Source organism: Pseudovibrio sp. W64 (genome assembly GCF_001623145.1).
GTDB lineage: Bacteria > Pseudomonadota > Alphaproteobacteria > Rhizobiales > Stappiaceae > Pseudovibrio.
The window spans coordinates 79,806-137,476 of record NZ_LMCI01000043.1; the positions used below are offsets into that span (position 1 = coordinate 79,806).

Below are 57,671 nucleotides of genomic sequence, written 5' to 3' on the forward strand. Positions count from 1 at the left end.
CAATCCAAACTACCTTCAACAACACTTTGCTTTCCTGCACCACTCTCCCTAAGGAAAAATGGCGCGAGTGACGGGACTCGAACCCGCGACCTCCGGCGTGACAGGCCGGCACTCTAACCAACTGAGCTACACCCGCTTGGGTCAGCAACGTTGTGTCGTTGTTGGTGGCGCTGATTTACGGCGGGGGCGGGTCCAAGTCAAGCGAAGTTGGATCGACTTTGCGAGTTTTTCCTGAATAACTTGTTTTCACTGTGAAAATTGGCCTCGAAATGCGTTCAGATGTGGAAAACAGGACTGCATATCACCCATTTTATCCCCTTCTGGACTCAAGGACTTTTTGGCTAGCCCTGAAAAATATCTTGTTCGCCATCAATGAAAATTTGAAAACCGCCTCAAAAAAGTCAAATCTCGTAATTCTACTTAGCTTGGGGCGGCTCCTGCGATTAACTCAGGAACAATCATCTCAATCAAAATACAAAAAAGTCGACAGTCCATTTCATTTCAAGGACCGGTTTTATGGGCACATTTTTCAAAGCGCTTGCTCTTGCAGCAACAGCAGCTGTCGCAATCCCCTCATCCACCCAGGCTGATACGGGGGACTTCATCATCGGGCTTGGTGTAAGAGCGATCGGAAACACGATCATTGATCACACCGCAGCTCAACAACCAACCCCGCATGTCGTCACCGCTCAATCGCAGCAGGCGCGCAGCATTCCCCGCATCCCAACTCAGCAAACAGTGGCTCTCAGCCGCATTCAGTTGAAAGACGTCCAGTATCGCCTGAACTTGCTGGGCTACAACGCCGGTTTCCCTGACGGCGTAGCTGGTAAGCGCACCTTGCGCGCAATAGGCAGGTTTCAAAGCACCCTTGGTTACGTGGCAACCGGGCGGCTCACACAGTCTCAATTAGAAGAGCTTTACACCCGCACGCAAAAGAAGCGCTATCAGAAGACCCAGATCGATCAGGCGCAGCCAACACCAGCTCAACCACCTCTGCCCCAATCCAATCCCGGTGGGTACTCTGAGGCAGAAAAAGCAACGGTCAGAATCCCAAAAGAAAACAAGCTTGCTCTGGACCCTAAAAATCCACCCAACATTTACGGACTGATCACTGGCATGCGCAGTGACGAAACCGCAGGCTTTCTAAAAACAGAAGGCTATGAAGAGTGTGTAGAGACAACCGGACTGACCATCTGCAAGAAAGCGACCAAAAACCTCGAAGAAACTGTCAGCGTCAATAAGGTTGGAAACGTCATCTATGGAGTGAGCCGCACTGTAACATTCAAGACCGCCGCCCCAAGATCTGCAGTCCTTACAAAGCTAGCAGAGGCCTACCCAAACCTCACCCGCTTCAAAAAGATGGCAACATCCAGCTCTAAAACCTGCTTGGAGCAATACGCAGGCGATGGAAGCAGCTTGTTAGCACCAATAGACGCCAACCCATCCGACCCTGAAACGCTTCTGACGCTCACCGAAAACTGCCGCAACTTCTACGCCATAGAACTGGAAGGCACTCGCAACCTCAAATCCATGCGTATCACCCTCTACGACGGCCACCCAATTCAACAAGCAGAGGAAGAGCAAACCGGTATCTTCCAAAGTAAATCCGAAGCCGCAGATGAGCTGAAGTTCTGAACTCCATCCTCCGTTGTATTGGCCTCATACCTCCCGAGGCCAATACAGCAGATCACTCCAAGCTCCATCGTAAGGATTACCTCCCCACAACCGAGAGATTATTCCTGCTGCATACACAGTTAAAGTAGCCTCAAAAATGCATTTCTGCTCACCCGCAATTTTGTCCTTTTGGGAGCTCCAAAATGTTGAGAGTAAAAGCACTGGCTCTGCTGCTGGCCGCACTGTGTCTGATCACCACCCCCGCCCTTTCTGAGAAACTATACAAGCTCAAAGAATTTAAACCTGACGTCTCATATACAGCAGCCTCATACTCCGTTTCGTTCCTCGCCAAAGAAATCGAAGCAGCAAGCTACGATGCCAATGGACATCTGGGGTACATCCTCGTCGCATCAGATTCAGCAGATAACCTCGTCATCTCTACATGGCAGTCCAATGTTGAAATACCAAAAGATTTTATCGACCGGGGCAAAGCTCGCAGCGTATCCATTGCAAAGATCGACAACACCCACTTCATCACGCCCGTCATTGACGGTAGCAACAAGCTCAGAGTCATTCTCTGGAAGATTACAGGAAACGGGACCATCACATATCGTGGCTTTCGCTCCGGCCCGGAAGTTACAGAAGTCACTTCTGCAAGTTCTGGCTCTGCTGCTATGGTCGTCGCTCAACGAAAGAACGGCACCTTGTTTGCACAAGCCTTCAAATTGAAGCAAGCAGAAGACATCCCAACTGAAAAAGCACTCGACCGTCGCGGCATATACAATTTTACCGGCTCAGCCAGCCAACTCACCATGAGCGACGGAACTGCAAACCTCCTCGCCTTCCGTGATGAGGATGGAAAACTGCGAGTTACTCGCCTTCGCAAACGTCAGAACGCATCTGTGATCGAACGCGGCCCAACACTTGTAAGCATGGGCCAAATCCAGAAAGCTGCAATTACCGCTGCCGATGGCACTCCAAATGGCCGATGGATCACCCTATCAACAAGCAAAGGCCCCAGCGAGTTCAAAACAGGGCATCGATGCTTAGGTCAGACCATACATAAAGAACCCCATGGACGTGGCAAGCTAATCGAATGGGATATTGGAACCGACGGCACCCAGTACCTCCGTCGAGGAGCTGACCGTGAGTTTCAGGGCAGCGGAGGCGTCGCAAAGGAAGTCGCCGTAGAAGTAATCAGCAATGGCAACTATCTGGTCAGCAGCCACCTGGGCTTTGACACCTTCTGCAAACGAAACCCGAAGAACCGCGGCAAACAGCGAATGGAGGTCCACCTATGGGATCACGCTGGCACCACCTATGACAAAGACGCCTCAGGTCGCATCAACGGCAAATACTACGACGTCGCCTTAGCTGAGTTTCATCCTATCCAAAACTACGATGCAAACTTCGTCGTAGCCCTCATCGGCGAAAACCAACAGGTCAAGCTGTCCATCTGGGGTGTGAAGTAACTCAACCCCGATCCATCAAAACAGATCAAGCATCTCAAGACAGAAAAGGCAGCCTCCCATCGGAAGCTACCTTTTCTACATCAGCCAAACCTCAGATATCTGCTTCAGCATCATTTCTAAGGTCCGATACCTTAAATCATTGCCTGAAACGCACCCACTCACATGAAATGCATTCACCTCAAGCCGACGTAAAACAACAGATACGCTTCAATTATGACCGATATCTTCGAGATATCAGCAATAAGATTTCGCAACTTAAGAGTGAAATAATTAATTTATTTCAACTTACATTTTTTAGAGTTTGAGATAAATTTGCTGCAAGCGGATCTTTCCCGTCTTTCTTTTGATTTTATAAGTGTGCAAGGCAACAAAATGCGCAAAATGACTAAGCTTACTTCTGCTCTCTGCCTCTCTTTAGCAATCAGCACCACCGCCGCCCGTGCAGGCTCCGAGGATTTCATCTTCGGCCTCGGTGCAGGCATTATTGGTAGCGCTATTGTAAACGGTGCCAAAAAGAACGCGCCAGCTCAGACGCAGAAACGAACAACACGGAAAAGAAGTAGTTTTTCAGCTGAGACACAGGACATCCAGTTACGCCTGAGCATGCTGGGCTTTGATGTGGGCACACCAGACGGCGTATCAGGCCGCCGCACACGCAACGCCATACGCCAATTCCAAATTTCCATCGGTGCTTATGCAAATGGTAAGCTCGATAACAGACAAATTGCCAAGCTCTATGAACTGACAACACCACAACAGCCAGCAACGCCAACACCTGTCGCAACCTCCACACCAGCACCTGTGGCGGTCGTTGCCCCAGCGCCGGTGATAGCAGCACCAGTTGCAACAGCCGCTCCGTCACAGCAAATCAACATCACAATACCCGTTACGCCCGGCACAAACACAGCCAACAACGCCCAGGTCGTGAATGTCACTCCGAACGTGTCATCAAAGAACGAAACACAAGTCGCAGTGACCTCCTCCAAACGCCTCGCTCTTGACCCAGCCAACCTTCCGTCAATTCACGGTCTGACCGTTGAACGCTTTGAGCATGACGTGCAAGGCCTGCTGGAAAAAGTCGGGTATCAGGGGTGCACAGTTAATGAAACGAAGACCGTGTGCTCACTTGAGAAAGACACTCTCTCTGAAACCGTAAGTGTGCTTACTCAGGATGAAAACATCTACGGCCTGCAACGTGAAGTCAGCTTCAAAAACCCGGCTCCCCGCGCTGCAATCATGGGCAAGCTGCTGGATGCCTATCCGGTGCTCACGCATTTTGAGAATATGACCGCCACACAGGATAAAACCTGTCGCATTACTTATGTCAACAACAGCGGCGAGCTCCTGAAGCAGGCTCTGGAGAAACCATCCAACGCAGAAGCGCTGCGCCAGCTGTCAGACAACTGCAATGACTACCACAGCCTGGAAGTCTTTGGAGAAGACACTGTGAGTGGCATACGCCTCGTGTTTTACAGCAGCAAGCCAATCAAGGATGCGATTGAAAACCGCAAGGGTGCGTTCCAGATTTCCTCAAAGCCAGCACAAGACCTGACCTTCTAATGCTCCATCTAAGCTGAGCACCAATACGACACAAGCCAAACAAAAAAGGCAGCTTCCTCAGGGAAGCTGCCTTTTATTTTGCATCAAAGCTTTAAGAAGCTCACCAGTCATGGCGAATGCGTACGATCAGGGCGGTCATAAGGCCAAAGAACGCTGGAAGACCAGCATGTTCCAAACCAAACCAGGAGCAGCCAACAAGCGTCTCCTTTTGTAGGCCTTTCAAAAGTTCCACAAACAAGAAACATCGGCCCTCTGCACAACAGCATTAGAAGCTCCTCAAGATCTGATTTCACAATTGCGTGTCAAATCAGCCCTTCGGGGAGTTTCTTGCGTTTGGATTGGCCCTCCTCCTGCAGCACTCACTAGGCATTCACTGCTCTGCCAATATTCGAGTCACTTGCGGCACACCCAACGCGGCCACGAACGCTTAAGACAAAAACTGAAAACCAAATCATGCAGCTGCAAAGCAAAGCATGCCTTACCAAGAAGAATGAGGGATTCTGCGATGAAAACTGCCACAAAATTTCTACTGGCTACGACAACAAGCTTGTGCCTGCTGACCACGCAGTCAAACGCCAGTGAGGAAGATTTTCTGCTCGGTCTTGGCCTCGGCGTTGCGGGCGCAATTGTGGCAGATGAAGCGATCAGCGATGACGTCTACGTGGAGGAGGTCTATATAGAGGAGGTCTATATAAACGAACCAGACCTCTATGTTGATGACAACGGAGATATCTATGTCGACGACTACGATGACTTCTATGAGGAGGATATTTACGTAGACGAAATCTATGTAGAGGACGTTTATATAGAAGTGCCGCAGGTTGTAATCCCTCAGGCCACTCCCCGTCACCAACCCGCACAGACCCAAACACGCAAGCCATCCCAAAACCAACGCAAGGTCGGTTCACCTCAAACTCGTGGTATTCAGGTTCGTTTGAATAGTCTTGGATACAACGCAGGGAAACCCGATGGCATTCCGGGCAAAAACACACGCAATGCGATCTCCCGCTTCCAAACCTCCCTCAATCATCCCGCCACAGGAAAACTAACTAACGTAGAGATTGCTGCTCTGGTTGAAAAAACTTCGAACCTCAACTCGAAAAAACAGCCCCAGAAAACTGACCAGTCTGCGAAAGAAGCAAGAAAAAAAGATCCAGTGAAGACCGCTGGAAAAATGCCAAGCATTCACGGGATGACCACAGGCGCTCCATTTGCCGGAACAGCAGAAAATCTGACAAAGAAAGGCTATTCCAACTGCCAGATTAAAACTGGCACTGTGAGCTGTACCCGCACAACAAAAAGTTTGAAAGATCAGATCACCGTCGGTTCAATTGACGGATCTGTCTATGCAATCCAGCGTTCCGTTCATTTTATTGAACCTGTTCCGCGGAAAGAAATTGAACATAGAATAGCCTCTGCTTATCCAAATCTCATCAATCAAAACAACATGATCCAGGCAAGCTCAGCCCACTGTCTCACAAACTATCAGCAAAGCCCTTCATCTCTGGCTCTGTCAACACTGAAGACACCACGGGAAGTGCAGCAACTTTTAGCCGCAGCAAAGTCATGCTCTTACCTCTATGCAATCGAGATTGACGATAAAGACCCGGCGAGTAGATTGGATATTGTGCTTTATTCAGCCAAACCAATCCAGTCCGCCCTCCATAAGAAGACAGATATCTTCGGTGCAACGACCGAAAAAACCAAAGACTTGACCTTCTGACAACATCCTTGAAGCCAAAACTGGCTTAGACACAAAAAAGGCTCTGACATTTTCATATCAGAGCCTTTTCTTAGTTCAGCTTAAAACTGCCGTTACCAGCCGTGGCGAATACGCACGATCAGGGCGGTCATGAAGCCAAAGATCATGTGACCAACCAGAGACGCCCATGTCAGCTGAATGAAGCCGAGGAACGGAGGAAGACCAGCAAAGATGTGCGCCATGATGTAAAGCGCGAACACCCAAAGACCAACGCCATAGCAAAGACCAACAACCCACCATGGCAGCGGCGGAATGATCACACGTGCCAGCGGACGAGCAATATAAAGGTATCCGATAGGATAGAAGACGACGCCAACGACGGCGTGGATGACTTCAGCCCAGAAAAGGCTTCTGAAACCAAAGACCGACTGCACAAGTGCAGCTGGCTGTAGTGGACCACCAACCCAGAACGGCGTGATATAGCGCGCCCAGATCTCCCAGCTCACATCTGCAACGATGCCTGCCAGAAGGATGGTGACCAGAGTGTGCCACACAAGTGGCGGACAGATAGGGTGCTTATGACTTGAACCACTCATACGGCGCATGCCTCCACGTAGTTATACTTGATTGCCACGCGGAGTTAAAAACGATCTCAGTCATGCAAGCTGTTATCTACGGCACACTTAGCAGCGCAATAACGGCTCTTAAGCAGGTCCTACACGATTGTTTCCAACCGAACACCAGGACTTCACTCATTTAAGGGCAAAGCAGCTCTCAAAAAGTTGACGAAATGAGAGCACGCTAAGCGAATAAGCTCCACAGGCTATTGCAGCAAGCTTAGCTATAAGATCCTGAGATCACCCTTTGGTTTTTGCTCAGATTAGCACCCTACCCTACAGCCTTGAGAAACCAATTGCCGAAACGCCGCCTTAAGCTTAACAGCGCCGTCCTCGGTAATTTTCAGGAGAGTAAACAACAAAAAAGCCTCCGCGGATCTCCGGGAGACTTGAAATCCTCAAAGAGGAATGGTGGGCGATGAGAGACTCGAACTCCCGACATCTTCGGTGTAAACGAAGCGCTCTACCAACTGAGCTAATCGCCCATCCTGGAGCGTTGAACATCCTCAAAAGAGAATGGTGGGCGATGAGAGACTCGAACTCCCGACATCTTCGGTGTAAACGAAGCGCTCTACCAACTGAGCTAATCGCCCCCGCAGGGTGGTACGCCGTGTGGCGTGGGGAGCTATTTAGCCGCCCTCCCTACCCTTGGCAAGGCCTGAGATTGAAAAAAACGACATTACCAGCAAAAAACTTGGAGCTGCCATCCATCCTGTGAATTACCTGATTAAACAAAGGCTTGTCGTCACAGTAAAAAACCGGCAACCCATCAGAAATGAGCGCATAAAAAAAGCCCCTGCCGCTCCAATGAACAACAGGGACTTTTAAACCCAAAACGAACAAGCCCAATTAGGCGTTGACCGCGTCCTTCAGGCCTTTACCAGCTTTAAATTTCGGCGTCTTGGAAGCCGGAATCTGAATGGTTTCGCCTGTGCGTGGATTACGGCCTTCAGTTGCCGCACGAGCGGAAACGGAAAAGTTGCCAAATCCGATGATCCGAACTTCATCGCCGCTCTTCAGGGTTTCAGTGATTGCTTCGAAAGATGCTTCTACTGCTTCGCCTGCCTGTGCTTTGGTCAAGCCAGTTTTTTCCGCAACGGCCCCGATCAGATCATTCTTGTTCATGACAGTCCCTTTCTAAAATAACGTGGGGAATGCTTTAGATTCGCGCTGCACTCCTGAATCGGACATTCGTGCGAAATTGCGTTCAAATCAAGCCGCGAACCGCAGAAAACGGCCATTTTCTGTGTAGTATCAACCAAAAAAAGCCCCGGAACTTGTCCGAGGCTTTTGTATCCACAAGCAGACGCTCTGGTTCAGTGTGCGACGACCCCTGAACCCTTGTCATCTTTGACCAGTGCTTCAGAGCTGGACTTTTCTTCCTCTTCGCTCCATTCGATGGCTTCAGGCATACGAACAAGAGCATGTTCAAGCACTTCGTCCATGCGAGCGACTGGAATAATTTCCAATTCATTCTTCACATTGTCAGGAATATCAGCCAGATCCTTCGCGTTATCCGCTGGGATCAGAACCTTCTTGATGCCACCACGAAGAGCAGCCAGAAGCTTCTCTTTCAGACCACCGATTGGTAGCACGCGGCCACGCAGTGTGATCTCACCTGTCATCGCCACATCACGACGAACCGGAATACCGGTCATCACGGAGATAACAGTTGTCGCCATGGCGATACCAGCAGATGGACCATCCTTTGGAGTAGCTCCTTCTGGAACGTGAACATGCAGTTCGCGCTTTTCGAAGAGCGGAGGCTCAATGCCGAAGTCTTCTGAACGGGAACGAACGTAAGAGGCAGCAGCCGAGATGGACTCTTTCATCACATCGCGCAGGTTGCCGGTTACGGTCATCTTGCCCTTACCTGGCATCATGACACCTTCAATGGTCAGCAACTCGCCGCCCACTTCAGTCCATGCCAGACCGGTGACAACACCAACCTGATCTTCATCTTCAACCTGACCGAAGCGGAAGCGAGGCACACCGAGGTATTCCTCAATCAGCTCTTCATCCACTTTGATGGTCTTCTTGTCGTTGACCAGAATGTCCTTCACAGCCTTACGGGCCAGAGTGCTCATCTCACGCTCAAGGTTACGCACACCAGCTTCACGGGTGTAAAGACGGATGGTCTTCTGCAAAGCGCCGTCAGACACTTCGAACTCACCATCCTTCAGACCGTGGTTCTTCACAGCCTTTGGCAACAGGTGACGACGGCAGATCTCGATCTTCTCATCTTCAGTGTAACCAGCAATACGGATGACCTCCATACGGTCCATCAGTGGACCCGGAATGTTCAGCGTATTGGCTGTGGTCACAAACATGACGTCGGATAGGTCGTATTCCACTTCGAGGTAGTGATCCATGAAGCTACCGTTCTGCTCAGGGTCAAGAACCTCAAGCAGAGCGGAAGACGGATCGCCACGGAAATCCATACCCATCTTGTCGATCTCATCGAGCAGGAACAGCGGGTTAGACTTCTTCGCTTTCTTCATGGACTGAATGACTTTACCCGGCATGGAGCCGATGTAAGTGCGGCGGTGACCGCGAATTTCAGCCTCATCACGCACGCCACCAAGAGACATGCGTACAAATTCACGTCCGGTTGCTTTCGCGATAGATTTACCAAGAGACGTTTTACCAACGCCTGGAGGGCCAACAAGACACAGGATAGGGCCGCGCAGCTTATTCGCGCGCTTCTGCACTGCAAGGTACTCCACAATGCGTTCCTTGACCTTCTCAAGGCCAAAGTGATCGGTATCCAGAACCTTCTCGGCAAGCGTCAGGTCATGCTTAACCTTGGACTTCCTGCTCCACGGAATGCCGATCAGCCAGTCAAGGTAGTTGCGAACCACAGTCGCTTCCGCAGACATCGGGCTCATCTGCTTGAGCTTCTTCAGCTCAGCATTCGCCTTCTCGCGAGCTTCCTTGGACAGCTTCGTCTTCGCAACGCGCTCTTCCAGCTCAGCAAGTTCATCACGGCCATCTTCACCATCGCCGAGTTCTTTCTGAATGGCCTTCATCTGCTCATTCAAATAGTACTCGCGCTGGGTTTTCTCCATCTGGCGCTTCACGCGGGAGCGGATGCGCTTTTCCACCTGCAGAACGGAGATCTCGCTCTCCATCATGCCCAGCACCTTCTCAAGGCGGTCGGTGACAGCCACAGTGCCAAGCAGTTCCTGCTTGTCCTGGATCTTCACAGCAAGGTGGGATGCAATGGTATCAGCAAGCTTCGAGAAGTCGTCAATCTGATTAACAGCGCCGAGAACCTCAGGAGACACCTTTTTGTTCAGCTTCACGTAGTTCTCGAACTCGGAAATCACTGAACGACCAAGAGCCTCGACCTCAACCTCGTCACCGCCAGCTTCATCAAGAATAACGGCTTCTGCTTCATAAAGGTCTTCGCGATCAGTGAACTTGCCGATTTCGGCACGTGCTCCACCTTCAACCAAAACTTTTACGGTGTTATCTGGCAGCTTCAGCAGCTGCAAAACTGTTGCAAGGGTACCGACTTTGTAAATCTGATCGGTATCCGGATCGTCATCCGCCTCGTTCATCTGGGTCGCAAGCAAAATCTGCTTGTCAGACTCCATCACCTCTTCCAGAGCACGGATCGATTTCTCGCGCCCTACAAACAGCGGCACGATCATATGAGGGAATACGACGATGTTGCGCAGTGGGAGAACAGGAAAAACAGAGTTTTCTGTCTCTTCTTCCGGGCGCATTTCATTGTCAGCCATCTCTATTCCTTTCAAATTGCAGCTTTCCAACGAAAGCTACGAAAAAGCGCAACATAAAAATCGACTAAGGCCCTTAGGGCACTCGTAGAATTTCGAGGGCCGAATTCACTCGCCCCAAAACGGGCACAAACAAATTCGCCAAGCTGCGAACTAGACCTATTAGGTGGAGACACCGCCTCCAAGTGTCAAGCACTCCGCTTCCAAGTCTTTCAGCGATCTGTTGATATTATAAGCTTTTTTCCTGTTATCAGGAGCGTATAACACCGTTTGATCGTCCTCACACTTAAGCTGGAACACCATCCTTCCCGGTCTTGGTTCGCATTTACGCAGAACACTCATACGCATCATCATGCTAGACACATGAGACAAAAAATGGGCGGCACTTTTTTCAAGAAGTTACCGCCCAAATTAAACTCAATACCCGTGAGCGAAGCCTACTGGCTCATCAGTCCCCATCGCCCTACGCGCTGGTTGCTGAATTCTCCGCACGATCCTCGTAAATGTACAAAGGACGCGCATCGCCGTCGACCACCTCACCGGAAATCACAACTTCCTTCACACCCTTAAGGCCAGGAAGCTCGTACATGGTTTCCAGCAGAATTGCTTCCAGAATAGAACGCAGTCCGCGAGCACCGGTCTTACGTTCAATCGCACGTCGGGCAACTGCCTTCAGAGCGTCTTCATGGAAGGTCAGCTCTACGTTTTCCATTTCGAACAAACGCTGGTACTGCGCAACAAGCGCATTCTTAGGTTCACTCAAGATGGACACCAAAGCGTCTTCATCCAGATCTTCAAGAGTTGCAATAACCGGCAAACGGCCAACAAACTCAGGAATAAGACCAAACTTCAGCAGATCTTCAGGCTCAAGCTCTGAGAACAACTCGCCGGTCTTGCGATCTTCGGGTGCAAGCACAGAAGCAGCAAAGCCGATAGAGGTTTTGCGACCACGGTCAGAAATGATCTTGTCCAGACCAGCAAATGCACCACCGCAGATAAACAGAATGTTTGTTGTATCTACCTGCAGGAATTCCTGCTGCGGATGCTTACGACCACCTTGCGGCGGAACAGAGGCAACAGTCCCTTCCATGATCTTCAGCAGTGCCTGCTGAACACCTTCACCAGAAACGTCACGGGTGATGGATGGGTTTTCTGCCTTGCGGGTAATTTTGTCCACCTCATCGATGTAGACAATCCCGCGCTGCGCACGCTCAACATTGTAGTCTGCGGACTGAAGCAGCTTCAGAATAATATTTTCAACGTCTTCGCCAACGTAACCCGCTTCAGTCAGCGTGGTTGCGTCAGCCATCGTAAACGGAACATCCAGAATTCGGGCGAGCGTTTGTGCCAGATGGGTTTTACCACATCCGGTAGGACCAACCAGAAGGATGTTGGACTTAGCAAGTTCAACATCGTTGTTCTTGGAAGCATGATTCAGGCGCTTGTAGTGGTTATGAACCGCTACAGACAGAACCTTTTTGGCTCGGCCCTGACCAATCACGTAATCATCAAGAACACCACGAATTTCCTGAGGTGTCGGAATCCCATCACGAGACTTCACAAGCGAAGATTTGTTTTCTTCGCGAATAATGTCCATGCAGAGTTCGACGCACTCATCGCAGATGAATACGGTCGGACCCGCAATCAGCTTACGGACCTCATGCTGGCTTTTTCCGCAAAACGAGCAGTAAAGCGTATTCTTGCTGTCGCTGCCGCTGGCTTTGCTCATGAGATATAACCCCGCATCGTTTCAAGGGACACAGCCCCTGTTAGAATTCTTAGTTCGACAGCGATACATTCGCCGCGACGTTCTACTGACTTATCGCGTTTTGTGTTCCGCTTCCAGAGGGAAGCTTTGGAAATCACTAATAGCCATTCTCTTATGCGATATTTGGCTCGCAATAATCAACATTCCTTTAAGCCTCGCACGCAAAGTTCATTCCCTGTTAAAAAAACTTGCGCGCGAGTTACTTTAAAAAACCGGCTTTAAGCTGGTTCGATAACGTTTAAGCTCTCACGATTTTCAATAACGTTATCAATCAGACCGAACTCTTTCGCCGCATCTGCACTCATAAAGTTATCACGTTCAAGCGCTTCTTCAACAGCGTCAAGAGTCTGACCTGTATGAGAAACATAGATCTCATTGAGGCGACGCTTCAGCTTCAGAATTTCCTGTGCATGCAGCATAATGTCTGCCGCCTGCCCGCGGAAACCACCGGAAGGCTGGTGAACCATGACGCGGCTGTTAGGCAAAGAAAAGCGCATACCCTTTTCACCAGCAGCCAAAAGCAGGGAACCCATGCTTGCAGCCTGACCGATACAAAGAGTTGAAATCTTCGGACGGATAAACTGCATAGTGTCATAAATAGCAAGACCACTGGTCACAACACCACCCGGGGAATTGATATAAAGTGCAATTTCTTTGTTCGGGTTTTCCGCTTCCAGATAAAGCAACTGGGAACACACCAGTGTAGCCACAGTATCTTCCACAGGACCAGTCAGGAAGATAATACGTTCCTTCAACAACCTTGAGAAGATATCATAGGCCCGCTCACCCCGGTTGGTTTGCTCTACAACCATTGGCACCAGGCTGTTCGTGAAATACTCAACAGGATCGGTCATGCGTCATCCATTTTAAATATGCAGAAAGCTTCGTGAAGCTCGGTAACTTATCCGGCATTCCGGTAAGCCTGCAAGAAACTTATGTCGAAAAAAGCGCCACGCCCACCCACGGGATGTCGCCCTTGTCTTAAAGGCACTTGCCAAAAGGTAAAGCCACAAGGTTTATGGAGTGTTTCCATAAGACCCGATAGTCTTATCCCAATTATAAGGGAGCTTAAAGACCACATTGGGCCTATGCACTTAAGACGGCTTCAGATATTTCGGCTTTCCACCTCAAAATTCAAGATGTCAAAAAAGAAAAAGGGGGCACAAGGCCCCCTTTCCGAAATTCTTGGGTAATCCCAACAATTATGCTTCGTCTTCGTCCTGAGCCATCAGCTCTTCTTTAGACACAACTTTGTCGGAAACTTTCGCGAGTTCCAGAATGTAGTCCACAACCTTCTCTTCGTAGATTGGGGCACGCAGGGAAGCGAGAGCCTGTTCGTTGTTCTTGTAGAATTCGAACACCTGCTGTTCCTGACCTGGGAACTGACGAACGCGGTCGAACAGAGCCTTCTGAACTTCTTCGTCGGTAACCTGAACTTTGTTCTGCTCACCAACTTCAGAAAGAACCAGACCGAGACGTACACGGCGCTCAGAGATCTTGCGGTATTCAGCTTTAGCTTCGTCTTCGGTTGTTTCTTCATCTTCGAAGGTTTTACCGGACTGCTGCATGTCAGCTTCAACCTGCTTCCAGACACCGTCAAATTCTGTTTCCAGAAGTTTCTCAGGCAGCTCGAAGGAGTACTCTTCGTCCAGCTTGTCCAGCAGAGCGCGCTTTACTTTCTGACGGGTAGCTGCACCGAACTGGCTTTCAATCTGGCCACGAACGATTTCTTTCAGCTTCTCAAGGGATTCAAGACCCAGCTTGGTTGCCATTTCATCATCAATGGAAACTTCGCCAGCAGCTTCAATGCCTTTAACGTCGATGTCGAAGGTAACTGCGCGACCAGCAAGGTTTGCTGCGCCGTATTCTTCAGGGAAGGTCACGTCGATGACTTTTTTGTCACCGATTTTCAGGCCAACGATCTGCTCTTCAAAGCCAGGAATGAACTGACCAGAACCCAGAACCAGCTGACCGTTCTCATCTTCACCACCTTCAAATGGCTCGCCGTCAAGCTTGCCGAGGTAATGCATGGTAACGCGGTCACCGTCTTCAGCAGCAGCACCTTCTTCGCGCGCTTCAAATGGACGGTTGCTTTCTGCGATCTGCTTAACCTGCTCGTCAACTTCGTCTTCAGAAATTTCAACGATTGGGCGTTCAAGTTCAATCGCAGAGAAGTCTACGATGTCGAACTGTGGCAGAACTTCATAGGAGATGGTGTAAGCGAGATCTGCTTCACCAGCCAAAACTTTCTCAGCATCATCGTCAGAAAGATCGATTTCTGGCTGAAGAGCAGGCTTTTCTTTGCGCTCTTCAATGGTCTTAGCAGTGGTTTCGTTGATCAGGTTACCGATCAGCTCACCCATTGCCTGACGGCCATGAACTTTTTTGAGATGAGAAACTGGAACTTTACCCGGACGGAAGCCGTTAATGTTTACCTTTGACTTCATGTCATTAAGATATTCATCGAGGCGGGTCGCCAGATCCGTCGCCGGGATAACGACTTTGAGTTCGCGCTTTAGGCCCTCGGCCAGGGTTTCTGATACCTGCATGGTCTTTGCTTCGTCCTTGATTTAGGACGCGTACCGACAAACCAATATGGTTTGTCCCAGCACGGTAAACATAACACCAATTTCGAAGGGGGGAAAACGCTTCGGGAGAAAATCCCTCAGCTCTTATCCGCCTGACGAAAAGGTGAGCATAAACCGAACCTCGACAACGCCCTCAACTTTTCCGTTTCCGATAAGCTACGGTCGTTTATTTATGCACCGTATCACCGGGGATATGGTGCGGCTGGAGGGACTCGAACCCCCACGGTCTCCCGCTAGAACCTAAATCTAGTGCGTCTACCAATTTCGCCACAGCCGCGTTGGAGGGGTAGCTAAATGGGAACCTAAGAGAAGTCAACCACCTAATACGCTGTTTATGCCCAGTTCTCGGTTTTCCACGCCATTTCTACCTATGAAACTGTGCATTACGACAATCCGGGGCTAATTTCTCAAGCAGGAGATCGCATCACATCCTTTTTCTTATCTGGCTCGTGCATTGCCAGCCAGCAAGCCACTCCGCTCACTCACAAAGTGGCGTTAGAACCCGCTGCATAAAAGCCACGCCTTTTTCGGTCAGATACAACTCCCGGCGGCGACCATCCGTTTTATCCGCCTCAACACGGACATAGTTATGTCCGCCACGCACATCCTTGTGCCCTTCGCACCAGTAATAGATGTTGCGGGTCGCGGTTCCTGATTGGTAACCAATCTTCTTTTGAAGGCCATGAGGATGGATCGTCACCCCCTCCTCCTGATGAACGGCAATTTCAAGCAATGTCAAAACCGTTGAGACCTGCATTTTAGCGTCATGGTCTTTAAACGGTGCCAGCGCCTCGATAATCTGGCGGAGTGCTGCAGAGTGCTGTGTCGTCTTGCTCATAAGAATATCCGTAATATCGTCCCGAAGGCGAAGACGATCACACGTTTTACGCGCAACCCTCTCCCTTCTCTCGTCTGCCTATCGCATTGCTTGTCTCACTAAATGATACGCATGACGTTTCGTAGATTAATTATCACAAATATTGATGATTCCCACCAGATATCTCAGAGGGTAAACCCATCCCTTGGGCGGGGAAGCTTTAAAAATCACCCAAAAATTGAACCAGCTCGGTGAGCACATCCGGAATATGCGAAACCAGATCTTCCGCAATAAGTCCGGCTCCGGCAATTTCAGCGGCCCGGCCATGCACCCAAACACCTTTCGCAGCGGCTTCATAACCACCGAGTCCTTGCGCCAGATATCCGGCAATCACACCCGCCAGCACATCACCAGACCCTGCTGTTGCAAGCCAGGGCGTGCCACTGGCATTGATGGACACATGACCCTCAGGGTCTGCAATCACCGTATCCGCCCCCTTCAACACAACCACAGCACCAGCCTGTTTCGCTGCCTTCTTGGTGCGCTCCACTTTGCAATCTGTGGACGTGGGATCATACAAATCAGGAAACAAACGCCGGAACTCACCCTCATGAGGTGTGAGCACAACACGCCCAGCGCAGTCAGAATCCGCAATGTAGGCAAACAAGTGCTCCGGCTTTTCCTCAAAGGACGAAAGCGCATCCGCATCCAGAACCACACCGCGCGCTCCGGAAAGGCACTCAGCAACCCGCTCCTGCGTCTCACGGCCAATACCCGCTGCCGGTCCGATCACCACGGAGTTGAGCCGCTCGTCTTCCAAAATACGCTCAAAGTCGGCAATACGTTCAGCCGGACGGATCATGATACTCGTCAGATGCGCGGCATGGACCAGAGCCGCCTGCTCCCGCGCCACCACAGTCACAAGCCCGCTGCCCGCCCGCTGTGCGCCCAGCGCCGCAAGACGGCTTGCACCAGTGGCAAACTTGGGACCACTCACAACAACAGTGTGCCCCCTGTTATATTTATGCCCTGCCACAGCTGGCTGATCGGGAAGATCTCCCCAAATCTTATCGCAGTTGTAAAAGGCGGTTGGCCCAACCTTCTCTAAGACATCGTCCTCCAGCCCGATCTGCTCAATAACGATCTCACCACAATGTCCCCGGCCCGGATAAAGGTAGTGCCCCGGCTTGGCGCGAAAAAACGTCACTGTCATATCTGCATGCACTGCCTCACCCAGCACAGCACCGCTGCGGCCACTTACACCGGAGGGCAGATCAACTGCGACACATTGCGCCGGACTGTCATTGATGTGCTGCACAAGCGCCAGAACTTCATCGTCCAGAGGTCGAGAGAGGCCCGCACCAAACAAAGCATCAACTACAACGTCGTCCTCACCCAGCTCTTCCAGCGCGGCCCGCATGTTATCCATTGAGGTTAAATCAAGATCCATCTCGTCATAGGCAAGCTCTGCATCGCCTTCGAGAGTTTCTGGATCACACACCAGCCCGACAGAAACATTAAAGCCCTCATTGTCCGCAAGCTGCGCAACAACAAAGCCGTCTCCGCCGTTGTTTCCGGGACCGCAGAACACAAGAACCCGCGAATAAGGATGCAGAATCTGGCGCATCACCTCAAACACAGCCTTGCCCGCATTATGCATCAACTCAATACCGGGAAAGCCACCCTCGATGGTCAGGCGATCTGCCTTCTTCATCTGCAATGGTGTCAATAACTCATGCATAAAGCTCTCCATTTCCCTATTCGTCAGGCTCTGAGAAATTTATTACCCATTATCCCTAAGAAATTGGTTCATCATTACCCAGCTGCCGCGACGTTTTTTCGATCACGAAAAATCACAAAACATAAGCTAGTGCTAAAAGGCACAGATTTAAGAGGCACTTCCTGAGTAAATGTTGATACCAGCGCACCACTTTGGGAAAACTACGAAAACATGCACGAGAGACGAGCCCACTACGACCAGCTAATGACTGCTTTCGCTCGACGTCTGGGTATGACCACCCAGCCTGATACTGGACTATTTCTTATTGAAGAAGCAAACGGAAGTCGTTGGTCGGTCGAACTCAATGAAAGCTCGGATCTCATTTATATAAGCACCAGCCTCCTTCTTGCAGAAGATAAAAACACATTGAAGGCGGCTTTGGAGCTCAATCAGGATGTGGACCTCCTTCGCGGAGCGTTCCTCGGACTGTCTCAATCTGGTGACTTGCAACTGAATGCTCAGGCCACACTCCGGTTCACAGATGACCTTGCACTGGAGAACACACTGGTCAACCTGATGCAAATTCGCGAGCAGGTATGCGCACGGCTTTCTGAAACGAAATCCACCCAAACCTCCAAAGCCGTAGAACCGGACTGGAGCACGACGTCTATTCGCCTGTAAAGGTCTCTCACCCATGCATTCCGTCAACTCTCCCAAGCATACTCCAGTTGATCAGAGCCAACTCCAAAACGACGTAAGTGCACAACAAAACTCTGCGCCAAAAAAATCAGAGAAGTTGGAAGCGCGCGGCGTGTCTGTTGAGACCCAAAAGGGCTCAACACCGCCAACAACAAGCAATACGAAGCCCCTCGACACCGCTTCAACTGAAACGCTCGCAAACCGGATAAAGCCACCGAGCCAAACCAGTTCAGAAAGTGTAACGCAGGAGGCAACCGCCCCTTTTGAAGCAGACCGCACCGCGCTTGAGCAAAACGCCAGGCGCCTTGGTGCTGGTGCCAATGGTGACGTTTATCTTGTCAATCAGGACGGCAAGTCCTTCGCATTTAAAGTCGCAAGCACCGAAGCCGGTTGGCACGCCCTGCAGCAAGAAGCACAGGTCTATGGCAAACTTGCCCAGATCGGCCCTCACGATAATATCGTCAAAAGCATGGGCATCGTCGAAGTTCAGGGCGTACAGGGCCTCGCCCTTGAGCATGTGGAAGGCTACGAAGCAGGCAAGCTCTTCACCACTGCCGAAAAGCTTTACACCGACAACAAGCTCAGCCACTCCCAGTACTGGGGCACCGTACAGTTCATTATGCGCGACGTTCTGAGCGGTGTGCACCATCTAGCGCAGGCAGGCATCAGCCACAGCGACATAAAGGGCGGTAACCTCCTTTATGACAAGGAAAGTCAAGCGATTAAAATCGTCGACTTTGGCAGCGCTGCAAAAATCGGCATTGATCCTGTCACTATTGGCACTCCGGACCATTCAGCTCCGGAAGCTCTTTTGTCTCTTCCACACAAAGATGGAGACAAACCACGCGCCAATGAGAAGCAGGACACCTTCGCCGTTGGTCAGATGACCTACCGCGCAGGTGAACATGCCGAGAATTTATTTGGTGCACAAAATACTGGTGAGCCAGCCGCGCTTGGCTTTGCAATGCATTCCAAACTTCGAGATATCGAGCGTCGCGGCGAGACCATTGAGTATCAGGCGCTCAATCAGGCCGATGACCCAGCCGTTGCAGGCACACCGGGCCATTTCGGCAAGGGCGGCGAAACCGCTTATGTTGAGTTCGTCAATATCTCAACCCTGCTGGACATCGATGTGCGTGGCACCGCAGAAGAGCTCCTGAAGACCAACTTCATCTCTGACCCTTTATGTCAGCCAGACGAAGCCCGTCAGGTGATCTCAGGCCTCATGACCAAGATGGAAGAAGACCACAAGGCAGAACTCGCAGCTCTCATGCAACAAACCTGATCTGCTCCTTGCAATGATAACCATCAGAAAGCCGGCCTCTTGGTCGGCTTTTTTGTTGCGCCCCTTCAGGGACATTTTAATCACATCTCTCCATTTCGATACACCTTAACAACATCGCCTCTGTTTACAGTGGAGTGAGCAAACGATCGCAAACAGCTCAAGACCTGTAACATGACAAAGTCGCCTCGCCCTCTTCAGAACCCGTCGAATGATCCATCAACTCAGGATGCCCAGATCAGCGCGTGGGCAGACAATGTCATAACCCTGCTGGGCCTGAGTGAGAGTTCAGCAGAAGACGGACAGACAGAACCAGATTTCGACCATCCCCACATGGCCGCCAGCAGCCGGTTCACCGTCAGCAACGTCGAAGAAATCAGCTCCTCAGAAGACGAGGAGAGCGATGACGAAGCAGAACCGGAGCGACCACCAACCGCTACAGCATCGCCCATCAGCCGCTTCGCAGTCAGTGATGTGGAAGAAGACAGCTCCTCAGAAGATGAGCAGAGCGAAGACGAAGCAGAGCCGGAGCAACCATCACCCACCACAGCATCACCTATCAGCCGCTTCGCAGTCAATGATGTCAATGAAAGCGAAGAAACAACGCCTGCAACAACACCTCTCCCCTCAGACAATCTCAAACGCGCCAAAAGACTGGGTGCAGGGTCTTATGGAGAAGTGAGTTTGTTCACGGACGAAGAAAGCGGAAAATCCATTGCGTTCAAGACCGCACGTTCACAAAAAGGCATCGAGGCCCTGCTAAAAGAAGCTAAGATCTACGGAAAACTGATGGCCGCAGGTCCTCATAAGAACGTGGTGCAGTGCTACGGAATGCACGAGATCGACGGCGAAACAGGCCTGGCCATGGAGTACGTGGAAGGCTGTGAGGCAGATGACCTTTTTGAGGGAGCAGAAGAACTCCTCCGCGAGAACAAGCTCAGCCACTCACAATACTGGGGTGCCCTTCAGTTCATGGCAAATGAAGTGATCGATGGTCTGAAGCACATCAACGTAGCAGGCCTCAGCCATAATGACATTAAGGGAGGCAACATCCTGTTCGACAAGAACAGCCAATCCCTAAAGATCGCCGATTTCGGTTTCTCAGGCACCGTTGGAGAAGATCCATTGGATATCGGCACTCCGGAGTATTCCAGTCCGGAAGCGATCGCCGCCGCCTTCGAAGATGAAGATAAGCGTGACCGGCTTGACGACAAACAAGACGGCTATGCTGTTGGACAAATGGTATTCGGAGCTGGTGAAGGCGAGTTCAATCTTTTAGGCGCTCCAGATTGCGACAACCCTTATGCGTTCGCCCTCCATATTGTGCGCAAACTGGGCAACTCCAAATCCCAAAACGCGCAAGCCGACGAGAAAGACAGCTCAGAAAAAGCTCTCAAGCCAACAGACGATCCTGACCTGGCCGGAGAGCCCGGCTATTACAACGAGAGTTACGAGTCTGAGTACACTCGCTTCGTCAACAACTCCATGCAGATTGATCCTAAGAAAAGAAGCAGCCTGGACGACATGCAGCAAAGCCAGTTTTTGCAGGACCCGCTCCTTCAGCCGGACGAAGCAAAAGAAGTTCTCGACTACATCATGCAGCAAAACATTTCTAAATCTGCATCAGATAAAAGCTAGCCTCACGCCGCCAGTACTCGTCAAAGCACTTACCTGTTGGACTTTGGCGGCTTTTTCTTTGGGGTTTTAGAATCCGTCCGCTCATCACTGGCAATCACCACATCCTGAGGCTGGGAAAGCTCAATCAGGTTGCCGTCAGGGTCGCGAATATAGACAGACAGGATCGGCGAGCTGGCACCGGTTCGAAACACCGGCCCCTCCACAATCGTCACGGAAGCAGCCCTCAACCGCGCAATGGCCGAATCCAGGCTCTCAACCAGAAAACAAAGGTCCGCCGTTCCCGGCATCTGTTCTTGCGCTATGGGAGAATGATCAACATCAACGGGTTGAAGATTGATCTTCTGTTGTCCAAAGTGCAGCGCCCTCCGCCCGCCTCCGAATACGATCTCCTTCATTCCCAGCACGTCCTGATAAAAACGACTAATACGCTCAACATCATGAACGGTAAGCACGACATGGTCGAGAGAAACCAACCTCATCACTCACTCCTTTAAACGCGCTCCTCAATACTGACTGCGAGCTTCCATAGGAACGCACAAAAACTGCAACAGCTTTTGCTGAACCAACCATAACCCTGCCTTGCACAAGGAACCAATACCTAGTTTCAGGCGAGATGAACAAAAGGTACACTGCCTGTTTTTTAACCATTATGCGCAGTGTTTGTGCACCAGATATATTTCAGATGCAGTTTCCCATTAGTATTGAGGGACCAAACTGCCCGTTTTTGCGGCTTTTTAAGAAAATTTCAAAACTGGCACGGTTTCTGCATTCATATTTCCGTAAGTTTTGAATCGCGAACTTTCTGCACACGCGCTGATCATTTTTATAGAGCATGCCAGATCAGCAGCGCACGCAGATACAAGACGAACTGAGAGTGTGACGACCATGAAGAAAATTGAGGCGATCATTAAGCCGTTCAAACTGGATGAAGTGAAAGAAGCACTTCAGGAGGTTGGTCTTCAGGGGATCACCGTTACCGAGGCAAAAGGATTTGGCCGCCAGAAGGGTCATACAGAACTCTATCGCGGCGCCGAGTACGTGGTGGATTTCTTGCCAAAGGTGAAGGTGGAAATCGTACTCAACGATGATCTTGTAGAAAAAGCTGTAGAAGCTATTCGCGATGCCGCACAGACCGGCCGCATTGGTGATGGTAAGATTTTTGTCTCCAGCATCGAAGAAGCAATCCGAATTCGTACCGGGGAGACGGGCGAAGACGCTGTTTAGCGCGTATCTTTGAAAAATGGAGACCGGTTTTCGGATAAAGATACGCACAGAAATGAACTTCGAGCGCCGCGCTCTAACTCAAAGTTTCACTAGGAAATCACGAAGACTGAATATTTGAGGGGCAACGATCCCACACGCTTGGTCTTCCAGTTTACAACACTGCGCCACGGGCGATTTTAATAAGAGGAATAGGAAGTTATGACAACCTCCGCTGATGTCTTGAAAGAAATCCAGGAAAAAGACGTAAAGTTCGTAGATCTTCGTTTTTCTGATCCGCGCGGCAAGCTGCAGCACGTCACCATGGATATCTCCCAGGTGCACGAAGACATGTTCGCTGAGGGCGTAGCATTTGACGGTTCTTCTATCGGTGGTTGGAAAGCAATCAACGAATCCGACATGATGCTGATGCCAGATCCGGAAACAGCTCATATCGACCCATTCTTCGCGCAGTCCACCATGTCCATCTTCTGTGACGTTCTCGACCCACGGACAGGCGAAGGTTACAACCGTGACCCACGCATGACAGCTAAGCGCGCTGAAGCCTATGTAAAAGCATGTGGCGCTGGTGACACTGTATATGTTGGCCCGGAAGCTGAATTCTTCATCTTCGACGACGTTCGCTTCGCAGCAGACCCATACAACACCGGCTTCAAACTGGATTGTTCCGAACTGCCATCCAACATGGACAGCGAGTACGAGTCCGGTAACCTCGGTCACCGTCCACGCACAAAAGGCGGCTACTTCCCGGTACCACCAATTGACAGTGCGCAGGACATCCGCTCTGAGATGTTGACCGTCATGTCCGACATGGGCGTTAAAGTTGAAAAGCACCACCACGAAGTGGCAGCTGCTCAGCACGAACTCGGCATGCAGTTCCAGACCCTGACAACTTGTGCTGACCATATGCAGATCTACAAGTACGTGGTTCACCAAGTTGCACACGCCTATGGCAAGTCCGCAACGTTCATGCCTAAGCCAGTCTTCGGCGACAACGGCACCGGCATGCATTGCCACTTCTCCTTATGGGAAGACGGCAAGCCAACCTTCGCTGGCAACCAGTATGCTGATCTTTCCGAGAACGCTCTGTACTTCATCGGCGGCATCTTAAAGCACGCGAAATCTCTGAACGCATTTACCAATGCGTCCACCAACTCCTACAAGCGTCTGGTACCGGGCTACGAGGCTCCGGTTCTTCTGGCATACTCTTCCCAGAACCGTTCTGCATCCTGCCGTATTCCATTCACATCTTCTCCAAAGGGCAAACGCGTTGAAGTTCGCTTCCCGGACCCTTCTGCAAACCCATACCTGGCGTTCGCTGCACAGTTGATGGCTGGCCTTGATGGCATCAAGAACAAGATCCATCCTGGTGATGCAATGGATAAGAACCTGTACGATTTGCCAGCAGAAGAACTCTCCGAGATCCCAACTGTTGCAGCATCTCTGCGTGAAGCTCTGGAATCCCTTGATGCAGACCGTGAGTACCTCAAAGCAGGCGGCGTATTCGACGACGACCAGATCGACGCATACATCGAACTGAAGATGGAAGAAGTCATGCGCACAGACATGACCCCTCACCCAGTTGAGTTCGACATGTACTACTCCGTCTAAGTTATGAAGGGACTGCTTTAACTCCAATGCACCTATGGCGTATCCATAAGACGAGCTTCGGCTCAAATCAGGATACGCCCTTCAAAAGCAGTCCTCTCATCTAGGCACAATAAAACCCCGGCTGGTCTCAGTCGGGGTTTTGCTTTTTCCATCACCCGGATCTCATCTGGCGATACAAACCTGCATCAGCAAAGCAGAGAGCTTACCAGCCGCCTTCTCTCATCTCCGCAGAGATCTCAAGACGCACCCGGTCACTGGTCAATGGCGCAAACTTGCCAACACCAAAGTCACTGCGCAAAATCGCTCCCTTACCCTCTACACCTATCCACTGCCCCTGATAGTAATCAAAGTAGCTTCCCAGCGGATGCGGGCCATTGTGTTTGAGCTGAAAGTCCAGTTCCACCGGATGCTTTTGGTCCCTGATGGTCAGATCCCCTACCAAGGTCACAGCTGTTGCTCCGGTTTGTTTGACGGATGTGGACACAAACGTGATCTCAGGAAATTTCTCCGCGTCAAAGAAGTCAGAGCCTTTCAGATGCTCATCCAGCGGCTCAACACCCGTATCCACGCTTGCCGGATCAATAGTCACACTGACTTTCGTTTCTTCAATCTTTGCCGGATCAAACTCCACTTCCCCGCCAACAACCTTCCACTCACCAGACTGCTCTGTCAGTCCCGCATGATTGTAGTAAAACCGAACCTCGGTATGGGTCGGATCAAATTTGTAGCTCGCGGCCTGCGCTGACGCTGTGAATGCAAGCGATGCCGCAACAACGGCGAATTTCGTGAAATGCCTCATGCTTTTCCTGCCTCATATCCCTGTTTGTCACATAAAAACTGCAGTTTCCTGCAAATACACACTCATTAACCTATTGATTTTTATTATGTTAATATATATGCATGTATATACATCTAAATGAATGAAAACCATTTTCAAGAGCGGAATGCGCAAATAACGAGGATGTGATGTCTGTCAGCAAAGAGTCAGTTTCTCTCTGGATCGCTCTCAACCGAGTGCAAAAGACCATCTACACCGATATCGAAGGCGCCTTCAAAGCAGAGCGTTTCCCCCCTCTCTCCTGGTATGACATCCTCTGGGAACTGGAGAACGCACCCGATGGCCTGAGGCAATTCGAGCTGGAGCAACGTGTCCTCTTTCAGCAGGCCAACCTCTCCCGTGTTATCCAGTCGCTTGCCAAGGCTCAGCTGGTCGAGAGCAAACCCGCCCTCAAGGACAAGCGCGGCAAGACCCTTTTCATCACCTCAAAGGGAAAAGATCTCCGCGCCCAGATGTGGCAAACCTATGAGCGCATGCTGGAAGAAAAACTCGATACAAAAATCAGCAAGGAAGGCGCGACCCAACTCGCAGCAGCCTTGAAGGCGCTAGTTTAGATTTTTTCATCGACCAGTGGGTCGCGACAGTAAACAATGGCTTTACGCGCAACACAGCGCCTCTACACAGCAACGCAAGAAAACACGAAAGAACGCAAACCAACGCACATTAGAGCGCAAAGAGGATATGTCATCACCACGTCACGAAACTGCGTTTAAGTGCAATGAGATTATCAGTATCTGACCGTGCTGATTAGACCCGCATACTCTTCAAAGGCGATCCTCTCGGATCGCCTTCTTTTTCGCGCTTTTTTGGAAAAATAGAGCGTCTTCACTAAGGCAGCACTAACTATTTTCTCCCCCATCCCTTGAAAGAAAACCCAAGCGTTCCTAAGTTAGGTACAGGTCAACAAAAGGAGAGCCAATGACTCCACCGGACCTGCATGTTGTACGGTTTTTATAAAGGCAATTCGGTACTTATGAAGACCCTCTGCAAGATGCTACAATATAGCAAGACTACAAAACGGCCTGAGCGACCGAGCGTCATCAGACGGTAAGCACGGATCGAACCCGGACGTACACGGGCGGAAATCATATCAAACGCCCCAGCATATAGCCTTGAAACGGTAAATCGCGGCGATCCGACTATAAAAGCAAAACCCCGTTTAGACCTTCGAGAAGGACGCGGGGTTTTCTTTTGGCCATTGCAAAGTATTTCGCACCCTCCAAAATATACCAATTACATTCATATTTTAGAGAAAACAATGACTGCAGCAGCCGACACAATTGAACTTCTCCCCACGCTCCCTTCCCTCAACATTCAGGAAACAAAAGCGTTTTACGCAGATAAGCTCGGCTTTACCAACGTCGTTTACGAACAAGACGACTTTCTGATTCTGCACAGAGACACTTTGGAAATCCACTTCTGGCTCACCACAGAAAAGCACTTGTGCAACAACAGCAGCGTTTATTTCCGTGGAGGACCTATCGCCGATCTTCACGAAGAATATCGCCAACTCGGACTTCCGGAAGACAGCAAGAGCGAACCCCGCTTCACACCACTCGCCAAACGCCCCTGGGATATGGAAGAGTTTTACATCCACGACCCTCACGGCAACCTGTTGAAATTCGGTCGCATTCCGCTCTGAGCCAAACAAGCAGGAAACATCCTTGCATTCTGATGATGCCATCCAGCAAGCCCAAGTGCCAAATTCTCAGCGCAATCCCAAATCCGCAGCATAGCATTTGGGCTTTCCAGAAAAAACGAGTGAATCCCGCTGAAAACTCAGGTATAGACCTTTCAACTTGGAAATACTCAGTAATTTGAACAGGCTTGACCAATGAGCTCATATAAATCCGAATTTATGCGGACAATGGAAGAACGCGGCTTCCTGCACCAACTCTCTAACGCCGAAGGTCTGGACGAACTTTGTGCGAAAGAGACCGTAACCGCATATATTGGCTTTGACTGTACAGCCTCCAGCCTGCACGTTGGCTCCCTTGTACAAATTATGATGCTGCATTGGTTCCAGAAGACCGGCCACCGTCCGATTACCCTCATGGGCAGCGGTACAACACGCGTTGGCGACCCGACCGGTAAAGACGAGAGCCGCAAAGTTCTGACCGATGAAGACATCGAAGGCAACAAAAACGGCATCAAACAAGTCTTTGAAAAGTTTTTGCAATTCGGTGACGGCCCATCTGATGCAATGATGATGGACAACGCCGACTGGCTGCTCAAACTCAATTACATGGACTTCCTGCGTGATGTTGGCCGCTATTTCTCCGTCAACCAGATGATCCAGCGCGACAGTGTGCGACTGCGTCTGGAACGTGAGCAGCACCTGTCCTTCCTCGAGTTCAACTACATGCTTCTGCAGGGCTACGATTACCTCGAAATCCATCGCCGCACAGACTGCCGCCTGCAGATGGGTGGCTCTGATCAGTGGAGCAACATCCTCTCTGGCGTAGACCTTGGTCGCCGTCTTGCAGACAAAGAACTGTTCGCCCTCACCACCCCGCTGCTCACCACAGCATCCGGCGCAAAGATGGGCAAGACCGCAGCAGGCGCAGTATGGCTCAACGCAGACATGCTCAGCCCCTACGATTATTGGCAGTTCTGGCGCAACACCGAAGATGCTGACGTTGAGAAGTTCCTGAAACTCTTCACCATTTTGCCAATGGACGAGATCAAACGTCTGGCAGGAATGGAAGGCGCTGAGATCAACGAAGCCAAGAAGGTGCTGGCAACCGAAGCCACCGCCCTGCTCCATGGCCGTATCGAGGCTGACAAAGCTGCTGAGACGGCTCGTAAGGCGTTTGAAGAAGGTGCCAATGCCGCTGGTCTGCCAACCATCGAGATTGCTGCTACAGAGCTGAAAGAAGGCCTCGGCATCCTCAACGCTTTCGTAACCGCTGGCCTGTGTTCTTCCAACGGAGAAGTCCGTCGCAACATCAAAGGCGGCGCTGTACGCATCAACGATAAGGCGGAGCAGGATCATAACCGCTCTATCACCGACGCTGATCTGACCGATGATGGCGTGATCAAGCTTTCCCTTGGCAAGAAAAAACATGTTCTTGTAAAGCCTGTCTAACAAGCTGACATCACAGTGATTTTAACAAGGCCGGGTCATGCACCCGGCTTTTTCTTTGCCTGCAAAACACTGCAAGTTTATGCAATTGCAGCCAGTCAACTGCACCTCGAACTAGCCCTGATAGCCTAAACTGCTGCCCTTGTATTCAGGAGCAGCCCCATGGCGATGCAGGATTGGAACGCACAGCAATACTTGAAGCACGCAGCCTATGTCGCAGGCTTTGGGCAAGACGCACTTGAGTTGCTCGCTGTGCAGCCCGGAGAAAGCATTTTGGACCTGGGATGCGGTGAAGGCACGCTGGCCCAGGAAATTCAAAATCGAGGTGCAATCGTAACCGGCGTCGACACAGCAGAAGACATGCTCCTGCAAGCGAATGAGAAAGGCATCAAGACCTGCCTCATACCTGCGGAAAACCTCAATTTTGACAAGGAGTTCAACGCAGTTTTCTCCAACGCAGCCCTTCATTGGATGCAGGATTACAAGGGCGTCATCCGCGGTGTTGTGAAAGCTCTTAAACCGGGAGGTCGGTTTATTGGTGAAATGGGATGCGATCGAAACTGCCGCATCATCCGGTCTGCAATGGAGAACGTGTTCGCCGAAAACCCTGCTTTCGGCCCCTACAAGAGCCCCTGGATTTTCCCACCACCCGAAACGTACATGCGCGCGTTGAAAGAAGCAGGTTTCTCAGTCACCTACCATACAGAAATCGAACGCAGGACACCGCTGGAAACAGGAATGAAGGGATGGTTGCAACTCTTTACCAGCAGCCTCACAGAGCAGCTGAGCGAGACCCATAAGAAGCGATTTTACAAAGAGACTATCAAGCATCTCAAACCGCTACTTTATTCGAGAAGCAGAGGATGGGAAGCAGACTACGTTTGCATGCGCTTTGCAGCCTACCTCCCTGTGGCCTCTACTTGAATTCAAAGATACGGCGGAACACACCTGGTGCGATTGCAGAGACTGGATTAACCTGGAACTTAGGCTTCTCAAAGGTGCCATCCAGCTTATAGGTCACTCCAAACAGCCCTTCATCAGAAGAACCTCCACCCAGGATGAGACCAATCACCGGCAGTTTCGCAAACAGGTTGTTCAAGGCATAGGCAGGAACAAACGTACCAGCCATATCCAGCTGACGGCTCTTCAGATTTGCATTCCCGCTAAAGGTCCCACCAATGATAGCACCGCTCAACGTTCCCTTGGAAACATTCAGAATGTCTCCTCTGCGCGAAAACTGCATGCGCATCTTTTGGAAAGACGCCTCACCAGAATTCACTGCAGCAGAATACACTTCACTGTTCCGCGTTCCGCGGATTTCCTTCGGCTCGATCCCTTTCAGCGCTTTAATCGCAGGATCTTCGGTGATGGAAAAATCATTTACAGTCAGCTGACCAGCCCAGTTGGTATCAGTCGGCATCTGGATATCCAAACGCCCGTTACCACCGCGCATACGAGGGAACAGATCCATAAATCGCAGGAATTCACCGGCATTGTTCAGCTTGCCTTTTGCAAAGCGATGCTTCCCCTCACCGCCAACAGTGAAATTGAACTGACCACGGCTTGAAGTTGCGCCCGAAACAGCAAGATTAGCAGCGCTTTGCCCACGAAAGAGCCCATCAATCCGCACGTTTTGAGCCTGTACACCTCTGAAACCGATCAGGCGCCTGAATGTCAGGTCAACCGCAATCACATCTCTTTTGCGCTTTGCCGAAGCAGCTGCATTATCGGCCCCAAACGAATCCAACAGGGCACGGCCATCAAAACGGTCCGCATTCATGACAACCTGATACCCACCACCACGGCGCGGACGAATGGTCATCTTGGCTTTGTCATTGGGGCGCAGATTGAACGCGGAGAAGTCAGCAAGCGCCAGCTTTCCATTGCCATCAATTTTTAGATTGCCACGAACTTCAACACCTTCAGAAAGGAATGAGAAGTTATGGAGCGTCCTGGCATTGCCATTTTTTGTCACACGGAACCTTGCGGTTGCACGTACACCAGACGCCTTGCTCCAGCCAACCTCACGAACGTTGATGGCAGCTTTTGAAAGGTCCAGTTCAAACACCTGCGCGCCGCCACTGTCTTCATAGCTGACTTTCACAGAGCCTTTGACATAGCCCTGAAGATCAACACCGTAGTCTGTCAGATCCTTGGCATTGGCAACAAACGTCACGCCCTGACGGTCTTCAGCTCCACTGCCATCGCGGCTGGTGCTCAAATCAATCTCAGACTGGAAGCCATTCAGCTTCCCCTTGCCGGAAATCTGGGTTTGCTTTGTATCCGCCTGAACGATCAGGTTTGCATTTTCGATGGTCTGGCCTGAGATTTTCGCTTTACTGCTGAAGTCCTTCAGATCCAGATTGGCGCGCCACTCAACATCCTTAACCTTGAGATTCTTGAGGAGCGGGAACGAGGCTTCAACACGGACTTCACCCATGCCAGAAAGGTCTGCTGGCACGACACTGAAACCCTCTAACGCATTTATAGGTTCAGCGTCAGCTAGCACACCCAAATCATCGGCACGCCCCGTCAGTAGCACAGACAGTTCAGCAGGCAGAGCCCCTGGTGTTGCGATATTCTTGATCGCAAACTGAACCTCTGGCACCTTAACGATGTTCCCGTCTTGCATACGGAAATGACCATTGCTGCCGGAGATCGAAAAATCTTCATTCTCGATCTTGCCGGTCCCGGTGAGATCCCGCACCACAGGCAGAGTTTTGAGTGCTTTGACTGAGCCATCAATCACATCAAAGGACGCCGTAAGGCCGTCTCCCTGCCACGCAGGCGTACTCCGGTCGCCATCAAAGGCTTCCGGCCCAAGCGCCAGATCTAAGGCAATGTTATCAACCCGGCCAGGGCCAAGGTGATCAATCAACCAGTTTCGGGTTTTTGGTGCTGTAACTGTCGGCCAAACCTGCAACACTTCGCCAAAGCTCAGGCTTGGGCTGTAAACGGATAGCGCAAGGGACGGTCCCGGTTTCCCGTAGTAGAACGATCCAGCAACATTAATGTCAGCATCAAGCCCGACAGCACGAGCTCGTTCAATAGAAATCAGGGAGTTCGTCGGATCAAACGTGCCAGATGCATAAGCATCAGGGAACAGCAGCGGCGGCGACTTTACATCAGCAGGCGCCAATACGATCTCTCGGGAACCAAGCGAATAGTTCCACTCAGCGCCTTCAGTTACAGGTGGCTGCACAACCCCACCAAACACAACGCGTGTGTTTTTACGGCGCAGATAAGATCGTCCGATGATAATATCGGGATTATCGCGCTGCAAATTGAGATCCAGGAATGCTTCGTCGACGGTAATTGAATTATCTGGAGCAGTGCGGATGAAGATTGGAGAGGTACGAACATTCATGTCCGCACCAACAAACTCACCAGTCGCCCAAAGTTCAGCATTCGCTTCAACAAACAGACGCGTATTCGCCAGCTTGTCATCACGAGCAAAACTGTGTGTTGGCAACAAATCTCGCAGCGAGGCATCACGTAGATTGACGGAAATGTTTCTCACACCAGTTTCTGGTGTAACAGTGCGCTTCAGATCCCATGACCAGTCGCCTTCACGGCCCACGATCTTTGCATTTACTGCAAAGGAGAGATCATCCAGCAGCACGGCATTTGCATCAATACCATCGGCGACAAACTCTTCACCCTGCGCGTTGATCACCAGTCGCCCATACTCAATAGCAACTTTCTCAAGATGCCAGCGTTTGAGCTCCTCAACAGCAATCACACTAAACTTGTCAATCGCCACCACGCGATTTTGCACCCGTGGCAAAGGCTCCGATCCACTCGCCAGCTTGATCGTTGCAGAAGGCCGTTCCAGCGCGACACTGGTGATTTCCAGATCACCGGTCAGCAGCCCAGACAGATTGATGCCGATTTCGGCTCGTGGGAGCAACACAGTCGCTGCTGTGCGACCTTTGACGCGAATAAGGGAGTCTTCCAGAAGAATACGGCTGCCGTTTTCACCAAACAGATCAAACTGCGCACTACCAACGGTGACATTCAGCGCTTTGCTCTCAAACTGTTTGATTGCCCAATCCACGAGGTAGGGAACAGAAAACGGGCCACTCATCACCCGGTAACCGCCAAAACCAAACGCTATAAAGAGAAAAACGCAAACAACACCCCATATTACGCGTCGCTTAAAACGACGTGTAACAGGAGAGCTCTCAAGCTCTGCTGTATTCCCAACATCAACAGCCAGAATCTCATTCCCTGTTTTAGTGGTACGTTCGATTTTGACCGAATCGTAACCTGCTATAGCATCGCGTGATCACAGGTGCTCTGCAAGATTAATTGCTTATCTACACCATACTCAAAAAAACGGCGTCCCAAGAGACCAAATGGCACCCCAGGAGCAAATAAAGAATGCCTGATACGAAAGATGCGACACCTTCCTTACCGCAGGAAGGCATGCTGGCACCGGATTTTACCTTAGCCACAGATTCGCAAGGACAATTCACTCTATCAGAACAAACTGGCCAGTCGGTCGTCGTTTATTTTTATCCAAAAGATGACACACCAGGCTGCACAAAAGAAGCAATTGCCTTTACCGAAAATGCGGCTGAGTTTGAAAAACACAATGCTGTTATCATCGGCATTTCGCCCGATACACCACTAAAGCATGACAAGTTTAAGGCGAAACACGGACTTAACGTCACACTTGGGGCAGATATCGAGAAAGAAGTTTGTCAGGCCTACGGGGTCTGGGTGGAAAAAAACATGTACGGAAAGAAGTACATGGGCGTTGAACGCTCCACATTTCTCGTTGATAAAGAAGGCAAGATTGCCAAGATTTGGCGTAAGGTCCGCGTTCCCGGCCACGTCGAAAAGGTCTTGGAAGAATTACAAGGTCTGAGCCAGTAAAGAATGCCAAAACTTCCGGGCAACAATGATGCGGATGCGTTTGCAGGGCAAGCGCATCTCACCCTCCCTGAAAACACCTGCGTAAAGTCTCTTAGAGACGGCGCCCGCCAAATCCTCGAAACACCTGATTTGGATATGAAGGTCGCGCTTGCCTACTACGTCGCAAATCAATGGTTCAAAGGCGCCCTGTCCATTTCCCGTGGCACAGGTGAAAGGCCCATGCCGGACCGCCCTGGTCGCCCAGCAAAACCCGAGCTCCTTCCACCTCGAGACATGCCCAAACGCGCAGTTGGAGGGAAAAACGGCAAGATCGCCCTGCTCCATTCTCTGGCACATATCGAGCTCAATGCCATCGATCTCACCTGGGACCTGATCGGCCGCTTTACCCATGTGCCCATGCCGCGCTCCTACTATGACGACTTTGTCCGCGTTGGATTGGAAGAGGCAAAACATTTCACGCTCATTCAAGAACGCCTTGCAAAGCTTGGGCACGCCTATGGCGATCTTCCAGCACATGACGGTCTTTGGCAAGCAGCCCAGTCAACCGGCAAAGACCTGATAGCACGTTTGGCAATTATTCCACTCGTGCTCGAAGCCAGAGGCCTCGACATCACCCCATCCATGATCGAGAAGGCCAACGCCACAGGCGATGAAGACACTGCCAGCGTGTTGCATGTGATCTATCACGATGAAAAAGGACATGTTGCCTATGGAGCGAAATGGTTCCGCTTCATGTGTGACAGACACCGTGTACGCCCTGAGCCACACTTTCAACAGCTCGTAAAACAGCATTTTAAAGGACCACTGAAGCCCCCATTTAATGACAGAGCAAGATCTGAAGCAGGTCTCACTCCGGGCTTCTATCGACCGCTCATCAAATTGACCCAATGATACACTGCACTTAGACTTTATTAACCATAACTAACTTTAATTGAATTTAACAAATCATTTCCAGTAGGCAAACTGAGCAAGTGGTCATCCGATGAAGCTTTCCAGGTGCAGTGAGTTTTCTAACAATTACAACCAATTGAAATTGGATGGCCCAATGTGGCTTTCGCGCATCACATCTGAGCTGCGCGTAATTCCTCCGATGGCCTATTGGGTTTCCGGTCTTGCGGCAACGGCGGTCGTCTCCGCAGTATTGGCAAGCAGCTTTCAACAGTCTCTCAGCGAGATGCGGCTTAATTCAACATTATCCAGAGAATTGGCGCTCCGTGAAAACTATGAAAGCGAAATTCGGGATCTCAAATTTCAGCTCGGTGAGATGCGCGGACGGTTGGATCAGGACACATCAGGTCTAAATGCTCCCGCTCGCAAACAACAAGCACAGCTATTGCGACAGTTTCAAGAAATTGAAGCCCTGGTTACGCTGGCGGAGCAATCAAACCTTGTCCTCTCCGCTATCCCGCCCTCTCCAAAGCGCAAACCTCTTCAAAGAGACGTCAGCGCGACCAACACCCACAAACTATCGTTTGCATCACAAAAAAGCGGTGCGCCATTTGATATTCTGAAAACACTGTCAAGCAAGCAGTCCACCGCGCCACAGCCAACTGCCCCTCGCAAAGACTTCTATGCAAAGCAAGCACAAGGGCAACTCTTGCTCACCGCTTACACACAAGCGGCTATAGACGACATTAAACGTGCAAACACGCTGCTTAAGAAAGCCGGCGTTGCACAGCCTGTCTTTGTCACCCCAAGTTCATCTGCTGGCGGCATCTATCAGGACATTGGGTCTGCTGATTTAGATAGCAGTATGATTGCAGCGCGCCGGATCATTGAACAACGCATAGAATTAAATACCAAAGTGGATGCTCTGCCATTTGGCCGCCCGCTCTCCAGCTTCAATATCTCCAGTGCGTACGGAGCCCGAACAGACCCGTTCCTCGGCAAACCCGCGATCCACACTGGTCTGGATTTCAAAGCACCTCGCGGAACCTCAGTCAAAGCAACCGGCACCGGCATTGTCTCACTCTCACGGTACAACGGCGGCTACGGCCTTTCCGTGGAAATCGTACACGACAACGGCCTCGTTACCCGCTACGCCCACATGCACAAGCTACTCGTTAGCGAAGGCCAGCGCATCAATATGGGCGATATTATAGGTACTGTCGGCAATACGGGCCGCTCAACAGGCCCTCATCTCCACTACGAGGTGCGCCTCAACGACAAGCCAGTCAATCCAATGCGCTTCATCCGTACCGGCGACAGGCTAGCAGCAATTTTCAAGCCCAAAAAACAAACCAAAATCGCACTCAATCTGCCTTAAGACCATTCGCAACACAAAAAGCCCCGAAACTGAGTTCCGGGGCTTCTCTAATTCATTACAGAAGATTAAGGCTTAGTCGAGATCTTCAACCGCGGCAGGCGCGTTGCCGAAGGCACGGTGCGCCAGCGTTGCTTCCATGAATTTATCCAGGTCGCCATCCAGAACGTCAGAAGGCGTAGTGCTTTCCACGCCAGTCCGCAGGTCCTTCACAAGCTGATATGGCTGCAGAACATAAGAGCGGATCTGATGCCCCCAACCGATATCGGTCTTGGAAGCAGCATCCTTGCTCGCCTGATCTTCACGGCGCTGCAACTCAGCCTCATAAAGACGTGCACGAAGCATGTCCCACGCAGTTGCGCGGTTTTTATGCTGTGAACGCTCACTCTGACACTGAACTACAATACCTGTAGGATTGTGCGTAATACGAACAGCAGAGTCAGTCGTGTTCACGTGCTGACCACCAGCACCAGAGGCACGATAGGTATCAATGCGGCAATCGCTTTCGTTGATCTCGATATTGATGCTGTCATCAATAACCGGATAAACCCAGACGGACGCAAAGGACGTATGACGACGTGCATTGGAGTCATATGGCGAGATGCGAACAAGACGGTGAACGCCTGCTTCGGTCTTCATCCAGCCGTAAGCATTCTCACCTTTAACAAGCAAAGTTGCAGACTTGATGCCAGCCTCTTCGCCGTCATTGTATTCCATCAGCTCGACCTTATAGCCGTGCTGCTCACCCCAACGACGATACATGCGCAAAAGCATGCTGGCCCAGTCCTGACTTTCAGTACCGCCCGCACCGGAATTGATCTCGATATACGTATCATTTCCGTCGGCTTCACCAGAAAGCAAGGACTGCAACTGCAGCTTATTGACCTGTTCCAGCATAGCTTTCAAAGCAGCTTCAGCCTCGTCAACAACGGACTGATCATCTTCCATCTCGCCCATCTCAATCAGTTCCTGATTGTCAACGAGATCCTGCTCAAGCTTGCGAACACCGCCAATGCTGTCATCCAGTTGCTGACGTTCACGCATCAGTTTTTGCGCATTCGTCGGGTCATTCCAAAGATTTGGATCTTCAGAAAGCGCATTGAGTTCATCTAGACGGACAAGTGCAGTGTCCCAGTCAAAGATGCCTCCTCAGCAGGCTTATGGCCTGCTTGATTTCGTCGACGATGGCCTCCATTTCGGCGCGCATCGGATACCTCACTTTTTTGAAAAACAACTGTGCAGTCAGTAACACTGCGTCGGGTGCGAACATAATCGCAGCAAACGATTTCCGCAATCAGCCAGACCACAGAAACTGTGGGCTGGTCATGCAGTTAGCAAGGCCAGCCCATGAAGTTTTTAGTAAAGTCCACCTGTGCCGGACATAACGGCGCGCCCGGCTTCCGGAGACAGATCCTGACGGATACCAATCTCATCCTGAAAGCCAATGACAGAGTAACTGTCTGGTGGCGATGTGCCTGGCTTGAAGGATTCCAGAATTGTACCCGGAGCCCCAGCACCAGCCCGCAGACCAGTACGGCGGTTGATAGATACCAGACGCAATCCGCTTGGAACACGGAACTCCAATGGAGGCGCATCCTTCAGAGCATCTTTCATGAAGGCCGTGAAGATTGGTGCCGCAACCTGACCACCAGTCGCACCGCGGCCCATTTTGCGCGGAGTATCATATCCAACGAACACACCTACAGTCAGTTCTGGCGTAAAGCCAACGAACCATGCATCACGCTCATCATTGGTGGTACCAGTTTTACCAGCAACAGGACGGCCAACAGCTTTAACACTTGTCGCCGTACCGCGCTTGACCACACCTTCCATCATGGAGGTGATCTGGTAGGCGGTCATAGGATCAAGCACCTGCTCACGAGTATCAATAAGCTCGGGCTCTCCCTGATTGCTCCAATACTCTTCGGAGCAATCTGTGCAAACAAGCTGATCGTTCTGATAGATAGTCTCACCATAACGGTTCTGGATACGGTCAATCAGAGTAGGCTGCACTCGGCGCCCGCCATTGGCCATCATGGAATAGGCCGCTGTCATGCGCATCACGGTGGTTTCGCCTGCACCAAGAGACATGGAGAGCACCGGCATCATATTGTCATCAATGCCAAAACTGCGTGCATATTCAGCAACTAGATCCATGCCCATGTCCTGAGCAAGTCGAACAGTCATCACGTTACGGGACAGTTCAATACCTGTACGCAGAGTAGACGGACCGTAGAACTTGCCGCCATAGTTCTGTGGCTTCCAGGGGTCCTGCCCCGGTCCTTGTTCAATCTCAACAGGCGCATCGAGCACCACTGAAGACGGCGTATAGCCATTATCCAGCGCAGCCGCATAGACGAACGGTTTGAACACAGAGCCCGGCTGACGCCAAGCCTGCGTCGCGCGGTTAAACTGGCTTTCGGCGTAGCTAAAACCACCAACCAACGCCACAACGCGGCCGGTATTCGGATCCATAGCAACAATGGCGCCTGAAACCTCAGGCACCTGCCGCAGCACATACTTGCCACTCGCCTGACGCTGAACGTAAATCACGTCGCCCGGGCTTAATACTTCTTGCACATTGCGAGGAGCACGTCCATTGACGCGAGCCCATTTCATATCACTCAGGGAGAGATCTGCACGGACACGCTCAGTAGAAAGTTTCCGGTTTGCCATGCGCTTTGGACGAAGACCTACAACGGCTTTCTGATTACTCACAGACAGAACCACCGCACTCGTCCACTCAGGGACATCGTTCAGCGTCTGAACTTTAGCTAGAGCCGCGCCCCAGTCGCTGGAGGTGATTTCAATCGTGCTGATCGGACCCCGCCATTTACCGCGCTTATGGTCAAAATCTACCAAACCGTCACGCAGCGCCTTACGCGCCTTCAGCTGCATGTCAGGATCAAGGGAAGTACGAACGGACAGACCGTCCTCATAAAGCTTCTCTTCACCGTACTGACCGGCCAACTGGCGTCGCACAGCCTCAGAGAAATACTCAGAGCCTTTCACGAGGTTACCGGTTGGACGCAGTTTAACGTCAAGAGGCTTGGCCTTAGCTTCAATACCTTCCTGAACTGTCACATAGCCGTTCTCAACCATACGGTCGATAACCCAGTTCCGGCGCTCAATCGCACGGTCCCGGTAGCGGTAAGGGTGATAGTTGGACGGGCCTTTAGGAACAGCAGCGAGATACGCAATCTCTTCAAGCTCAAGCTCGTGAACAGATTTATCAAAAAGGATCAGAGAAGCAGCACCAACACCGTAAGCGCCAACACCGAGATAAATCTCATTCAGATAGAGCTCAAGGATCTCTTCTTTTGTAAACGCTTGCTCGATACGCAGAGCAAGAAGCGCTTCTTTGATCTTGCGCTCATACTTCTGCTCACCAGTCAAAAGGAAATTCTTCGCAACCTGCTGCGTAATCGTGGACGCACCAACAAGGCGGCGACCAGACCCACTGTTACGAACGTTTGTGATCACCGCACGGCCAATGCCCCACGGGTCGATCCCGATGTGTTCATAAAAGTTCTTATCTTCAGCAGACAAGAAAGCTTGCTTCACACGGTCCGGAATAGCCTGAATCGGAATAAACAAACGCCGTTCACGCGCGAACTCATACATAAGATGACCATCAGCAGCATGCACACGTGTCATGACTGGCGGTTCATAATCCTTCAGCGCGGTGTAGTCCGGCAGATCCTTGGCTATGTCATTGAGATAAATCCACAATCCGGCAGCTGCAATCAGCCCCAGAACAACTGAAATCCCAAAGAGATATCCAATGAACTTTAAAAATAATCTCATATTCGGGCTCGTTTGCTTTCCCGCTAAGAATGTTCGTGTCGTGAAGCCAGCATTCCAGAGCCAGTTTCAAACGCCGTTCCTGATGCATTTCCCGTTAAGGGTCAAGAGGTCTCGTCCTGAATGAATGCAGCAGAATCGAATCCAGACTTCACTGTTACAGTTTGGCACCCAATCGCTTTTCATTATGGCAAAGCTGAGGCAGGAACTTAGTCTTTATCCCACTGCAGCAGCGACATATACGCACCCGAAAAACAATCACACCAACCAGCTATTGCTGCGCAATTCTAGCCCGAAAGAAACCGTTCGTCGCTTGAACAATCGCATCCGACACGCGTTCCCGCCACTCATCAGAACCTAACATTTTCTCATCCAGATTATTGGAAAGAAATCCAAGTTCAATCAAAACAGACGGAACATCGTGACTTTTCAGCACTTGAAACCCCGCAGAACGAAGCGGATTTTTAATAACTGTTGTGGCGCTTTTAAGTTCTTCAACCACCAACCGTGCAAAATGAATTGAAAAATTCTTGGTTTCACGGCGGGTGAGCTCGACCAAAATATCCGTAACCTCTTCAGGTTCATCAGAAAAATCGACCCCGCCAATCACATCCGAATAGTTTTCACGGCGCGCCAGCGCAGCCGCCATCCGGTCAGACGCCCGCTCTGAAAGAGTGTAGATTGAGGCCCCACGCGTCGTCTCTGCCCCATTTGTGATCGAATCCGCATGAATGGAGATGAACAGATCAGCCCCTTTCCCACGCGCCAGCTTGGTCCGGTTCCCCAAAGAGATGAATTTATCATCATCACGGGTTAGATAGACCTGATAGTAGCCAAGTTTATCCAGTTTCTCTTTCAAAAACCGGCCAAAATTCAGAACGATCGCCTTTTCAAGGGTACCATTACTGCCAACCGCACCAGAATCAACACCGCCGTGCCCCGGATCGATAATGATCACGGGCAGATCGTTTTCAGCCGTTACAGCTGGCTCTTGAGTTTCTTGCTTTGAAACAGATGCCGTCGCCCCTACAGGCTGCGCATGAGAGGTGGCCAGACCAACTGCAGCTTCAAACTCATCAGGAGAAGATTCGGTCAGATCAATAACCAGCCGTGTTGGTTGCTCTTGTACGCCGGGCAGCAAAAAGGTTTTATCTAGAGCGACTGGAGAATTGAGGTCCAGTACTACCCTGGAACGCCCTTTGGAGATGGAGCCATACCGCCAGGACCGAACCAGCCCCCGCCCTTTTGGCACGAAATCTCTTGGAAACTGGAAGGTGACAGACGGCAGGTCAATCACCAACCGATAAGGGTGAGACAAGAATGAAAGGTTATATCCAACCTCACCATCCATATCCAGAATGAAGCGCGTCCGTGCCAGATCTCCGGCAACACGTGCATCAGAAACGACCGAAACCGCATTTTGCGCCGATACAGCATTACTCATGGCAACTGTTGCAATGAGAGAAAACGCGACACAATAAAAGCTGAGAGCACAGAACCTGAATGCATGACTGATGCGGCTCACCTTTTCACTCCCCTATAGAAACACTGGCAATTTAGTTTAAATCAAGTTGAACGATTAAAACACGATTAAGCGAAAGTCACCCCGCCAAACCTATCATTAAGCATTGATTAACAACTGCAGCTTTCGTAGCAAGACATCGCCAGATCGATTTTCCCAAGCTTGCCAAGCGTCTCGAGGGATCGTAAAAGGTTTACTAGGACTTCGATTTGGAATTGTTCCGTAAAGTTGTGAGCCATATTTTTTGAAGCTGATATCCTGAGATTTTCGCAGTTTTCAAACTGATCGAAATGTTTCAAAAAGCCCATATGAGCCATTTGTGCCGTTTCCGGTTTGTTGATGAGGATACGGTATAAACCAACTGGAAGAGCAGTCTGCTCGAGAGCCAAGACAGAGTTTTGCCGTGACATTTTCGGTCATGGCGGGTTGTGAACAGATTTTCTGTCGCTTTGGATAAGTGCTTTATCCCCGAATTTTCGGAGAGATACGGCAGCTAGGCGCAGGAACAGACGTTTACAGATTGGAAGCCTGAAGAAGCGCTTCCATTTCAAGCATACCGCCTTATGGCGGTCAAAAGAGATCATTAAGGGCGAACGGTTTGTCAAAGCTACGCGCAAATACAAATGAACATGAGTTAAGAAGCAGTGCGCCGACGTGTCAGTCGGTCCCTTCTTGCCGTGGTCATGCGCGCCGCCGTCTCTCCTTTTCTACTAGCAACTTACATAACAAGTTGACCGACCTGACGATGTACAAATCTCAGCGCCACTCGCGCCGTCTTCAGTGTTTGGTCCTAAGGAACTCACTTCATGGCAAACAAGATGCTGATAGATGCGACCCACCCGGAGGAGACCCGGGTTACGGTCGTGCGCGGGAATCGGGTTGAGGAATTTGACTTTGAAGCCGCAAACAGAAAGCAGCTTCGCGGAAATATCTACCTAGCTAAAGTCACACGAGTAGAGCCATCACTTCAGGCCGCTTTTGTTGAATATGGTGGCAACAGACACGGGTTCCTCGCCTTCAGCGAAATCCATCCGGATTATTATCAGCTCCCGAAAGAAGATCGGGAGGCCCTTGAAGCTCAGCTTGCAGCCGAAGCAGCTGCAAACCAGCGTGAACGTGCCCGCAGAGAAAAAGAAGAAGCAAAGCGTGAAGCCGAAATTCAGAAGGTTGCTGCAGCGAAAGCCGCAGAAGCCTCTGAAGATGTTGTTGCTGAGCTGATCGAAGCTGAAACCAGTGCTCTGGAAGCAGAACACGAGGCCGAAGCTCTTGCCAGCATGGATGCTCCTTTCCAGGATGACAGCATCGAGGATATCGAGGCGGAAGCTGCGGAAGAAGACGAAGCTGGCAATTCTACAGCGCAAAAAGCAAGCGCTCGTGATGCAACGGCTGCCAAGCCTTCTTCAAAAGAGCCTGTAGCTGAGACTGATACTGCTGAAGACACAGAAGCTTCCGACAAAGCCGCATCAGAAGACGCGACTGAGGAAACTGCAGAAGAGACATCTGAAGCTGAAGAGCAGGATGATAACGAAGAGGAAGCGGAAGAAGAAGTTACCGCACGCCCTCGCCGTCTGCGCGACAACTATAAGATTCAAGAAGTCATCAAACGCCGCCAGCTGCTGCTGGTACAGGTCGTGAAGGAAGAGCGCGGAAATAAAGGCGCTGCTCTGACAACATACTTGTCCCTCGCTGGCCGTTACTCTGTTCTGATGCCAAACACCGACCGTGGCGGCGGGATTTCCCGCAAGATCACGAAGCCAACAGACCGCAAGCGCCTGAAGCAGGTTGCTGGTGATCTGGATGTGCCGAACGGCATGGGCGTTATCCTGCGTACAGCAGGCGCCAGCAGAACCAAAGCAGAAATCAAGCGTGACTTTGAATACCTCCTGCGTCTTTGGGAAAATGTCCGCGAACTGACCCTTGATTCAGCAGCCCCTACCCTCGTTTACGAGGAAGGCAGCCTGATCAAGCGCTCTATTCGCGACCTGTACAACAAAGACATTGATCAGGTTATGGTCTCTGGCGAAGAAGGCTACCGTGAAGCGAAAGACTTCATGCGCATGCTGATGCCAAGCCATTCCAAGAATGTTCAGCCTTATCGCGATGCAACGCCAATCTTCACCCGTTTCGGTGTAGAAGCCCAGCTCGACGCAATGTTCTCACCGCAGGTGACGCTGAAGTCCGGTGGCTACATTGTCATCAACCAGACAGAAGCGCTTGTTGCGATTGATGTGAACTCTGGGAAAGCAACCCGCGAACAGAACATTGAAGACACAGCTCAGGCAACCAACCTGGAAGCCGCAGAAGAAATTGCACGTCAACTTCGCCTGCGCGACCTCGCCGGTCTTGTGGTTATTGATTTCATTGATATGGAAGAGAACCGCAACAACCGCGCAGTTGAACGTCGCCTGAAAGAATGTCTGAAGTCTGACCGCGCCCGCATTCAGGTTGGCCGCATCTCACATTTCGGCTTGCTCGAAATGTCACGTCAGCGCATCCGCACCGGCGTACTCGAAAGCTCATCAGTTGTTTGCCCACACTGCCATGGTTCTGGCATCGTGCGCTCAGTAGAATCTGTTGCTCTGCACATCCTCCGCTCCCTGGAAGATCAGCTGCTGCGTGGCTCTACTCACAACTTGAATCTGAGCACGCCAAATGAAGTGGCGATGTACATTCTCAACCAGAAGCGCCATCACTTGATGGATCTGGAACGTCGTTTCGGTCTGGAAATCTCTATTCTCGGAGACGACACCGTCACCGAACAGCACTTCACTTTGGAGCGTGGCGAGCTTGCAACACCAAGCGAGCGTACGCAGCCTCTGCCAGCTACAGTTCAGCCGGACACCATCTTCCCCGTTGAGGAGGAAGAAGAAGAAGAAATTGTTGAAGAGACTATAGAGGAAGAGAAGCAAGAAGCAGCTGATGAGGACGGCAATGATCGTCGTCGTCGCCGTCGTCGCCGTCGTCGTCGCACTGGCAACGAGAAAGACGAAGCTGAGCAGCAGGAAACAACATCTGCGAGCGCTGAAGAGTCGTCTACTGAAGAGGACACATCCTCTGAAGAAAAGTCAGCTGACGCGGACTCTGCTGAGCTAACAGACGAAGAAGAAGATCGCCGCCGCAAGCGTCGCCGTGGTCGCCGTGGTGGCCGCCGCTCTCGTCGCAGAAGCGCATCTGATGAAAACGGCGAGAACGGTGAAAGCTCCGAGGAAGCAGAAGGCTCAAAAGAAAGCTCTGCGGACAGCGTTGAAGAGATCATCGCAGAAGCAAAATCTGAGACCGCAGATGAGGCAGTAGCTGTAGAAGACACTGCTACTCCTGCAGAGCCGGTAACAGAGGCTGTAGCTGAAGAAGAGCCGAAGAAAGAAACCCGCAAGCCTCGCCGTCGTCGCAGAGTAAAACCTGCACCTGAGGAAACAGCTGAAAAGGAAGCTTCTACAGAAGCAACCGAAGCCCCTGCCCCACAGGCAGAAGAAACTTCAGACGTCGCGGTGAAAGAAGCTCCGGCAGAAGTGGCAGTACAAGCAGAGCAACCTGCAGAAGCTCCGGCAGAACCAGTAAGCAAGTCTGCAGAACCAGTTGCTGAGCAGCCTAAAGAAGAAAAGCCTGCGGAAGTCGCTAAGGTTGAAGTGAAGGAAGAAGCTCCGGCTGTCGAGGCCCCTAAAGCTGCAGAAGCAGAAGTTGAGGCCGAAGCACCAGCGAAACCGAAAGCGCCAACCAAACCGGTTGTGACATCGCATAAGGTTGTTGAAGGGGAAACTGTTGCCGTTGAAGGCGATGATGACTCGCCGCGCCGCACAGGTTGGTGGCAACGCCGCTCTTTCTTCTAAGAAGAAACAAGTTCAAAAAAAGCCCGCTCTACTGAGCGGGCTTTTTTATTGCCTGTTACTTGAGCCAGTCTTCCAACCGCTCCACCGCAAGCTTGATATCGGACTCCTTCCCCGCAAAGGAAAAGCGCATGTATTGATTCCCGCGCGTCAGATCGAAATCCACACCGGGCGTCGCTGCAATGTGTGTCTCTGCCAACATCTTCTGACAGAACTCCATGGAATCGTTGGTGAGCTTTGAAACACCGGCATACACATAGAACGCACCATCAACCGGCAGCACATCAAAACCAAGCTGAGGAAGATGATCAAGCAGCACCTGCCTGTTGGCAGCATATCCTGCCTTGATCTTCTCATAATCCTCCGTCGCATCAAAAGCAGCGGCTGCAGTCACCTGCGCCAGCTCTGGAGGCGAAATGTAAAGGCTCTGCGCAATCCGCTCAATCGGACGCACAAGCACCTCAGGCAACACCATCCAGCCAATACGCCAACCTGTCATGCAATAGTATTTGGAAAAGCTATTGACGATGATCGCCTTGTCCGTAAAGCGGAGCGCCGTCTCCTCCTCCATATCATAGGCAAGCCCATGGTAAATCTCATCGGAGATGAACCACAGATCCATCGCCTCACAAGCTTCAACCAGTGCCTTGAGAGCATCAGGAGACATCATGGTCCCGGTTGGATTTGCCGGACTGGCCACAAGCACGCCCTTTAGCGGCTTCTCCTTATGCACAGCCTCAAGAATCTCAGGGGTAAGCGACCAGCGCGTTTCCGGGCCGACCTCAATCTCCACACACTCCAGCCCTAACACCTCAATAATATTGCGGTAGGCCGGATAGCCCGGAGATGTAATTGCAATGCGGTCCCCTCTGTCAAACCCGGCAAGAAACGCAAGGTTAAAACCGGCAGAAGAACCCGTAGTTGCAAAAATGCGAGATTCTGGAACCTCTAATCCAAAGGTTTGCTTATAGTAGCGAGCAATGCTCTTCTTCAGCAACGGAATGCCCTGCGCTTCCGTGTATCCCAATCGGCCAGAAGACAGGTGGTCATGCGCAACCTTCAAAACCGAGTCAGGAACAGGCGCTCCCGGCTGCCCCACTTCCATGTGCAGCACATGTTCTCCGCTTTGCTCAAGGCGGTTGGCAGCATTCAGCACTTCCATAGCTTGAAAAGGCAGGACTTCACTACGTTTTGATCCCATTAATACTGACAAATGCATTCCCTCTTATTTCTTCTTCTCAGAGCCTGTGCTTTAATTTTTCGGGCTACCTAGCAATTTTGCCTAATAACTGCCTATCTTGGGTGGTTAAGGCTTATTTGAAAGTCTATGTAGTACTTTAAGTGCGAACCGCTCTGCGCCTGCCAAGCCAATTAAGGGGACTTGACGTGCAATTTAAGAACAATGCATTGAAACGTGTGATTGAACCAGTCAAATCACAAGCAACAAAGTTTGCGCGCAAAATTCTTATAACAGCAACCGCACTTTCACTGGTTGTACCTAATGTGGCAATCACCACAGCTCAAGCTCAACAAAAGAAGGGGCTCCCCCTCGTTCGCGATGCAGAAACTGAAGATCTGCTGCGCGAATACGCCAAACCGATCTTCCGGGCAGCTGGACTTCCTGCCAATCAGGTTGAGATCATTTTGGTCAACGACAAGAGCTTTAACGCCTTTGTTCCAGACAGCCGCAGGATGTTTATCAACCTCGGCGTCATTATGGATGCCAAAACGCCAAGCGAAGTGATCGGCGTGATCGCACACGAGACCGGCCATATTGCTGGTAACCATCTGGTTCGCATGCGCCAGGCAGCGTCAAACGCACAGATCATGTCTGTTATCGGCATGATCCTGGGTGCAGGCGCTATGGCAGCAGGTGCAACCACGGGCAACAGCTCTATAGCCCGCGGTGGTGCAGCAGCTGTCTCCGGTGGCGGAGCGCTCGCCCAACGAAGTTTCTTGTCCTATCGCAGATCTGAAGAATCATCCGCTGACCAGGCAGCCCTGCGCTACCTCGATCGCGTCGGTGTATCTGCCAAAGGCATGCTCACAACATTTGAACGCATGGCGGATCAGGCTCTGTTTTCAGCGCGGTATGTAGATCCATACGCGCTCAGCCACCCCATGCCGCGCGCCCGTTTCAACGCCCTTCAAAACAAGGCTCAAAAGGCGAAGCACTTTAACAAGAAAGACCCTGAGCGCCTTCAGCTGAAGCATGACATGGTCAAAGCCAAACTGCTGGCATTCACCAGTCACAGAAACTCAGTTTATCGTGCCTATCCGGAAAGAGACAAAAGCCTCCCTGCGCAGTATGCCCGTGCTATTGCCAGCATGAGGTCCGATAAAGCGTCAAAAGCTGTCAGAAAAATTGACGCCCTGATCTCAAAAGCGCCGGAATATCCGTATTTTTATGAAATCAAAGGACAGGCGCTGCTCGAAGGCGGCAAGCCGAAAGCCGCAATTGCGCCATTCCGTAAGGCGCTGGCGCTTTATCCTGGCAATCCGCATTTTGAAATCTGGCTGGGCTTCGCAATGGTCGCATCCGATGACAAGCGATACCTGAAAGAAGCAAAGAGCATTTTGACCAGAGCTCTGCGAAAAGACAGATATTCCATGAACGGCTATGCGCAGCTTGCAATCGCAAATGCCCGTCTGGGCGATATCGCTGGAGCAGATCTGGCAACCGCTCAAAGCCATATGACCCGCGGCGATGTTCGCAGCGCACAGCGCTACGCAAAACGCGCTCAGAAAAAATTGAAAGTCGGCTCACCCGCCTGGCAACAAGCTGACGATATACTGTCAGTCAAAGTGCCTCAGCTCAGACGCCGCTAACAAATCAGACTGATAAAAATCAAGCACCCGAACAGGGTTACAGGAGACGTCATGAACAAACTCATTCGCAGAGCTGCGATCACATGTGCAGCAACGTTCGCCCTGCTGCCAGCAACTTTTTCTGCACAAGCAGAAACAGTGAACCGCGCTGAAGTCGAAACAATCATCAAGGAATACCTTGTCGCAAATCCGGAAATCGTGCTGGAAGCGCTTCAGGAACTTGATAAGCGCCGCCTCGCAGAAGAAGAAAGCGCACGCAAAGGCGCTATCTCCAGCCTCTCTGATGAGATCTACAACAGCGACTACCAGATTGTCCTCGGTAACCCAGACGGCGACGTCACGCTCGTAGAGCTGTTTGACTACAACTGCGGTTACTGTAAGCGCGCACTGTCTGACCTTGTTCGCCTCGTAGACGAAGACAAGAACCTCCGCGTTGTCTTGAAAGAATTCCCTGTACTGGGCAAAGCATCTCAGGAAGCTGCACGCGTTGCGATCGCAGTTGCTGAAGTCGCACCAGAAAAATACGAGGACTTCCACCTCGCACTTCTGGGCCAGCCTGGCCGTGCAAACCTCGCGAGCAGCCTGAAAGTTGCGAAAGATCTCGGGATCTCTGATGCAGATCTGGAAAAATCAATGAAGTCCAACCGCGCCGCTGAAACCTTCCAGGAAGTATTCACTATTGCTGAACAGCTCGGCATCACCGGAACCCCTTCCTACATTTTGGGTGAAGAAGTGATTGTTGGAGCCGTCGGCTACGACACTTTGAAGGAAAAAATTGCAGCTGAACGCGAGTAGATTGGTCCCAATCGCGCATATCAACGCATTTTCGCAGCTTTATCCTTAAGAACTCAACTCAGAGCGGACAAAGGTCTTTTCCTTGGTCCGCTCTGACCATATAAGAGGGCCAGTTATGTTTATTTGCCTGGCTACGCTTTACCAATACGTCAAGTAAACCTAGCTTATTACACAGAGTTTTTGAGAACAGATTGGTTGCGTAGGCGCAACTACATTTGTGTACTTCTGAGTAAATCAAAGCGTTATGTGCCTTTCTGCGCTAATAAACATGATATTGCCTTATGCTCAGCCTAGGCACTCCGGATGCATACTTTTTAAAAGACAGCATCTCGCAAATAGAGAATTAATGGCTATCTAAGCAGTTAATAACCAACTGCTTGCGTAGTTCATTCAGTCAGAAAGTCCGCATTTGCTCTGAGCAATTGGATTTTCACAGATTATTAAAGGCCATCCTTGCTGCACAGTCGCTTTGGGGGCCAAACCGAAGGCTCCTGGCATTAGTCAGGGCATTTCGAACTGGACGATGAAAACGATGACGAAAGAAACTAAGTTTGATCAGGAAATGATCCGCCAGCTTGCAAATGTGCTGGACGAAACCAACCTGACCGAAATCGAAGTGGAACAAAAAGATCTCCGCGTTCGTGTCGCTCGTCAGCTGACAGTGGGTGCAGTGGCACCAGTAGCAGCACCTGCTCCTGTCGCTGCGCCGGCACCAGCAGCGGCTGCACCTGTAGAGATTGCAGTTTCTGCAGATGCTGCAAATCATCCGGGCGCAGTAACTTCTCCAATGGTTGGCACAGCCTATCTGGCACCAGAGCCAGGCGCGTCAGTCTTTATTGAAGTAGGCAAGTCCATCAAGAAGGGCGACACCATTCTGATCATTGAAGCGATGAAGACCATGAATCAGATCCCTTCACCAAAGTCAGGCACTGTGACTGCAATTCTGGTTGAAGATAGTCAGCCAGTTGAATTCGGCGAACCACTTATCATCATCGAATAACAGGCGAAGTCTCTATGTTCTCAAAGATCCTCATCGCAAACCGCGGCGAGATCGCACTCCGCATCCTTCGGGCATGTAAAGAGCTTGGCATTCGCACTGTTGCGGTCCACTCTACTGCTGACGAAGATGCGATGCATGTGCGCCTTGCTGACGAAAGTGTTTGTATTGGTCCGCCGGTAGCGCGCGACAGCTACCTCAACATCCCGCAGATTCTGGCAGCCTGTGAAATCACTGGCGCCGACGCTGTGCATCCCGGTTATGGTTTCCTGTCCGAGAATGCACGCTTTGCGGAAATTCTTGAGGCACACGGCATCACCTTTATCGGCCCTACCTCAGAGCACATCCGTGTGATGGGCGATAAGATTCAGGCGAAAACCACGGCAAAAGAACTGGGCATTCCAGTTGTGCCGGGTTCTGATGGTGGCATCACTCCTGAAGACGACGTCCATGCAATCGCTAAGGAAATCGGTTACCCGGTTCTCGTAAAAGCGGCAGCAGGCGGCGGTGGCCGCGGCATGAAGGTCGCCCTGACAGCTGAAGATCTGGATACTGCGATCTCAACCGCACGCTCCGAATCCAAAGCAGCCTTTGGCGATGATGCTCTGTACATGGAAAAGTACCTCGGCAAACCACGCCACATTGAGGTGCAGGTACTGGGTGATGGTCAGGGCAATGCAATCCACCTTGGTGAGCGCGACTGTTCTTTGCAGCGCCGCCACCAGAAGGTATTCGAAGAGTGCCCATCCCCTGCGCTCAATGAAGAGCAACGGATGGAAATCGGCGAAGTTTGTGCAGACGCTATGCGTAAGCTCAAGTATCGCGGTGCAGGTACAATCGAATTCCTCTATGAAAACGGTGAGTTCTACTTCATTGAAATGAACACCCGTTTGCAGGTGGAACATCCTGTAACCGAGATGGTAACCGGCATTGATCTTGTGATCGAACAGATCCGCATCGCTGGTGGTTCTACTCTGTCAATCAATCAGGAAGAAGTTCGCTTCTCTGGTCATGCGATTGAGTGCCGTATCAACGCAGAGCATCCTCTGACCTTCGCACCATCTCCGGGCACAATCACCTATTACCACCCACCGGGTGGTCTGGGCGTGCGCGTAGATTCAGGCGTTTATCAGGGCTACAAAATTCCTCCACATTATGACAGCCTGATCGGTAAGTTGATCGTTCATGGCCGGACCCGTGTGGAATGTATGATGCGCCTGCGTCGTGCTCTGAGCGAGTTTGTGGTTGATGGCATCAACACAACTGTTCCGCTCTTCACAGAGCTTCTGGACAATCAGGATATCGCCAACGGCGCCTATGATATCCATTGGCTTGAGAAGTTCCTGGAAGCGCACATCGCAGCACAGAACTCCGAAGAAAACTGAGGAGATTTAGGGAGGTCAAAAGCAGGACAGCATGGAATTTAAGATTACCCCACAAATTCTGCTTAAAGCATACGCTTGTGGCATCTTTCCAATGGCTGAGACTGCTGACTCTCCTGATCTTTTCTGGATTGATCCCGAGCGGCGAGGTATCTTGCCGCTCGATTCATTTCACATCCCCAAACGGCTCGCCAGAACCGTCCGCTCCGACAAGTTTGTCGTTCGAGCCTCCCGTGATTTCAAGGCAGTAATCTCTCACTGCGCGACAACCACCTCAGAGCGCAAAGAGACATGGATCAACACTGAGATCCGCAAGCTCTACACTGCACTTTTTGCCATGGGGTATTGCCACACAATCGAGGTCTATAACGCCGCTGACGAGCTCGTTGGCGGCCTTTACGGTGTATCACTGGGCGGTGCGTTCTTTGGGGAGAGCATGTTCTCACTGGAGCGGGATGCCTCCAAGGTTGCCCTTGTGCATCTGTATGGCCGTCTGCTCTATGGAGGCTACAGGTTACTGGACGCTCAGTTCGTAACAGAACATCTGGAACAGTTCGGGGCGACAGAAGTTCCCAAAGAGCAGTATGGCAAGTTGCTGGAAAATGCGCTGATGGTACTCGGAGATTTTCACGCACTACCGCAGGAAAGCTCTGGCAAATTAGTGCTGCAGATCATCGAGGATATGCGCCCTGCTCCACCTAAAAACAAAAACGGCCTCATCTGAGAGGCCGCATCATTTACCGCAGTGTTGCAACAACTTTCGGTCGTGGCACCGGAATTTCCCCTGAAGAAACAAAGTCCTTACCAGCAAGATCATCCTCTTCAGAAACAAGATCAACAGCTGGACCAGCATATCCTTCTGGCGGTGGCACAGAAGTCGTTTTCTTACAGTTGATCAGCCAGATGTCATAGACACTGTGCTCAACGGCATGAACACCAGGGTTACTTGCGAACATCCAGCCACTGAAAATCCGACGAACTTTACTGTCAAGCGTAAGCTCATCAACTTCAATAAACGCAGTGGTTTGAGAGGCTTCTGTCCGAGGGCGGGAATTACAAACGCGCGGCGTTACCTGAAGCGCACCAAACTGAACTGTCTCATCAATATAGACATCAAACGTGGTAATGCGGCCGGTGATCTTATCCAGCCCTTTGAACACTGCAACCGGGTTTTTAATTGGTGTCTGAGCTTGTGCAGGCAATGCAAATGCTGCCCCACCAATCAACGCAGCAAGTGCGCAGGATGCAGCGCGCCCAAGATATTTACGCATTGTAAAACCCATAAAACTTTCCAGCAGCTAGTGATTCAAACGCCCAAGCTGTAAAGGGCTTAGCACTGGAATGCTACGGGGAAAAGGCCAGAACGAGGCAAACACGCGGCAATCGCTGAGGAATCTCAGCTAACCCACAGGCGTTGCGCGAATGCCACGATAACCCACAGGCAAATTTTACTTAAATAACAAGGCTTGGATTGTCCAAATGGTCTTGAGTGGCTGGTTTCATAGAGCAGGAAGCAGCCAACAACCGAGACCTCAATGCAACCAGAGCAACAGCCCTCGATAACCCAGCAACAACAGCCACACCGGGCCTCCAGTGTGCTTTGCGTTGGTTTGCGTTATTTGTGCGTTACACGCGTTTTTTTTGCGTTTCTTTGCGTTCTTTTGTTTCTGACACTCCCGAGCCAGGCCCCTGCACAATCTCTCTACCAGAAGTACATCAAACAGCAGCAAAAGGAGATCCTGAAAGCTCCCTCTGAAAAGCCAGAGATGCCATCTGACGAAAACGGCATGCCTGAGACACTGCGCATGCCGGCAATGCCTCTGATGGAGTTTCGCGCCAAAGACATTATCGGCATGTTCCCTCTTGCACCTGCCGACACCAGCTCTCCAAGAGCAACGCTGGACAGCTTCCTCGATATCATGGAGGAAACAAACCACCTCATTCAGGAAGCTTACGAAGAAAACACAGGTATGGGTGCGTTCTCCATGGAAACGCTCGGCATGAGCAAAAACCATGAGCACATTCAGAACCAGATCCATCTCGCCGAGATTCTTCTGGAGCGTGCCAGAGGCTGCTTTGATCTTTCCGGCCTCCCCAGCGCAACACGTCAGCAAACGTCACTGGAGTTGGTCCTGCAGCTCAAAGAGATTCTGGACCGCATCCCGCTTCCCCCCTTCCCGGATATCCCCGGAACGGCAGCAGGCACCTACGACTTCAATCAGGCCGATTTGGAAAGCTCCTGGACGATCCCCTTCACCCAAATCGTCATCACCAAGATGACAGAGGGACCGCAGCAAGGAGACTATGTCTTCTCAGCAGAAACAGTGGACCGGATCCCGGAGTTTTATGAGGAAGTCAAAGCGCTCCCGTCCCGCTCCTCCATTCCGCAAGACCTTTACCACTTCTTTGCCAGCAGTCCCGGGCACCTGCTTCCGCCAGCCTGGTTCTCGTTGATTGAAAGCCAACCTCCATGGCTACTGGAACTGTATTATGGACAGGCCGTCTGGCAGTGGTTCGCGCTGATCCTGATCACAGCAATCGCCGCCGTCATTCTTTTCTTCTTCGTCACCACCATGCGGCGCTTACCAGATCGCAAGAAGCCGGTTCGGCGGCAAGTGCTCAGCATCATCACTTCCGGCGTCATCGTCGGCTCTCTCATTTTCCTGCGTTATTTGGCTGACTATCAAATCAATATCGGTGGCCCGGTTCTGCAAGTCTATGACCTGACCATCGAAACGCTCGTCTGGATTGGCGGTGCAGTCATCATTTACAAAGTCCTGCGCCTCCTGAGCGAGCTGGTGCTGCTCAAGAACCGAGGCGTAGCCTCCATCGACCGCAGCATCATCCGCACAGCAACGCAGTTCTTCGCCATCCTGTGCGCTCTCATTCTGCTCACGTACGGCGCAACCCGCCTGAACATCCCGCTCTACGGCATCATCGCAGGTATCAGTGTTGGCGGCCTCGCAATCGCCCTGGCCGCTCAACCCACGCTCGAAAACCTCCTCGGCGGCCTGATCCTCTATGCAGACGGCATTGTCCGTGTCGGAGATTATTGCGAATTCAACAAGGTCCGCGGTCACGTAACATCCATCGGCATGCGCTCAACTCGGATCAGAACCAAAGACAGAACGCTGGTAACCATCCCTAATGCAGACCTTGCAAAAATGAACTTCCTGAACTTCACATTAAAAGATCATTTTCGTGTCGTTCAACACTTCTCATTAGAGTTCGATACAACAGCAGAACAACTAGAGGCCGTCATCTCCAAAATAAAGCAAATGCTAGCCGAACACCCACTCTCTCTGCCAGACGCTTCAAAAGTTCTGCTGGAAGAGATAGACGAAAACGGCTTCTCAATTCTCGTCGAAAATGGTGTCAAAGCATCAAGCCGGGATGAATACCTCGCTATTCAGGAGGATATTCTTATCTGCATACTCAAGCTTATTTCAGACGAAAACATCAAGGTCGCCCATCCTTTCATCAGTAGTTATGGCGATGTTAGAGATACACCCAAAACCAGAAAAGGCCCGATTGCAAAAGCAAAGTCTCGGAAAAAAAAGAAAAACCAAGTATGAAACCGTAACATACATCTACAGAGCATATTTGAGCGACAAATACCCAAACAGCCCACACCACAGATCAGTTTTGACACGGTTTTCTTAGAAAGAGTAGCAGAGAGCGGATGTGTGAAGGGGAGAACTTCTCCCCTCACATCCAGAGGATTATTTGCGTGAGATGCGATCGATCTCTTGGCGCACAAGCCGCTCCACCACGCTTGGCAGATGCTGGTCGAGCCAGCCTTTCAGCATTGGGCGCAGCATCTCAGCCACGAGGTCTTCCAGCGTACGGGCGTTCTTGGATAGCACCGTGTTGGCAAGACCGTTAAAGGCGCTGGACACAACTTCGTCCGTCGCGCTTGAAATAAGTGTTTCCGCCGGGCTTTTTGCATCAGATGGCTCAAGAATGTCATCTTGCCCCATGCTGCCCAGCCCAAACGCTTCAGGTCCCGGCTGATCAAGAAAAGCGATGTCTCCATCCTCTTCCTTGTCTTCATCAGCAAGACCTTCGATAATTTTCAATGAGGAGGATTGCTCGTCGATCTGCTCTTTTTGCGTCAGCTCCAGAACGTCTGGTTCCGCATCCTTCACCACTTCTGGCTCAGGAGTTGGAGCAGGCTCCATTTCCGCTGGCGCATCATCAAAGAGTTTATCTAGATCGTCCTGTGATAATTCGCGACCCGCGTCCGCGTCACTCAATGCAGCATCTGTCATCTGTTCTGCGCCACTTGCTTCGTCATCCGAAATAATCTTGCGGATCGAGCTCAGGATATCCTCCATGGAAGGCTCGTTACCCTGTGAGACAGCTCCCATGTATGTGCTCCACTTCTAATCGCGTCTAATCCGCCGGCTTTCCGACTCAGTTCATTAATAAATACTTACTTAAATATAAGAGAAAAGCGGTCCCGCCTGACACCCGCATATTCTGCAAAATGCCAATTCCCACAAGGAAAACGAGCAATTTTGAAAATGCGGCAACAAAAAAGGGAGCCCGTGAGGCTCCCTTCTCCAAAATTTCATTATATCAGAGGAGCTTAACGCCCATCCGGGGTCCGCAGACCAATCCACTTATCACGTACCAGACGGTAGTGTTCAGTTGGATCATAACGCGCACCGGTCAATGCCAGGCTGTTATAGTCGAGACGACCAACAGAGGAAAGAACCGCATAAGCAGCAACCACACGGTCACGCTGCGCTGTCACCAATGTTACACGCGCATCCACCAGATCACTCTGTGTATCCAGAACATCAAGTGTGGTCCGCTGACCAACACGCTGCTCTTCAATCACGCCTTCCAAAGCAAGACGAGCCGCAGCAACCTGTGCTTCAGCTGCCGTAATGGAAGCGATCGATGCATTCAGCTGCCCCCAGGAGGAGATCGCCTGAGCACGGATGCTATCACGGGACACATCAACCAAAATCTCGGTGCGGCCCAGATCTTCTTTAGACTGGCGCACAACAGAGTATTCGCTACCATTCTGGTAGATAGGAACAGTCACACGACCAAAAATAGATGCTGTTCTGGTCGGCTTTCCAGACACGCCAGGAAGGTTGTTGTCGCTATAGGACAATGTTCCCTGAACATCAGCAGTCGGAAGCAATACACCCTCAGCAGTTTTCACTGCAAACTGAGCGGCATCAACCAGAAACTGAGAAGACTGGATCGCAGGATGCTCTTCCTGACCAATAGAGATTGCAGAAGAAACAGTCTTCGGCAACAAGCTTGTCACATTGGTGCGAGCGCTCAGGTTTTTGGGATCAATGCCAATCACCTGACGGAAAATCGCACGACTTGTGTTCAGGTTTGCCAGCGCTGTGTTCAGTGTGGACTGCGCACGAGCACGACCTGATTCAGCCTGAGAAACATCCGTCCGCGTACCTTCGCCCACATTAAAGCGATCTTTAGAGGCCCGAACCTGCTCTTCCTGGAATTTCAAATCACTCCGACGCAAAGACACAAGCGCGGTATCGCGAATGACGTCCATGTATGCGGTCGCAGCTTGGAAAAGCGCAGTCTGCTCTGCTGTACGCAAATCTTCACGCTGAGCACGAACAATAGCTTCAGCCTGACGGGTAGAGTTCACAGTCCGGAAACCACGGAACAGCGGCTGAGTAACCTGCAAGGATGCTGTATACTCATTACGGTTTCGGTTAGTGCCCTGTGTCTCCTGCCACTGGTAACCATAATTACCACTGGCAATAATGCTTGGGCGCCATCCGGCCAAAGCCTGTGGCACACCTTCATCTGTCGCACGAAGCTGAGCGCGTGATGCGTTTAATGTCGGGTTATTCTGATAGGTAGCAGCCAATGCCTCTTTAATTGAAAGAGCATTCGCGCCTTGAGCACTCACAAGCAAGCCGACTACTGCAACTGCACCCGTTAACGTTTTCCGAGAAACCACTTTATATGCCTCAAACAGGGTCAATCTTACGAACCGCAAACCCAACACACTCGCCGAAATGTATATCTTATTCGGCGTTTTCCGAAACCGGCGATCAAGCCGATTTTGGAAAAAAATAAATACTGCGACGAACAGGCAACATCTTATCGATACAATTACCTAGCCCAATCGCAGAATATCATTCCCCGGAGGCACACTAATAGAACCATTAAGTTTTTACTACCGTTTTTTCACCCAATGATTGAAACGTGGATATCTCTACATCATTGATAGAAAAGACAGCAGCAGCAGCCAGTTCTTATTTTACCCCACCAGAGTTTGAAGTGCTTTAAACCAGCATTGGGACAAAACTGTAATTCACATCACGAAAACGGAAATTCATCACAACACTTCACAGAAAAACAAAAAAAGGCGAAGGTTCCCCCTCGCCTCACATTTCTATACCTGAGTTGCAAGCGTTTAGAATTCAAAGACTTCCGGCTTCTCAAATCCTGGAAGCGCACATGCATGCGCATTAAACGCAAACACAGAACTCACATTGCCGCCAGACTTGGTGTAAAGCCGCGCAACACCTGCATTGCTCTCCCCCTCAACCACAACAAGACGACCCTCGTCTTTTAGCTGAGCAGTTAACGCTTCTGGCAGCTCTTCAACGGAACCGTTCACCAGAATAACATCATAAGGCGCATCAGCCGCATAACCCTTGGCCAGATCGCCATCAATCACAGCAGCATTTTCAATGCCCAGCTGTTCAAGATTCGCTGAAGCCGCCTCGGACAGCGCTACATCAACTTCCAGACCAACAACAGCCTCAGCAAGATAGGAAACGATCGCCACGCCATAACCAGAGGCAGCACCAACCACCAGAACTACATCCTTGGCAGTGATATCAGCCAGCTGAACAAGACGACCAAAGATGTGCGGCTTGAGCATTTTACGCTCGCCTTTTTCATCAACGGCTACATCTTCATCAATATAGGCCAGCTCCTGCAGGTTTTCCGGAACAAACTTTTCGCGAGGCACCTTGCCCATAGCACCAATAATGCGCAGGTCTGTAATATCATTGGTCCGCAGCTGATTGTCGACCATCAGTGTTCTTTGTTCCGCGAAGTTGACCATCCTGTCCTCACTGTCTCGCAAGATTCTTTGGCTGAGAAATATCGCTCATGCACCACAAACACAAGCTGCCATATCCGTAAAAATAAACAGTTCCCTCTGTTGTTTTTCTATTTTTGAACTTTGCGGTGCAAATACGAGCCTTTTCACCATGCTGGAAGAAAAACTGAGGCTCATCCAGAAAGCTACTCACTTAGGTAAACCCCATAGATTTCGGTGTTTTACACAAGAGTGATCGTGGAAAGTTAATTTGCCCGCTTGACTATCCGCCCCAAATATCAGAAAAGCCCCTCACACCACAGCGGGGCCTCTTGGCGGAGTGGT

43 protein-coding genes and 5 tRNA genes (1 of these 48 only partly in view) are annotated in these 57,671 nt (G+C 51.0%); 24 read left to right on the forward strand and 24 right to left on the reverse strand.

Annotated features, from left to right (window positions below; genetic code table 11):
* Positions 1–59: 59 nt before the first annotated feature.
* A tRNA-Asp gene (locus PsW64_RS24370) sits at positions 60–136 on the reverse strand.
* A 380-nt stretch (positions 137–516) separates the two neighbouring features.
* Here PsW64_RS24370 and PsW64_RS24375 point away from each other — a divergent pair.
* From PsW64_RS24375 to PsW64_RS24385, 3 genes are all read left to right on the forward strand, one after another.
* Entirely contained in the window at positions 517–1,635 is a 1,119-nt protein-coding gene (locus tag PsW64_RS24375) for a peptidoglycan-binding domain-containing protein (protein WP_063305300.1), read from the forward strand.
* A 182-nt stretch (positions 1,636–1,817) separates the two neighbouring features.
* Positions 1,818–3,086 (forward strand): hypothetical protein, encoded by a 1,269-nt coding sequence (locus tag PsW64_RS24380; RefSeq protein ID WP_063305301.1) that lies wholly within the window; start codon positions 1,818–1,820, stop codon positions 3,084–3,086.
* A 381-nt stretch (positions 3,087–3,467) separates the two neighbouring features.
* On the forward strand, positions 3,468–4,646 hold the full coding sequence (locus tag PsW64_RS24385) for a peptidoglycan-binding domain-containing protein (protein WP_193757857.1): 1,179 nt from the start codon (positions 3,468–3,470) through the stop codon (positions 4,644–4,646).
* 100 nt (positions 4,647–4,746) lie between these two features.
* On the opposite strand, the gene PsW64_RS28365 is transcribed toward PsW64_RS24385, so the two are convergent.
* Positions 4,747–4,869 carry a hypothetical protein gene (locus tag PsW64_RS28365; RefSeq protein WP_275078095.1) on the reverse strand — a complete coding sequence of 41 codons (123 nt, stop codon included), beginning with the start codon at positions 4,867–4,869 and terminating at the stop codon, positions 4,747–4,749.
* Positions 4,870–5,151: 282 nt separating this feature from the next.
* Between PsW64_RS28365 and PsW64_RS24390 the strand changes: the two genes are divergently transcribed.
* Positions 5,152–6,369, forward strand: coding sequence for a peptidoglycan-binding domain-containing protein (locus tag PsW64_RS24390; protein WP_063305303.1), 1,218 nt, complete (start codon positions 5,152–5,154; stop codon positions 6,367–6,369).
* A 92-nt stretch (positions 6,370–6,461) separates the two neighbouring features.
* Here the strand turns inward: PsW64_RS24390 and PsW64_RS24395 are convergent, their stop codons facing one another.
* From PsW64_RS24395 to PsW64_RS24455, 11 genes are all read right to left on the reverse strand, one after another.
* Positions 6,462–6,944 (reverse strand): hypothetical protein, encoded by a 483-nt coding sequence (locus PsW64_RS24395; RefSeq protein ID WP_057461782.1) that lies wholly within the window; start codon positions 6,942–6,944, stop codon positions 6,462–6,464.
* A 430-nt stretch (positions 6,945–7,374) separates the two neighbouring features.
* A tRNA-Val gene (locus tag PsW64_RS24400) sits at positions 7,375–7,450 on the reverse strand.
* A 32-nt stretch (positions 7,451–7,482) separates the two neighbouring features.
* Positions 7,483–7,558: transfer RNA gene (locus PsW64_RS24405), tRNA-Val, on the reverse strand.
* A 256-nt stretch (positions 7,559–7,814) separates the two neighbouring features.
* Entirely contained in the window at positions 7,815–8,090 is a 276-nt protein-coding gene (locus PsW64_RS24415; RefSeq protein ID WP_008546789.1) for an HU family DNA-binding protein, read from the reverse strand.
* A gap of 191 nt (positions 8,091–8,281) precedes the next feature.
* On the reverse strand, positions 8,282–10,711 hold the full coding sequence (gene lon / locus PsW64_RS24420) for an endopeptidase La (protein ID WP_063289030.1): 2,430 nt from the start codon (positions 10,709–10,711) through the stop codon (positions 8,282–8,284).
* Positions 10,712–11,171: 460 nt separating this feature from the next.
* Complete coding sequence (gene clpX, locus PsW64_RS24430; protein ID WP_057461785.1) at positions 11,172–12,437, reverse strand: ATP-dependent Clp protease ATP-binding subunit ClpX; 1,266 nt, start codon at positions 12,435–12,437, stop codon at positions 11,172–11,174.
* A 257-nt stretch (positions 12,438–12,694) separates the two neighbouring features.
* A complete protein-coding gene (gene clpP, locus PsW64_RS24435; RefSeq protein WP_063289033.1) occupies positions 12,695–13,330 on the reverse strand; it encodes an ATP-dependent Clp endopeptidase proteolytic subunit ClpP in 636 nt (211 codons plus the stop codon).
* Between the two features lie 348 nt (positions 13,331–13,678).
* Positions 13,679–15,025, reverse strand: a complete 1,347-nt coding sequence (tig, locus tag PsW64_RS24440) for a trigger factor (protein ID WP_063292446.1) — start codon at positions 15,023–15,025, stop codon at positions 13,679–13,681.
* A 233-nt stretch (positions 15,026–15,258) separates the two neighbouring features.
* Positions 15,259–15,341, reverse strand: a tRNA-Leu gene (locus PsW64_RS24445).
* A gap of 201 nt (positions 15,342–15,542) precedes the next feature.
* Positions 15,543–15,902, reverse strand: a complete 360-nt coding sequence (locus PsW64_RS24450; RefSeq protein ID WP_063305306.1) for a hypothetical protein — start codon at positions 15,900–15,902, stop codon at positions 15,543–15,545.
* 199 nt (positions 15,903–16,101) lie between these two features.
* Positions 16,102–17,622, reverse strand: a complete 1,521-nt coding sequence (locus PsW64_RS24455; protein WP_244277357.1) for an NAD(P)H-hydrate dehydratase — start codon at positions 17,620–17,622, stop codon at positions 16,102–16,104.
* Between the two features lie 210 nt (positions 17,623–17,832).
* Between PsW64_RS24455 and PsW64_RS24460 the strand changes: the two genes are divergently transcribed.
* From PsW64_RS24460 to PsW64_RS24470, 3 genes are all read left to right on the forward strand, one after another.
* Complete coding sequence (locus PsW64_RS24460; protein ID WP_208860435.1) at positions 17,833–18,282, forward strand: type III secretion system chaperone; 450 nt, start codon at positions 17,833–17,835, stop codon at positions 18,280–18,282.
* Positions 18,283–18,412: 130 nt separating this feature from the next.
* A complete protein-coding gene (locus PsW64_RS24465; RefSeq protein WP_208981007.1) occupies positions 18,413–19,585 on the forward strand; it encodes a protein kinase domain-containing protein in 1,173 nt (390 codons plus the stop codon).
* A gap of 171 nt (positions 19,586–19,756) precedes the next feature.
* Entirely contained in the window at positions 19,757–21,220 is a 1,464-nt protein-coding gene (locus PsW64_RS24470) for a protein kinase domain-containing protein (RefSeq protein WP_063305309.1), read from the forward strand.
* Between the two features lie 29 nt (positions 21,221–21,249).
* On the opposite strand, the gene PsW64_RS24475 is transcribed toward PsW64_RS24470, so the two are convergent.
* Positions 21,250–21,702 carry a VOC family protein gene (locus PsW64_RS24475; protein WP_208981008.1) on the reverse strand — a complete coding sequence of 151 codons (453 nt, stop codon included), beginning with the start codon at positions 21,700–21,702 and terminating at the stop codon, positions 21,250–21,252.
* 403 nt (positions 21,703–22,105) lie between these two features.
* Between PsW64_RS24475 and PsW64_RS24480 the strand changes: the two genes are divergently transcribed.
* Both PsW64_RS24480 and glnA read left to right on the forward strand, forming a co-directional pair.
* Positions 22,106–22,444 (forward strand): P-II family nitrogen regulator, encoded by a 339-nt coding sequence (locus PsW64_RS24480; protein ID WP_057461792.1) that lies wholly within the window; start codon positions 22,106–22,108, stop codon positions 22,442–22,444.
* 198 nt (positions 22,445–22,642) lie between these two features.
* A complete protein-coding gene (gene glnA / locus PsW64_RS24485) occupies positions 22,643–24,052 on the forward strand; it encodes a type I glutamate--ammonia ligase (RefSeq protein WP_063305311.1) in 1,410 nt (469 codons plus the stop codon).
* Between the two features lie 202 nt (positions 24,053–24,254).
* Here the strand turns inward: glnA and PsW64_RS24490 are convergent, their stop codons facing one another.
* Positions 24,255–24,851, reverse strand: a complete 597-nt coding sequence (locus PsW64_RS24490; protein WP_063289040.1) for a YceI family protein — start codon at positions 24,849–24,851, stop codon at positions 24,255–24,257.
* 167 nt (positions 24,852–25,018) lie between these two features.
* On the opposite strand from PsW64_RS24490, the gene PsW64_RS24495 reads away from it, so the two are divergent.
* The 4 genes from PsW64_RS24495 to PsW64_RS24510 all read left to right on the forward strand — a co-directional run bounded on the left by PsW64_RS24495 (position 25,019) and on the right by PsW64_RS24510 (position 28,899).
* Positions 25,019–25,444, forward strand: a complete 426-nt coding sequence (locus PsW64_RS24495; RefSeq protein WP_063289041.1) for a MarR family winged helix-turn-helix transcriptional regulator — start codon at positions 25,019–25,021, stop codon at positions 25,442–25,444.
* 704 nt (positions 25,445–26,148) lie between these two features.
* Positions 26,149–26,532, forward strand: a complete 384-nt coding sequence (locus PsW64_RS24500; RefSeq protein ID WP_063305312.1) for a bleomycin resistance protein — start codon at positions 26,149–26,151, stop codon at positions 26,530–26,532.
* A 192-nt stretch (positions 26,533–26,724) separates the two neighbouring features.
* The gene (gene tyrS / locus PsW64_RS24505) at positions 26,725–27,978 is read left to right on the forward strand and encodes a tyrosine--tRNA ligase (protein WP_063305313.1); all 1,254 of its coding nucleotides are present in this window, start codon (positions 26,725–26,727) and stop codon (positions 27,976–27,978) included.
* Between the two features lie 159 nt (positions 27,979–28,137).
* The gene (locus PsW64_RS24510; RefSeq protein ID WP_063305314.1) at positions 28,138–28,899 is read left to right on the forward strand and encodes a class I SAM-dependent methyltransferase; all 762 of its coding nucleotides are present in this window, start codon (positions 28,138–28,140) and stop codon (positions 28,897–28,899) included.
* On the opposite strand, the gene PsW64_RS24515 is transcribed toward PsW64_RS24510, so the two are convergent.
* Positions 28,892–32,062, reverse strand: a complete 3,171-nt coding sequence (locus PsW64_RS24515; protein ID WP_063305315.1) for a YhdP family protein — start codon at positions 32,060–32,062, stop codon at positions 28,892–28,894. The genes PsW64_RS24510 and PsW64_RS24515 overlap by 8 nt on opposite strands.
* 296 nt (positions 32,063–32,358) lie before the next feature.
* On the opposite strand from PsW64_RS24515, the gene bcp reads away from it, so the two are divergent.
* The 3 genes from bcp to PsW64_RS24530 all read left to right on the forward strand — a co-directional run bounded on the left by bcp (position 32,359) and on the right by PsW64_RS24530 (position 35,122).
* Positions 32,359–32,856 (forward strand): thioredoxin-dependent thiol peroxidase, encoded by a 498-nt coding sequence (gene bcp / locus PsW64_RS24520; RefSeq protein WP_063305316.1) that lies wholly within the window; start codon positions 32,359–32,361, stop codon positions 32,854–32,856.
* A gap of 3 nt (positions 32,857–32,859) precedes the next feature.
* Positions 32,860–33,747 (forward strand): ferritin-like domain-containing protein, encoded by an 888-nt coding sequence (locus PsW64_RS24525; RefSeq protein ID WP_063305317.1) that lies wholly within the window; start codon positions 32,860–32,862, stop codon positions 33,745–33,747.
* 154 nt (positions 33,748–33,901) lie between these two features.
* The gene (locus PsW64_RS24530; protein WP_063305318.1) at positions 33,902–35,122 is read left to right on the forward strand and encodes a M23 family metallopeptidase; all 1,221 of its coding nucleotides are present in this window, start codon (positions 33,902–33,904) and stop codon (positions 35,120–35,122) included.
* A gap of 72 nt (positions 35,123–35,194) precedes the next feature.
* On the opposite strand, the gene prfB is transcribed toward PsW64_RS24530, so the two are convergent.
* The 3 genes from prfB to PsW64_RS24545 form a co-directional block, all read right to left on the reverse strand.
* Positions 35,195–36,326 (reverse strand): peptide chain release factor 2 gene (prfB, locus tag PsW64_RS24535; protein WP_153042426.1). Its coding sequence is split into 2 segments (ribosomal slippage): positions 35,195–36,256 and positions 36,258–36,326, totalling 1,131 coding nucleotides; the frame shifts between segments, so codons are not numbered across the junction.
* A gap of 149 nt (positions 36,327–36,475) precedes the next feature.
* Positions 36,476–38,926: a penicillin-binding protein 1A gene (locus PsW64_RS24540; RefSeq protein WP_063289049.1), complete on the reverse strand. Its 2,451-nt coding sequence runs from the start codon at positions 38,924–38,926 to the stop codon at positions 36,476–36,478.
* A 268-nt stretch (positions 38,927–39,194) separates the two neighbouring features.
* Positions 39,195–40,448, reverse strand: a complete 1,254-nt coding sequence (locus PsW64_RS24545) for an N-acetylmuramoyl-L-alanine amidase (RefSeq protein ID WP_063289050.1) — start codon at positions 40,446–40,448, stop codon at positions 39,195–39,197.
* Between the two features lie 803 nt (positions 40,449–41,251).
* Here PsW64_RS24545 and PsW64_RS24555 point away from each other — a divergent pair.
* Complete coding sequence (locus tag PsW64_RS24555; RefSeq protein ID WP_063305320.1) at positions 41,252–44,272, forward strand: ribonuclease E/G; 3,021 nt, start codon at positions 41,252–41,254, stop codon at positions 44,270–44,272.
* Between the two features lie 55 nt (positions 44,273–44,327).
* Here the strand turns inward: PsW64_RS24555 and PsW64_RS24560 are convergent, their stop codons facing one another.
* The gene (locus tag PsW64_RS24560; RefSeq protein WP_063289053.1) at positions 44,328–45,470 is read right to left on the reverse strand and encodes a pyridoxal phosphate-dependent aminotransferase; all 1,143 of its coding nucleotides are present in this window, start codon (positions 45,468–45,470) and stop codon (positions 44,328–44,330) included.
* Positions 45,471–45,655: 185 nt separating this feature from the next.
* On the opposite strand from PsW64_RS24560, the gene PsW64_RS24565 reads away from it, so the two are divergent.
* From PsW64_RS24565 to aat, 5 genes are all read left to right on the forward strand, one after another.
* On the forward strand, positions 45,656–47,098 hold the full coding sequence (locus PsW64_RS24565) for a M48 family metalloprotease (protein WP_063305321.1): 1,443 nt from the start codon (positions 45,656–45,658) through the stop codon (positions 47,096–47,098).
* A gap of 51 nt (positions 47,099–47,149) precedes the next feature.
* The gene (locus PsW64_RS24570; RefSeq protein ID WP_063292429.1) at positions 47,150–47,893 is read left to right on the forward strand and encodes a DsbA family protein; all 744 of its coding nucleotides are present in this window, start codon (positions 47,150–47,152) and stop codon (positions 47,891–47,893) included.
* A gap of 523 nt (positions 47,894–48,416) precedes the next feature.
* A complete protein-coding gene (gene accB, locus PsW64_RS24575) occupies positions 48,417–48,893 on the forward strand; it encodes an acetyl-CoA carboxylase biotin carboxyl carrier protein (protein WP_063292428.1) in 477 nt (158 codons plus the stop codon).
* A 14-nt stretch (positions 48,894–48,907) separates the two neighbouring features.
* A complete protein-coding gene (gene accC, locus PsW64_RS24580) occupies positions 48,908–50,275 on the forward strand; it encodes an acetyl-CoA carboxylase biotin carboxylase subunit (RefSeq protein ID WP_063289054.1) in 1,368 nt (455 codons plus the stop codon).
* A gap of 31 nt (positions 50,276–50,306) precedes the next feature.
* Complete coding sequence (gene aat, locus PsW64_RS24585; RefSeq protein WP_063305322.1) at positions 50,307–50,996, forward strand: leucyl/phenylalanyl-tRNA--protein transferase; 690 nt, start codon at positions 50,307–50,309, stop codon at positions 50,994–50,996.
* A gap of 13 nt (positions 50,997–51,009) precedes the next feature.
* Here the strand turns inward: aat and PsW64_RS24590 are convergent, their stop codons facing one another.
* Positions 51,010–51,555, reverse strand: a complete 546-nt coding sequence (locus tag PsW64_RS24590; protein WP_063289056.1) for a DUF2155 domain-containing protein — start codon at positions 51,553–51,555, stop codon at positions 51,010–51,012.
* A 378-nt stretch (positions 51,556–51,933) separates the two neighbouring features.
* On the opposite strand from PsW64_RS24590, the gene PsW64_RS24595 reads away from it, so the two are divergent.
* Positions 51,934–53,847, forward strand: a complete 1,914-nt coding sequence (locus PsW64_RS24595) for a mechanosensitive ion channel family protein (RefSeq protein WP_082831220.1) — start codon at positions 51,934–51,936, stop codon at positions 53,845–53,847.
* Positions 53,848–53,994: 147 nt separating this feature from the next.
* Here the strand turns inward: PsW64_RS24595 and PsW64_RS24600 are convergent, their stop codons facing one another.
* The 3 genes from PsW64_RS24600 to PsW64_RS24610 form a co-directional block, all read right to left on the reverse strand.
* The gene (locus PsW64_RS24600) at positions 53,995–54,642 is read right to left on the reverse strand and encodes a PopZ family protein (RefSeq protein WP_063305323.1); all 648 of its coding nucleotides are present in this window, start codon (positions 54,640–54,642) and stop codon (positions 53,995–53,997) included.
* Between the two features lie 221 nt (positions 54,643–54,863).
* The gene (locus tag PsW64_RS24605; RefSeq protein WP_063292423.1) at positions 54,864–56,231 is read right to left on the reverse strand and encodes a TolC family outer membrane protein; all 1,368 of its coding nucleotides are present in this window, start codon (positions 56,229–56,231) and stop codon (positions 54,864–54,866) included.
* Between the two features lie 459 nt (positions 56,232–56,690).
* Positions 56,691–57,350, reverse strand: coding sequence for a protein-L-isoaspartate O-methyltransferase family protein (locus PsW64_RS24610; RefSeq protein WP_057464431.1), 660 nt, complete (start codon positions 57,348–57,350; stop codon positions 56,691–56,693).
* A gap of 302 nt (positions 57,351–57,652) precedes the next feature.
* On the opposite strand from PsW64_RS24610, the gene PsW64_RS24615 reads away from it, so the two are divergent.
* Positions 57,653–57,671, forward strand: a tRNA-Cys gene (locus PsW64_RS24615) (it continues 55 nt past the right edge of the window).

What these genes read in the sequence shown, in the direction of transcription:
- PsW64_RS24555 (WP_063305320.1), top strand. Translation starts at nt 41,252, where the DNA reads ATGGCAAACAAGATGCTGATAGATGCGACCCACCCGGAGGAGACCCGG.
- PsW64_RS24590 (WP_063289056.1), bottom strand. Translation starts at nt 51,555, where the DNA reads ATGGGTTTTACAATGCGTAAATATCTTGGGCGCGCTGCATCCTGCGCA.
- PsW64_RS24570 (WP_063292429.1), top strand. Translation starts at nt 47,150, where the DNA reads ATGAACAAACTCATTCGCAGAGCTGCGATCACATGTGCAGCAACGTTC.
- PsW64_RS24415 (WP_008546789.1), bottom strand. Translation starts at nt 8,090, where the DNA reads ATGAACAAGAATGATCTGATCGGGGCCGTTGCGGAAAAAACTGGCTTG.
- accB (WP_063292428.1), top strand. Translation starts at nt 48,417, where the DNA reads ATGAAAACGATGACGAAAGAAACTAAGTTTGATCAGGAAATGATCCGC.
- PsW64_RS24510 (WP_063305314.1), top strand. Translation starts at nt 28,138, where the DNA reads ATGGCGATGCAGGATTGGAACGCACAGCAATACTTGAAGCACGCAGCC.
- PsW64_RS24375 (WP_063305300.1), top strand. Translation starts at nt 517, where the DNA reads ATGGGCACATTTTTCAAAGCGCTTGCTCTTGCAGCAACAGCAGCTGTC.
- PsW64_RS24480 (WP_057461792.1), top strand. Translation starts at nt 22,106, where the DNA reads ATGAAGAAAATTGAGGCGATCATTAAGCCGTTCAAACTGGATGAAGTG.
- PsW64_RS24385 (WP_193757857.1), top strand. Translation starts at nt 3,468, where the DNA reads ATGACTAAGCTTACTTCTGCTCTCTGCCTCTCTTTAGCAATCAGCACC.
- clpX (WP_057461785.1), bottom strand. Translation starts at nt 12,437, where the DNA reads ATGAGCAAAGCCAGCGGCAGCGACAGCAAGAATACGCTTTACTGCTCG.
- PsW64_RS24470 (WP_063305309.1), top strand. Translation starts at nt 19,757, where the DNA reads ATGACAAAGTCGCCTCGCCCTCTTCAGAACCCGTCGAATGATCCATCA.
- PsW64_RS24460 (WP_208860435.1), top strand. Translation starts at nt 17,833, where the DNA reads ATGCACGAGAGACGAGCCCACTACGACCAGCTAATGACTGCTTTCGCT.
- PsW64_RS24490 (WP_063289040.1), bottom strand. Translation starts at nt 24,851, where the DNA reads ATGAGGCATTTCACGAAATTCGCCGTTGTTGCGGCATCGCTTGCATTC.
- PsW64_RS24500 (WP_063305312.1), top strand. Translation starts at nt 26,149, where the DNA reads ATGACTGCAGCAGCCGACACAATTGAACTTCTCCCCACGCTCCCTTCC.
- bcp (WP_063305316.1), top strand. Translation starts at nt 32,359, where the DNA reads ATGCCTGATACGAAAGATGCGACACCTTCCTTACCGCAGGAAGGCATG.
- PsW64_RS24610 (WP_057464431.1), bottom strand. Translation starts at nt 57,350, where the DNA reads ATGGTCAACTTCGCGGAACAAAGAACACTGATGGTCGACAATCAGCTG.
- PsW64_RS24390 (WP_063305303.1), top strand. Translation starts at nt 5,152, where the DNA reads ATGAAAACTGCCACAAAATTTCTACTGGCTACGACAACAAGCTTGTGC.
- tig (WP_063292446.1), bottom strand. Translation starts at nt 15,025, where the DNA reads ATGCAGGTATCAGAAACCCTGGCCGAGGGCCTAAAGCGCGAACTCAAA.
- clpP (WP_063289033.1), bottom strand. Translation starts at nt 13,330, where the DNA reads ATGACCGATCCTGTTGAGTATTTCACGAACAGCCTGGTGCCAATGGTT.
- accC (WP_063289054.1), top strand. Translation starts at nt 48,908, where the DNA reads ATGTTCTCAAAGATCCTCATCGCAAACCGCGGCGAGATCGCACTCCGC.
- PsW64_RS24450 (WP_063305306.1), bottom strand. Translation starts at nt 15,902, where the DNA reads ATGAGCAAGACGACACAGCACTCTGCAGCACTCCGCCAGATTATCGAG.
- PsW64_RS24380 (WP_063305301.1), top strand. Translation starts at nt 1,818, where the DNA reads ATGTTGAGAGTAAAAGCACTGGCTCTGCTGCTGGCCGCACTGTGTCTG.
- PsW64_RS24495 (WP_063289041.1), top strand. Translation starts at nt 25,019, where the DNA reads ATGTCTGTCAGCAAAGAGTCAGTTTCTCTCTGGATCGCTCTCAACCGA.
- glnA (WP_063305311.1), top strand. Translation starts at nt 22,643, where the DNA reads ATGACAACCTCCGCTGATGTCTTGAAAGAAATCCAGGAAAAAGACGTA.
- PsW64_RS24530 (WP_063305318.1), top strand. Translation starts at nt 33,902, where the DNA reads ATGTGGCTTTCGCGCATCACATCTGAGCTGCGCGTAATTCCTCCGATG.
- PsW64_RS24540 (WP_063289049.1), bottom strand. Translation starts at nt 38,926, where the DNA reads ATGAGATTATTTTTAAAGTTCATTGGATATCTCTTTGGGATTTCAGTT.
- tyrS (WP_063305313.1), top strand. Translation starts at nt 26,725, where the DNA reads ATGAGCTCATATAAATCCGAATTTATGCGGACAATGGAAGAACGCGGC.
- PsW64_RS24560 (WP_063289053.1), bottom strand. Translation starts at nt 45,470, where the DNA reads ATGGGATCAAAACGTAGTGAAGTCCTGCCTTTTCAAGCTATGGAAGTG.
- PsW64_RS24455 (WP_244277357.1), bottom strand. Translation starts at nt 17,622, where the DNA reads ATGCATGAGTTATTGACACCATTGCAGATGAAGAAGGCAGATCGCCTG.
- PsW64_RS24600 (WP_063305323.1), bottom strand. Translation starts at nt 54,642, where the DNA reads ATGGGAGCTGTCTCACAGGGTAACGAGCCTTCCATGGAGGATATCCTG.
- aat (WP_063305322.1), top strand. Translation starts at nt 50,307, where the DNA reads ATGGAATTTAAGATTACCCCACAAATTCTGCTTAAAGCATACGCTTGT.
- PsW64_RS24395 (WP_057461782.1), bottom strand. Translation starts at nt 6,944, where the DNA reads ATGAGTGGTTCAAGTCATAAGCACCCTATCTGTCCGCCACTTGTGTGG.
- lon (WP_063289030.1), bottom strand. Translation starts at nt 10,711, where the DNA reads ATGGCTGACAATGAAATGCGCCCGGAAGAAGAGACAGAAAACTCTGTT.
- PsW64_RS24525 (WP_063305317.1), top strand. Translation starts at nt 32,860, where the DNA reads ATGCCAAAACTTCCGGGCAACAATGATGCGGATGCGTTTGCAGGGCAA.
- PsW64_RS24515 (WP_063305315.1), bottom strand. Translation starts at nt 32,062, where the DNA reads ATGAGTGGCCCGTTTTCTGTTCCCTACCTCGTGGATTGGGCAATCAAA.